The organism is Kushneria aurantia DSM 21353 (assembly GCF_000382245.1).
GTDB lineage: Bacteria > Pseudomonadota > Gammaproteobacteria > Pseudomonadales > Halomonadaceae > Kushneria > Kushneria aurantia.
This window is the reverse complement of sequence record NZ_KB907872.1, coordinates 1-56353: the sequence shown is the minus strand read 5'-3', so window position 1 is coordinate 56353 and position 56353 is coordinate 1. Positions and strand designations below refer to the sequence as shown.

The 56353-nt window shown below is 63.5% G+C and carries 53 protein-coding genes and 1 pseudogene (1 of these 54 cut by a window edge); 12 read left to right on the top strand and 42 right to left on the bottom strand.

The window, feature by feature from the left end:
- The 12 genes from mltG to H146_RS0109425 form a co-directional block, all read right to left on the bottom strand.
- On the bottom strand, positions 1–649 hold the 5' portion of the coding sequence (gene mltG / locus H146_RS0109480; protein ID WP_019951642.1) for an endolytic transglycosylase MltG. 365 nt of this gene lie to the left of the window's left edge; the window shows 649 of its 1014 coding nt (coding positions 1–649); it begins with the start codon at positions 647–649; the stop codon falls past the left edge of the window.
- Between the two features lie 29 nt (positions 650–678).
- Positions 679–1500 (bottom strand): aminodeoxychorismate lyase, encoded by an 822-nt coding sequence (pabC, locus tag H146_RS0109475; protein ID WP_019951641.1) that lies wholly within the window; start codon positions 1498–1500, stop codon positions 679–681.
- The gene (gene fabF / locus H146_RS0109470) at positions 1500–2741 is read right to left on the bottom strand and encodes a beta-ketoacyl-ACP synthase II (RefSeq protein WP_019951640.1); all 1242 of its coding nucleotides are present in this window, start codon (positions 2739–2741) and stop codon (positions 1500–1502) included. Before fabF ends, pabC begins: the two co-directional genes overlap by 1 nt.
- Positions 2742–3008: 267 nt before the next feature.
- Positions 3009–3242, bottom strand: a complete 234-nt coding sequence (acpP, locus tag H146_RS0109465) for an acyl carrier protein (protein ID WP_019951639.1) — start codon at positions 3240–3242, stop codon at positions 3009–3011.
- Between the two features lie 113 nt (positions 3243–3355).
- Complete coding sequence (gene fabG, locus H146_RS0109460; RefSeq protein ID WP_019951638.1) at positions 3356–4096, bottom strand: 3-oxoacyl-ACP reductase FabG; 741 nt, start codon at positions 4094–4096, stop codon at positions 3356–3358.
- 18 nt (positions 4097–4114) lie between these two features.
- Positions 4115–5071: an ACP S-malonyltransferase gene (gene fabD, locus H146_RS0109455; RefSeq protein ID WP_019951637.1), complete on the bottom strand. Its 957-nt coding sequence runs from the start codon at positions 5069–5071 to the stop codon at positions 4115–4117.
- A 107-nt stretch (positions 5072–5178) separates the two neighbouring features.
- On the bottom strand, positions 5179–6228 hold the full coding sequence (plsX, locus tag H146_RS0109450; protein WP_019951636.1) for a phosphate acyltransferase PlsX: 1050 nt from the start codon (positions 6226–6228) through the stop codon (positions 5179–5181).
- Positions 6229–6240: 12 nt separating this feature from the next.
- Complete coding sequence (gene rpmF, locus H146_RS0109445; RefSeq protein ID WP_019951635.1) at positions 6241–6417, bottom strand: 50S ribosomal protein L32; 177 nt, start codon at positions 6415–6417, stop codon at positions 6241–6243.
- Positions 6418–6454: 37 nt separating this feature from the next.
- A complete protein-coding gene (locus H146_RS0109440; RefSeq protein ID WP_019951634.1) occupies positions 6455–6973 on the bottom strand; it encodes a YceD family protein in 519 nt (172 codons plus the stop codon).
- Positions 6974–7056: 83 nt separating this feature from the next.
- Positions 7057–8055 (bottom strand): S49 family peptidase, encoded by a 999-nt coding sequence (locus H146_RS0109435; protein ID WP_019951633.1) that lies wholly within the window; start codon positions 8053–8055, stop codon positions 7057–7059.
- The gene (locus tag H146_RS0109430) at positions 8052–8741 is read right to left on the bottom strand and encodes an HAD family hydrolase (protein WP_019951632.1); all 690 of its coding nucleotides are present in this window, start codon (positions 8739–8741) and stop codon (positions 8052–8054) included. The genes H146_RS0109435 and H146_RS0109430 overlap by 4 nt, the downstream gene beginning before the upstream one ends.
- Positions 8742–8789: 48 nt before the next feature.
- Positions 8790–9731 carry an RluA family pseudouridine synthase gene (locus tag H146_RS0109425; protein ID WP_019951631.1) on the bottom strand — a complete coding sequence of 314 codons (942 nt, stop codon included), beginning with the start codon at positions 9729–9731 and terminating at the stop codon, positions 8790–8792.
- 606 nt (positions 9732–10337) lie between these two features.
- Here H146_RS0109425 and rne point away from each other — a divergent pair.
- Positions 10338–13673 carry a ribonuclease E gene (rne, locus tag H146_RS0109420; protein ID WP_019951630.1) on the top strand — a complete coding sequence of 1112 codons (3336 nt, stop codon included), beginning with the start codon at positions 10338–10340 and terminating at the stop codon, positions 13671–13673.
- A gap of 67 nt (positions 13674–13740) precedes the next feature.
- On the opposite strand, the gene murB is transcribed toward rne, so the two are convergent.
- The 7 genes from murB to H146_RS18990 form a co-directional block, all read right to left on the bottom strand.
- Positions 13741–14772 carry a UDP-N-acetylmuramate dehydrogenase gene (gene murB / locus H146_RS0109415; RefSeq protein ID WP_019951629.1) on the bottom strand — a complete coding sequence of 344 codons (1032 nt, stop codon included), beginning with the start codon at positions 14770–14772 and terminating at the stop codon, positions 13741–13743.
- Positions 14769–15248 carry an arsenate reductase/protein-tyrosine-phosphatase family protein gene (locus tag H146_RS0109410; RefSeq protein WP_019951628.1) on the bottom strand — a complete coding sequence of 160 codons (480 nt, stop codon included), beginning with the start codon at positions 15246–15248 and terminating at the stop codon, positions 14769–14771. The genes murB and H146_RS0109410 overlap by 4 nt, the downstream gene beginning before the upstream one ends.
- 9 nt (positions 15249–15257) lie before the next feature.
- Positions 15258–16028, bottom strand: a complete 771-nt coding sequence (kdsB, locus tag H146_RS0109405) for a 3-deoxy-manno-octulosonate cytidylyltransferase (RefSeq protein WP_019951627.1) — start codon at positions 16026–16028, stop codon at positions 15258–15260.
- Positions 16025–16231: a Trm112 family protein gene (locus H146_RS0109400; RefSeq protein ID WP_019951626.1), complete on the bottom strand. Its 207-nt coding sequence runs from the start codon at positions 16229–16231 to the stop codon at positions 16025–16027. Before H146_RS0109400 ends, kdsB begins: the two co-directional genes overlap by 4 nt.
- A 273-nt stretch (positions 16232–16504) precedes the next feature.
- The gene (gene lpxK, locus H146_RS0109395; RefSeq protein WP_019951625.1) at positions 16505–17488 is read right to left on the bottom strand and encodes a tetraacyldisaccharide 4'-kinase; all 984 of its coding nucleotides are present in this window, start codon (positions 17486–17488) and stop codon (positions 16505–16507) included.
- Positions 17489–17521: 33 nt separating this feature from the next.
- Positions 17522–19285 carry a lipid A export permease/ATP-binding protein MsbA gene (gene msbA / locus H146_RS0109390; protein WP_019951624.1) on the bottom strand — a complete coding sequence of 588 codons (1764 nt, stop codon included), beginning with the start codon at positions 19283–19285 and terminating at the stop codon, positions 17522–17524.
- Between the two features lie 102 nt (positions 19286–19387).
- The gene (locus tag H146_RS18990; RefSeq protein ID WP_019951623.1) at positions 19388–21691 is read right to left on the bottom strand and encodes a DNA internalization-related competence protein ComEC/Rec2; all 2304 of its coding nucleotides are present in this window, start codon (positions 21689–21691) and stop codon (positions 19388–19390) included.
- Positions 21692–21789: 98 nt separating this feature from the next.
- Between H146_RS18990 and H146_RS0109380 the strand changes: the two genes are divergently transcribed.
- The gene (locus H146_RS0109380; RefSeq protein ID WP_019951622.1) at positions 21790–22299 is read left to right on the top strand and encodes a DUF2062 domain-containing protein; all 510 of its coding nucleotides are present in this window, start codon (positions 21790–21792) and stop codon (positions 22297–22299) included.
- A 138-nt stretch (positions 22300–22437) separates the two neighbouring features.
- Positions 22438–23235, top strand: coding sequence for an SDR family NAD(P)-dependent oxidoreductase (locus tag H146_RS0109375; protein WP_019951621.1), 798 nt, complete (start codon positions 22438–22440; stop codon positions 23233–23235).
- An 82-nt stretch (positions 23236–23317) separates the two neighbouring features.
- Here H146_RS0109375 and H146_RS0109370 read toward each other — a convergent pair whose 3' ends face one another.
- Both H146_RS0109370 and H146_RS0109365 read right to left on the bottom strand, forming a co-directional pair.
- Positions 23318–24043, bottom strand: a complete 726-nt coding sequence (locus H146_RS0109370) for an ABC transporter ATP-binding protein (RefSeq protein ID WP_019951620.1) — start codon at positions 24041–24043, stop codon at positions 23318–23320.
- Positions 24036–25277 carry a lipoprotein-releasing ABC transporter permease subunit gene (locus H146_RS0109365; RefSeq protein WP_019951619.1) on the bottom strand — a complete coding sequence of 414 codons (1242 nt, stop codon included), beginning with the start codon at positions 25275–25277 and terminating at the stop codon, positions 24036–24038. The genes H146_RS0109370 and H146_RS0109365 overlap by 8 nt, the downstream gene beginning before the upstream one ends.
- Positions 25278–25496: 219 nt before the next feature.
- Between H146_RS0109365 and H146_RS0109355 the strand changes: the two genes are divergently transcribed.
- The 4 genes from H146_RS0109355 to H146_RS18985 all read left to right on the top strand — a co-directional run bounded on the left by H146_RS0109355 (position 25497) and on the right by H146_RS18985 (position 29310).
- Positions 25497–26609 carry an agmatine deiminase family protein gene (locus H146_RS0109355; protein ID WP_083920829.1) on the top strand — a complete coding sequence of 371 codons (1113 nt, stop codon included), beginning with the start codon at positions 25497–25499 and terminating at the stop codon, positions 26607–26609.
- Positions 26606–27514: a carbon-nitrogen hydrolase gene (locus tag H146_RS0109350; protein ID WP_019951616.1), complete on the top strand. Its 909-nt coding sequence runs from the start codon at positions 26606–26608 to the stop codon at positions 27512–27514. Before H146_RS0109355 ends, H146_RS0109350 begins: the two co-directional genes overlap by 4 nt.
- 114 nt (positions 27515–27628) lie before the next feature.
- A complete protein-coding gene (locus H146_RS0109345) occupies positions 27629–28489 on the top strand; it encodes a hypothetical protein (RefSeq protein ID WP_019951615.1) in 861 nt (286 codons plus the stop codon).
- 50 nt (positions 28490–28539) lie between these two features.
- The gene (locus H146_RS18985) at positions 28540–29310 is read left to right on the top strand and encodes a YrhK family protein (protein WP_019951614.1); all 771 of its coding nucleotides are present in this window, start codon (positions 28540–28542) and stop codon (positions 29308–29310) included.
- A gap of 32 nt (positions 29311–29342) precedes the next feature.
- On the opposite strand, the gene sthA is transcribed toward H146_RS18985, so the two are convergent.
- From sthA to H146_RS21350, 9 genes are all read right to left on the bottom strand, one after another.
- Positions 29343–30734, bottom strand: a complete 1392-nt coding sequence (gene sthA / locus H146_RS0109335) for a Si-specific NAD(P)(+) transhydrogenase (protein WP_019951613.1) — start codon at positions 30732–30734, stop codon at positions 29343–29345.
- A 9-nt stretch (positions 30735–30743) separates the two neighbouring features.
- Positions 30744–31007 (bottom strand): (Na+)-NQR maturation NqrM, encoded by a 264-nt coding sequence (gene nqrM, locus H146_RS0109330; protein ID WP_019951612.1) that lies wholly within the window; start codon positions 31005–31007, stop codon positions 30744–30746.
- A 114-nt stretch (positions 31008–31121) separates the two neighbouring features.
- Positions 31122–32354, bottom strand: a complete 1233-nt coding sequence (gene nqrF, locus H146_RS0109325; RefSeq protein ID WP_019951611.1) for an NADH:ubiquinone reductase (Na(+)-transporting) subunit F — start codon at positions 32352–32354, stop codon at positions 31122–31124.
- Positions 32355–32386: 32 nt separating this feature from the next.
- A complete protein-coding gene (nqrE, locus tag H146_RS0109320; RefSeq protein WP_019951610.1) occupies positions 32387–33007 on the bottom strand; it encodes an NADH:ubiquinone reductase (Na(+)-transporting) subunit E in 621 nt (206 codons plus the stop codon).
- Positions 33007–33681 (bottom strand): NADH:ubiquinone reductase (Na(+)-transporting) subunit D, encoded by a 675-nt coding sequence (locus H146_RS0109315; RefSeq protein ID WP_026351874.1) that lies wholly within the window; start codon positions 33679–33681, stop codon positions 33007–33009. The genes nqrE and H146_RS0109315 overlap by 1 nt, the downstream gene beginning before the upstream one ends.
- A gap of 2 nt (positions 33682–33683) precedes the next feature.
- Positions 33684–34466 carry a Na(+)-translocating NADH-quinone reductase subunit C gene (locus H146_RS0109310; protein WP_156826764.1) on the bottom strand — a complete coding sequence of 261 codons (783 nt, stop codon included), beginning with the start codon at positions 34464–34466 and terminating at the stop codon, positions 33684–33686.
- Entirely contained in the window at positions 34463–35692 is a 1230-nt protein-coding gene (locus H146_RS0109305; protein WP_019951607.1) for an NADH:ubiquinone reductase (Na(+)-transporting) subunit B, read from the bottom strand. The genes H146_RS0109310 and H146_RS0109305 overlap by 4 nt, the downstream gene beginning before the upstream one ends.
- On the bottom strand, positions 35692–37053 hold the full coding sequence (locus H146_RS0109300; RefSeq protein ID WP_026351872.1) for a Na(+)-translocating NADH-quinone reductase subunit A: 1362 nt from the start codon (positions 37051–37053) through the stop codon (positions 35692–35694). Before H146_RS0109300 ends, H146_RS0109305 begins: the two co-directional genes overlap by 1 nt.
- Before the next feature lie 385 nt (positions 37054–37438).
- Positions 37439–37615 (bottom strand): hypothetical protein, encoded by a 177-nt coding sequence (locus H146_RS21350; RefSeq protein WP_019951605.1) that lies wholly within the window; start codon positions 37613–37615, stop codon positions 37439–37441.
- 497 nt (positions 37616–38112) lie between these two features.
- Here H146_RS21350 and mfd point away from each other — a divergent pair, with 497 nt between their 5' ends.
- Both mfd and H146_RS0109285 read left to right on the top strand, forming a co-directional pair.
- Positions 38113–41568, top strand: a complete 3456-nt coding sequence (gene mfd / locus H146_RS0109290; protein WP_019951604.1) for a transcription-repair coupling factor — start codon at positions 38113–38115, stop codon at positions 41566–41568.
- 96 nt (positions 41569–41664) lie between these two features.
- On the top strand, positions 41665–41970 hold the full coding sequence (locus H146_RS0109285) for a BrnA antitoxin family protein (RefSeq protein ID WP_019951603.1): 306 nt from the start codon (positions 41665–41667) through the stop codon (positions 41968–41970).
- Positions 41971–42028: 58 nt separating this feature from the next.
- Here H146_RS0109285 and H146_RS0109280 read toward each other — a convergent pair whose 3' ends face one another.
- The 3 genes from H146_RS0109280 to nagZ form a co-directional block, all read right to left on the bottom strand.
- On the bottom strand, positions 42029–42565 hold the full coding sequence (locus H146_RS0109280; protein WP_019951602.1) for a hypoxanthine-guanine phosphoribosyltransferase: 537 nt from the start codon (positions 42563–42565) through the stop codon (positions 42029–42031).
- Between the two features lie 43 nt (positions 42566–42608).
- Positions 42609–43943, bottom strand: a complete 1335-nt coding sequence (locus H146_RS18980; protein ID WP_019951601.1) for a mechanosensitive ion channel family protein — start codon at positions 43941–43943, stop codon at positions 42609–42611.
- A 207-nt stretch (positions 43944–44150) separates the two neighbouring features.
- Positions 44151–45194 (bottom strand): beta-N-acetylhexosaminidase, encoded by a 1044-nt coding sequence (gene nagZ / locus H146_RS0109270; RefSeq protein WP_019951600.1) that lies wholly within the window; start codon positions 45192–45194, stop codon positions 44151–44153.
- 109 nt (positions 45195–45303) lie between these two features.
- On the opposite strand from nagZ, the gene lexA reads away from it, so the two are divergent.
- Positions 45304–45933, top strand: coding sequence for a transcriptional repressor LexA (gene lexA / locus H146_RS0109265; RefSeq protein ID WP_019951599.1), 630 nt, complete (start codon positions 45304–45306; stop codon positions 45931–45933).
- A gap of 76 nt (positions 45934–46009) precedes the next feature.
- Here the strand turns inward: lexA and H146_RS0109260 are convergent, their stop codons facing one another.
- The 4 genes from H146_RS0109260 to H146_RS0109245 form a co-directional block, all read right to left on the bottom strand.
- The gene (locus H146_RS0109260; protein WP_019951598.1) at positions 46010–46249 is read right to left on the bottom strand and encodes a hypothetical protein; all 240 of its coding nucleotides are present in this window, start codon (positions 46247–46249) and stop codon (positions 46010–46012) included.
- A gap of 81 nt (positions 46250–46330) precedes the next feature.
- Positions 46331–46789 carry a DUF6586 family protein gene (locus H146_RS0109255; RefSeq protein ID WP_019951597.1) on the bottom strand — a complete coding sequence of 153 codons (459 nt, stop codon included), beginning with the start codon at positions 46787–46789 and terminating at the stop codon, positions 46331–46333.
- Positions 46786–49506, bottom strand: a complete 2721-nt coding sequence (topA, locus tag H146_RS18975; protein ID WP_019951596.1) for a type I DNA topoisomerase — start codon at positions 49504–49506, stop codon at positions 46786–46788. Before topA ends, H146_RS0109255 begins: the two co-directional genes overlap by 4 nt.
- A gap of 83 nt (positions 49507–49589) precedes the next feature.
- Positions 49590–49799: a hypothetical protein gene (locus H146_RS0109245; protein WP_019951595.1), complete on the bottom strand. Its 210-nt coding sequence runs from the start codon at positions 49797–49799 to the stop codon at positions 49590–49592.
- Here H146_RS0109245 and pyk point away from each other — a divergent pair.
- Positions 49798–51267 (top strand): pyruvate kinase, encoded by a 1470-nt coding sequence (gene pyk / locus H146_RS0109240; RefSeq protein ID WP_019951594.1) that lies wholly within the window; start codon positions 49798–49800, stop codon positions 51265–51267. The genes H146_RS0109245 and pyk overlap by 2 nt on opposite strands.
- An 82-nt stretch (positions 51268–51349) precedes the next feature.
- Here pyk and H146_RS0109235 read toward each other — a convergent pair whose 3' ends face one another.
- Both H146_RS0109235 and H146_RS0109230 read right to left on the bottom strand, forming a co-directional pair.
- The gene (locus H146_RS0109235) at positions 51350–52273 is read right to left on the bottom strand and encodes a DUF429 domain-containing protein (protein WP_019951593.1); all 924 of its coding nucleotides are present in this window, start codon (positions 52271–52273) and stop codon (positions 51350–51352) included.
- A 5-nt stretch (positions 52274–52278) separates the two neighbouring features.
- Complete coding sequence (locus H146_RS0109230) at positions 52279–52899, bottom strand: NUDIX hydrolase (protein WP_019951592.1); 621 nt, start codon at positions 52897–52899, stop codon at positions 52279–52281.
- Between the two features lie 131 nt (positions 52900–53030).
- Between H146_RS0109230 and H146_RS0109225 the strand changes: the two genes are divergently transcribed.
- A complete protein-coding gene (locus tag H146_RS0109225) occupies positions 53031–54047 on the top strand; it encodes a zinc-binding alcohol dehydrogenase family protein (RefSeq protein WP_019951591.1) in 1017 nt (338 codons plus the stop codon).
- 66 nt (positions 54048–54113) lie between these two features.
- Here the strand turns inward: H146_RS0109225 and msrQ are convergent, their stop codons facing one another.
- The 3 genes and pseudogenes from msrQ to H146_RS0109210 all read right to left on the bottom strand — a co-directional run.
- Positions 54114–54728 carry a protein-methionine-sulfoxide reductase heme-binding subunit MsrQ gene (msrQ, locus tag H146_RS0109220; protein WP_019951590.1) on the bottom strand — a complete coding sequence of 205 codons (615 nt, stop codon included), beginning with the start codon at positions 54726–54728 and terminating at the stop codon, positions 54114–54116.
- Positions 54729–54743: 15 nt separating this feature from the next.
- Entirely contained in the window at positions 54744–55754 is a 1011-nt protein-coding gene (gene msrP, locus H146_RS0109215) for a protein-methionine-sulfoxide reductase catalytic subunit MsrP (protein ID WP_019951589.1), read from the bottom strand.
- A 392-nt stretch (positions 55755–56146) separates the two neighbouring features.
- Positions 56147–56353, bottom strand: a pseudogene (locus H146_RS0109210) (integrase core domain-containing protein); the annotation flags it as partial.

Here is a 56353-nt window from a genome sequence, read left to right as displayed (position 1 = left end):
CCTTTTCAATCAGAGAAGCGAGAATCAGTGCCTCATAGGGCGTATCGATGGGCAGATCGTCGTCGCGGCTCTGCCACACCTCACGCAGCACGCTCGCCATGCGATCATAGGCACGCTGGAAAATTTCCATATCGCTCACACCGCGACGCCAGACATAGGTGTCAGGGAAAAAGCGCCCCTCGGGAAGCTCCCCTTCGTGACCCAGCGCGGTCATGAGCTCGGCATCGCTCATGTCACGGGTTTCGTGGTCGAGAGCTTCGGCATCGCCCAGCAGACGGCGCATGTCGGCGAAGGTGCGGCCTTCAGGAACGGTCAACCGATAGGTCACGACATCGTTGCTGGAGAGTTTGGCCAGCAGTTGAGCGGCATTCATGCCCGGCTCGAGACGGAACTCCCCGGCGCGCAGACCGCGCAGACGCTGCGGTTCGAACACGCCCAGCAACTGATAGGGCCACTGAGCGGCGATGATACCGCGCGCCTCGAGTTCGGCAATAATCTGCGAGGCGCCCATACCGGGGCGCACCTCGTAGACTTCACTCGCTGACAGTGCAATGGGCGCATCCAGCTGCTGCTGCCAGTACAGCCAGCCGGCGATCGCCCCCCCGGCCGCTACCACAAGCGCCAAAAGCGCCGCCTTGATCCATCGCATTACGGGCCCCGCTCAACGATACCCGGACGTCAGGGAAGCGGATGGCCCAGCAGGCTGTGCGCTTCCCGCTGCAGCTCGCGCTGCCCGGAAGTGGTGGTGATTGTCCAGCGCCCCAGGCGGTGGCTGCAAGTCTCGTCGAACAGACGTTGAACCGGCCACACGCCCTGCACCGAATTGAAAAGGCATAATGAGGACGCTTTGACCAGTCTTTCGAGGCCGGCATCGTCTACCTCGGCCACCAGCCCCTGCGCCAGCAGCGCCCGGCGCAGGGTTCCGGCGACGCCACAGCGCGCCAGCCACGGCGTCAACCAGCGGCCGTTTTCAAGCCAGGCGACATTCATGGCGGTCGCTTCCACGACGCGCTCGTGCTGATCGCGCAGTAACCCCTCGGCAATATCCGGTGACTGCCACTCGCTGCGCGCCAGCACGTTCTCAAGCCGGTTGAGGTGCTTGAGGCCCGCCAGCAGCGGCTGCTCCGCCAGCCGCAGTCGGCACAGCCGCATGCTGACGCCTTCACGCCAGCGCTGCGCCGCCGGTGTAAAGGCGACGATGCGATAGCGCAGCCGTGGCGAGGCTACGTCGGGCAGCGCATAGCCACGGCCGCCGCTGCCGCGAGTCAGCATGATCTTCAATATCTTCTCGCCGGCACCGGCACGCGCCGGCAGCGCATCCAGCTCGGCGCGCTCGGGGGCCTCGAAGCCGAGACGCGCAGCGCCCTCCTCGAGGCGCTCACAGTGCTCCCGCCACAGGAGCGGTTCGCCGTCGCGCACCAGTACCGTCTCGAACAGGCCATCACCATAGGCGGCGCCACGGTCATCCAGGGGAAAACCGGCCCGGCCGTCCTCACCCATCATGAGATCTGTGAAAACACCAGCGAACCGTTGGTACCGCCAAAACCGAAGGAGTTGGACAGCACATGGCGAATGCGCATCTCCCGCGAGACATGCGGCACATAGTCGAGCCGACACTGCTCATCGGGATTGTCCAGGTTGATGGTCGGCGGCGCGACCTGGTCGCGCAGCGCCAGGATCGAGAAGGCGGCCTCGACCGCGCCGGCAGCGCCCAGCAGGTGGCCAATCATCGATTTGGTGGAGCTGACCGCCACTCTGCCGGCGGCGCTGCCCATGACACGCTCCACGGCGAGACTCTCGGCAAGGTCGCCGACCGAGGTCGAGGTGCCGTGGGCATTGATGTAGTCAATCGCCGAGGGGTCGAGGCCGGCATCGCGAATGGCGTTGCCCATCGCCAGCGCCGCGCCGGCGCCGTCGCTCGGCGGCGCGGTCATGTGCCAGGCGTCATCGCTCATGCCGAAACCGGCGCACTCGGCGAGAATGTCGGCGCCGCGGGCGCGGGCGTGTTCATACTCTTCGAGCACCAGCACCCCGGCACCATCGGAGAGCACGAAACCGTCGCGATCGCGATCCCAGGGGCGGCTGGCAGCCTGCGGGTCGTCGTTGCGGGTGGAGAGGGCTCGCGCCGCCGAGAAACCGCCGACCCCCAGCGGCGTACTGGCCATTTCGGCACCGCCGCAGATCATCACATCGGCGTCGCCATAGGCAATCGTCCGCGCGCCGTAACCGATATTGTGGGTGCCGGAGGTACAGGCAGTGGTGATGGCGATATTGGGACCGCGGAAACCGTACTGGATAGCGAGGTTACCGGCGATCATGTTGATAATCGAGCCGGGCACGAAGAAGGGAGAAACGCGACGCGCGCCGGACTTGAGCAGCGCCTGATGATTGGTCTCGATCATCGGCAGGCCGCCTATACCCGAGCCGATCGCCACGCCGATGCGATGGGCATTCTCTTCCGTGCATTCGATACCGGCATTGCCGACCGCCTGCACCGAGGCTGCCATACCGTACTGGATGAACAGATCCATCTTGCGCGCGTCCTTCGGATTGAACCATCGCGACGGCTCGAAATCCTTGACCGCACCGCTGAAGCGAGTGTTCAGACCGCTGGCGTCGAAATGCTCGATAGGGCCGATACCGCTGCGGCCGGCCTTGATGCTTTCCCAGGTCTCTTCGGTAGTATTGCCGACAGGCGTAACCAGACCGATGCCGGTCACCACGACCCTTTTACGAGGCATCGCTTTCCCTCCAGGATAACGGTTGAGTGCGGCCGGTGCACTGCCGGGATCGAGACCTGATCCTCTGCCCGCCGCCTTGAAACAAGCACATCATTATATCAGTTATGTTGTCCGGGGCGCGGGGCCGGGCGACTTTCATCGTGGCCGTTCAGTCACGCCTCATCATAAACGTCAACACACCGGGCGGTGCACAAAAATAAAGCCGCTCCCGAATAATGGGGCGGCTCTATCGACCGACCGGCACCCAGGGCCCGGCGGTATACCCACTTACTGGTGAGCGACGATGTAGTCGATCGCTTCCTGCACGGTGGTGATCTTTTCGGCTTCCTCGTCGGGAATTTCAGTATCGAATTCCTCTTCAAGCGCCATGACCAGTTCCACGGTATCGAGCGAGTCGGCGCCGAGATCTTCGGTAAAGGAAGAGCTGTTCTGAATCTCTTCCTCCTTGACGTTCAAACGTTCGGCTACAACTTTTTTAACGCGCTCTTCGATGGTACTCATCTTGTCATTACTCCTGGTTACGAGTCGCCAGATTGGAACTGGCGGTAGTTTATAGACCGTCATGGGTCGACGCAACAATACAGAAACAGCGAAAGCGCTGCCCTGTATCCGCTTCAGTTCATACTCATGCCGCCGTTGACATGCAGCGTTTGGCCGGTGATATAGCCAGCACCGTCACTGACCAGAAAAGCGACGGCGGCGGCGATTTCAGCAGGCTCACCAAGCCGTGCAAGAGGAATCCGCGCGAGCATCGCATCCCGGTGCTTTTCAGGCAGTTCACTGGTCATGTCGGTGGCAATGAAACCCGGCGCCACAGCGTTGACGGTGACATTGCGTGCCGCCAGCTCATGCGCCAGTGAGCGGGTGAACCCCTCCATGCCCGCCTTGGCGGCCGCGTAATTGCCCTGCCCCGCATTGCCCATGCCGGCCACTACCGAGCTGATATTGACGATACGGCCAAAACGCGCCCGGGTCATGCCCTTGAGACAGGCCTTTGACACACGATAGACCGAGCCCAGGTTGGTATCCAGTACCTCGTCCCAGTCGCTGTCCTTCATGCGCATCAGCAGATTGTCGCGGGTGATACCGGCATTATTGACCACAATCAGCGGTGCGCCGAACTCCTCGGTGATTGCGGACAGAACGCGCTCGATCGACTCACGATCCGTCACATCCAGCATTCTGCCGGTACCGCCAATACCCTGCTCGGCCATATCCTGACCGATACGCCGCGCGCCCTCTTCACTGGTCGCGGTACCGATGACGGTGTGCCCCTGGCGTCCCAGTTCGCGGGCGATCGCCTGACCGATACCGCGTGTGGCACCGGTCACCAGCGCTACTCTTGCCTCGCTCATAAACTGCTCTCTTGTCTGTCAGATGTTATCGCCCGATTCACGCGCCAGCTCGATGGCCGCTCCCAGCGTCTCCGGATCGTTGACCGCCAGCCCGCGGTTGTGGCGGGCGATACGCTTGCCCAGCCCGGTCAGCACCTTGCCCGGGCCGCACTCGATGAAAACGCCCGCACCGTCTTCTCCCAGTGCTTCGATACAGCTGCTCCACTGCACCGGCCGATAGAGCTGCTCCACCAGTCGTGACTTGATCGCATCGACTTCCTCGTGCCAGCGCGCATCGACATTCTGCACGACACGGTAGCGCGGCGTGCGAAAATCGATATCGTTCATCGCCTCCTCGAGGCGCCGAGCCGCCGGCTTCATCAGCGCACAGTGCGAGGGGACCGAGACCGGCAGCGGCACGGCGCGTTTGGCACCGCGCTCCTGACACCTTGTAATGGCACGCTCTACCGCCGAACGGTCGCCTGCGATCACGACCTGCCCTGGCGAGTTGTAGTTGACCGCTGACACCACTTCGCCCTCGGCGGCCTCGCTACAGGCCGCCTCGACGTCGCCGTTTTCAAGGCCGAGGATGGCTGCCATGCCGCCGGCACCCTCGGGCACGGCCTGCTGCATCGCCTCGCCGCGCAGGCGCACCAGCCGCACGCCGTCGGCAAAGCTCAGGGCACCGGCGCATACCAGAGCGCTGTATTCGCCCAGGCTGTGACCGGACATGGCCAGCGGACGCGGGCCCTCCAGCTCCTGCCACACGCGCCAGATGGCAACGCCAGCGGTGAGCAGGGCCGGCTGGGTGCAGGTGGTGGCATTGAGGCGGGTGTCGGGCCCTTCCTGGGTGACGTGCCAGAGATCATAGCCGAGGGCGTCCGACGCCTCCTCGAAGGTCGTGCGCACCACGCTGTAGCGTTCGGCGAGCTCGCGCAGCATACCGACATGCTGGGAGCCCTGACCCGGAAAGACCAGAGCAAGAGAGTTGCTCATCACTATCACCTGTCAAAACATCATGAATTAAAAATGCACACCGCGCGTCCGGTAGCGAACCCGTCACGGCAGCCAGCAGGGCGTGCGGCCGACGCCGGAAGTGGCCGTCACGAGCCGATGCTACCCTCTCCGCCGTGCTCCGAGGATGACAGCATCAGGCGCTGCGGCAGTGCCTGGCGCGCCTCGTCAGCAGCACGCTTGACGGCCCAGGCGAAGCCCTTCCAGCGCGCCCCGCCATGACTCTTGACCACGGTCGAGCGCAGGCCGAGAAAACTGGCGCCATTGTAGCGCACAGGACTCAGCTCCTGCAGGAAGCGTCGCAGCACCGGACGTGCCAGCAGCCCCACCAGTCGCGCATAAAAACCGCGCTGAAACTCGTCGCGTAGCCGCTGGCCCAGCATGCGCGCCAGACCTTCGCTGCTTTTCAGGGCGATATTGCCGGCCATGCCGTCGCAAACGGCTACTTCGATGTCGCCGGTAAAAACGTCGTCACCCTCGATATTGCCGCGATAATCGAAAGGCAGCGGCACTCGCTCGCGCAGCAGACGATCGGCCTCGCGCACGCGCCGCTCGCCCTTGATGCTTTCGACACCGACATTCAAAAGACCCACTCGCGGATTCGCAACGCCATCAATGAGCTGCACCATTCGGGCTCCCATGAAGGCAAAGTCGACCAGATGCGCGGGGCGGCAATCGACATTGGCGCCCAGATCCAGCATATAGCAGGGACCGCGCGAGGCGTTGGGAATCTTGCCACTGATCGCCGGGCGCTCGATGCCTTCCAGCATCCCGATATCGCGACGCGCCAGCGCCATCAGTGCTCCGGTATTACCGGCGCTGACACAGGCGTGGGCATCGCCACGGCACAGGGCATCAAGGCTTGCGCGCATGCTGGTCATGCGGGAGCTGCGAAGCACACTGGAGGGCGTCATTTCGGCGCTAACGCTATCGCCCGCCTCGACAATAGCGATGCGATGACGCGCCGATGACAGCGAAGAAGGCAGGCGGGAGAGTTCCACATCAAGCAGATGGCGGCGACCATAGAGCGTCGCCACGAGCTCGCGACGCTCACTGAGCGCGGCAGCCGTACCGCGCACAGTAGCGCGGGGACCGTAGTCCCCGCCCATGGCATCAATAGCGATACGCAGTGGCGACATCGCCACTGTCGATCACTCTTCGACGTCGACGACCTTGCGGCCGCGATAGTAGCCGTCAGGTGCGACGTGGTGGCGACGATGCGTGGTGCCGGTTTCACGATCGACGGCAAGCGCCGGCGTGGTCAGCGCATCATGTGCGCGGCGCATACCGCGCTTCGAACGAGACTTGCGATTCTGTTGCACAGCCATGGAGAAATCTCCGCTTGTAACTCGGGTGTTGAATGACTCAGTGATTCTTCAGAGAGCGAAGCACACTGAACGGATTATCGGCTCTCGCCGGCGCCGGCTCGCCCTCCTCACCGCTGCTCAGGGCAGCACGAGAAACGGCGCAATCTTCTTCGTCGTGATAGACCACCTGCGGCAGTGTCAGCAGCAGTTCATCCTCGATCATGGGCAGAAGATCCAGCTGTTCGTCATCGACCATCACGGGCTCGTAGCGTCCCGGAAGCGCTGCGGCTCGCTCATCGCCGGTGACCATGCCAAGCAGGAATTCGCTTTCAAGGCTTACCGGCATGGGCTGCAGACAGCGCTGGCAGGGCAGCTGAACGTCGACATCAAGACGCCCTTCGATATAGTGCTGACGCTGCTGATCGATATCGAAATTCAGCACCACTCGACACGCCGCGTCCTGTTGCCCGATCGCCTCGACGATACGCGGCAGGCCGGACAGCAACACGCAGCCTTCGAGCCGCTCGCCGGCTGCGGCGAGCCGCCAGGGCTCGACCGTTCTGGGCAGTGGTGTCATTGACGATTGTCGCGTGGTTGACATAGGCGCGCCATAATAGGGATTGTCAAAGAAGGTGTCAAAGCACACTGCCGGCACAGCACTTACTGCAGGCGGATCGGCGCCGTGCCGCCATAGCCTTCAATGCCCAGATAGTGTGCTGCCACCTGCCCCAGCCGACGCGACAGGCGCTCCAGCGGATCGCCGCTGACGGTATAATCCACCGTTTCGCTGCTGCCGGTAAGCCTTCGCGCGATATCGGGCACGCTGTCAAAGCCGTCGATCAGTCCCAGCGACAGCGCCTCCTCGCCGTTCCAGATCAGGCCGGAGAAAAGCTCCGGATTATCGCCAAGACGCTCCCCACGACCCTCGCGAACGTCGTCGATGAACTGTTGATGCGTCTCGTCCAGCAGTCGCTGCCAGTGGTCGACCTGACGCGGCTCCAGCGGCTGGAAAGGGTCGAGCATGTCCTTGTTGTCGCCGGCGATCATCACGCGCCGTTCGACGCCCAGCCGCTCGATGGCATTTTGCAGGCCGAAGCCGGCGTAGATCACGCCGATCGAGCCCACCAGGCTGGCCGGCGCGGCATGAATGCTGTCCGCCGCCGACGCCACATAGTAGGCGCCGCTGGCGCCGATATCCTCGATCACGGCAATGATCGGCTTGTCGTCGAGCGCGCGCAGGCGGCGAATTTCATTGTAGATGCGCTGAGACTGCACCGGCGAACCGCCGGGACTGTTGATATCCAGCACCACCGCCGTACTCGAGCCCTGCCAGGCACGCTGCAGGCCACGAATAACGCGCTCGGCGCTGGCCGGCGCATCGTCGGCGATCACCCCACGAATGTCCACCACGCCAACGGACTGCGAAGCCCCCGGTGCCTCGCGGTCGCTGATCACCAGCCAGGCCACGGCCGCCGCCACCAGCAGCCAGAACCCCCAGAAACAGAAACGAAAGAAAATTTTCCAGCGTCGACTGCGGCGCTGCTCACGCACCATCTCCAGCAGCGCCTGCGCCATGGCGCTCTCTCCCTCGCGCTGCTCACGGCTTGCGCTGCGCTCGACCATCTCCCCCTCGGTCCAGCTGTCACGTTCGTTGCTCATGGCTGATCGCCTCGCTTGTCCGCCTCGCGTGGCTGTGTCAGCCACGCCATCAGGTCACTGAATGTGGTTGCCGCATAGCATGGCGCAAAAGCCGTCAGCGTATCGATATCGTGCACACCCCAGCTCACCGCGACGCGGTCCATGCCCAGCGCCTGCGCCATACCCAGATCGTGCACGCTATCGCCGATCATGACGGCCTCCTCGAGCGGAACGCCAAGCGTCGCCAGCAGCTCTTCGAGCATCAACGGATCGGGCTTGGAGCGAGTCAGATCGGCGGTACGGCTGGCATCGAACCAGTGACCGCAGCCTCGCTCGGTGAAGATGCGATCGAGCCCGCGCCGGCTTTTGCCGGTGGCGACGGCCAGTTGTACATCGGGCTCACGCGCGAGTTGCTCGAGCCCCGCCTCGACGCCGCTGAAAAAGGGCATCGGCGCCTCTTTGGTGTCGGCTGCGACGAAGTGGTGAGAGTAGCGCGCTCTCAATCTCTCGGCGCGCTCGCTATCGATCCCCGGGCAGAGTCTCGCGATCGCCTCCGGCAGGCCAAGACCGATGATATCGCGCACGGCGGCGTCGCTCAGCGGCAGCCAGCCGACATCCCGCGCGGCACGCTGCATGCAGTCGACGATGCGCGGTACCGAATCCATCAGGGTGCCGTCCCAGTCAAAAATAATCAGCCGATAACGCATGGGCAGTTCTCTGATTCGAAGTTATCGCCCGCCAGCAGGCTGCCCGGCTCAGTTCGTTGAGCGCAGCCGCGCCAGCACCGCCGTCAGCGACGGCGCCAGCGGCGCCTGCATCTCGACGCGCTCGCCGCTGGCGGGGTCGGTAAAGCTCAGGGCACGGGCGTGCAGGAAAAGTCGCTCGAGGCCGCCACGCTGTGCCGGCCGCTGCCCGGCGCTGCTGCCGTATTTGCTGTCCCCCAGTACGGCATGGCCGGCGTCAGCAGCATGCACGCGAATCTGATGGGTGCGTCCGGTGATCGGCTCGGCTTCCACCAGGGTGGCGCCGTCGAAGCGCTCGACGACTGCAAAGCGGGTCTCGGCCGGTTTACCGGCGGCGCTGACGCGCACCCGGCGCTCGCCGCTGGCCAGCTCGAAGCGCTCCAGCGGTGTCTCGACGCACACAAGTTGCGCAGGCCAGTACCCCTCGACCAGCGCCAGATAGCGCTTTTGCATGCCGTGTCGGCGCAGCTCGTCGCTCAGAGTATTGAGCGCCTCGCGAGAGCGGGCGACGAGCAGACAGCCGGAGGTGTCGCGGTCAATGCGATGCACCAGCTCCAGAAAGGGGTCGTCGCGCACCTGACGCAGCGCCTCGATCAGGCCGATGGTGACACCGCTGCCGCCGTGCACCGCAAGCCCTGAAGGCTTGTTGAACAGAAGCCATTGAGGCCGCTCGACGAGAAGGCTGTCGGCAAGCACCGCACGCAGATTGTCGCTGACCTCCTGCGCCATCTTTTCAGGCAGGCGCAGCGGCGGCACCCGCAGGCGGTCACCTTTTTCGAGGCGCCGATGCGCCCTGACGCGCCCGCCATTGACCCGCACCTCGCCGCGCCGAATGATGCGATAGATCAGCGTACGCGGCGCCCCCTTGAGATGCGCCAGCAGGAAATTATCCAGCCGCTGACCGTCATGCTGCTCATCGACATCCAGCCACTGCACGCCCCGCCCTTCGGCCATAACCACCACTCTCGTCGCTGTTCGTCGTCGGCCATTGTAACCAATCGGCGCCCTGCCGGCGCCGATTGTGGCTACCGGTCTTTACTGTTATATTCCGGGAGCTTCCCGGATGCCCCGGTAGCGCCTGCACCGGACGACACGCAGGCCGAAGCACGGAACAGCAATCGCGGACGCCGTCCGCCAATGTTCGGATGACGTGCTGGCGCTGTGGATGCAATTCCCACCTCGCCGCACCGATTCAAAACCATGTGAAGTACCCGGATTTTTATCACGGGATCAACCTTTATACCGTGTCGGCAGCCGGCGCCAAGGCGTTGATGGCTACCAGGTGTGACAGCAACCAGGCGGGACCGGCCGAGCCCTCGGGACGCCGCGACATGTCCCCGGACTGTCACGTACTCAACATGATCATGAAGCCTCTCCGGCGAGGCGCGAAATGCGCCGCGGGAGTTGAAATACACTTGTAGACATGCGCTGAGCACAAACACTCTGGACCGAGACCCGGCAGCGTTGATGTCGTGCGAGATTGCCTACCGTCGCCCCGGGCGGCGGGTCGGTCTGTCGCGTCGCCATCGGCTCTCCGACACGCTCTGTCAGTGAGACAACATGAAACGCATGCTTATCAACGCAACCCAGCCCGAAGAGCTCAGGGTTGCGCTGGTCGACGGCCAACGCCTTTACGACCTGGATATCGAATCCGGCGCCCGTGAACAGAAGAAAGCCAATATCTACCGCGGCCGCATCACCCGTGTGGAACCCAGCCTCGAAGCCGCCTTCGTCGACTTCGGCGCCGATCGTCACGGCTTTTTGCCCCTCAAGGAAATTTCTCGCGAATATTTTTCGAAAGAGCCTTCCGGCAACGGTCGGCCCAACATCCGCGAGGTGATCAAGGAGGGCCAGCAGGTCATCGTCCAGGTTGACAAGGAAGAACGCGGCAACAAGGGCGCTGCGCTCACCACCTTTATCAGCCTGGCGGGTCGCTTCCTGGTGCTGATGCCCAACAACCCCAAAGCGGGCGGCATATCGCGCCGCATCGAGGGCGAAGAGCGCAGCGAGCTCAAGGAGGCGATGGGCCAGCTCACCATGCCCGAGAAGATGGGCGTGATCGTACGCACCGCAGGTATCGGCCGCTCCAGCGAGGAACTTCAGTGGGACCTCGACTATCTGGTGCAGGTATGGGAAACCATTACCGAGGAAGCCGGCCAGCGCGCCGCTCCCTTTCTGATCTATCGCGAATCCAACGTCATCATCCGCGCCATGCGCGACTACCTGCGTCAGGATATCGGCGAAGTGCTGATCGACGACCCGCAGGTGCACGAGGAGGCGCTCACCTTCGTGCGTCAGGTGATGCCCTCCTACCAGCAGAAAATCAAGCTCTACGATGATGACGTACCGCTCTTCTCGCGCTTTCAGATCGAATCCCAGATCGAAACCGCCTACGAGCGGGAAGTGAAACTGCCTTCCGGCGGTTCGGTGGTGATCGATCACACCGAGGCGCTGGTCTCGATCGACATCAACTCCTCGCGCGCCACCAAGGGCGGTGATATCGAGGAGACGGCGCTGCAGACCAACGTCGAGGCGGCCGACGAAATCGCGCGACAGCTGCGCCTGCGCGACATCGGCGGGCTGGTGGTGATCGACTTCATCGACATGACGCCGGCGCGCAATCAGCGCGAAGTGGAAAATCGCATGCGCGATGCCCTCAAACTCGACCGCGCGCGGGTACAGATCGGTCGCATCTCGCGTTTCGGGCTGATGGAGATGTCGCGTCAGCGGCTGCGTCCCTCGCTGGGCGAAACCAGTGGTGTGGTCTGCCCGCGCTGCAACGGCCAGGGCACCATCCGCGATGTACGCTCGCTGTCGCTGTCGATCATGCGCCTCATCGAGGAAGAGGCGATGAAGGATCGCAGCTCCCAGATCCGTGCCATGCTGCCGGTATCGGTCGCGACCTATCTGCTCAACGAAAAGCGCAGCGTACTTTTCGACATCGAGCGTCGCCAGGGCGTGCGTGTGCTGCTGCTGCCACAGCCCGATCTGGAAACGCCCCATTTCGACGTGCAGCGTCTGCGCGACGACCAGGTCGACAGCGAAGACGCCGCCCGCTCCAGCTTCGAACTCTCCGAAGAGTTCGAGCCGCCGGAGGATGAAAGCGAGACCTGGCGCAAGCCGGTCAAACGCGCCGAAGCGGCGGTCAACGGCGTCACCCACCGCAAGCCGGCACCTTCCACCGCCGACAGCTCAGCGAGCAGCGACAGCGAAACTACCGGCGACGGCTTTCTGTCGCGCCTGATGAAGGGCATCAACCGCCTGATGGGCAGCGAAGAGAGCGACGCCGGTGCCGGCAATACCAGTGGCAACAGCGCCGGCGGAACCGGTAGCGGCGAGCGCAGTCCGCAGCCGGAGAGCAGCTCGCAGCACACCTCGAAAACCGGCGACAGCAGCACTACTCGCCGCAGTAACGGCAGCGACAACCGTCGTAACAGCGGCGACGGACGACGCGATAACAGCGGCAGCAAAAGCAGCGAGCGTCAGCAGGATGGCGACAGCGGCAAGCGCGACGCCGGTGGTGCCAGCCAGCGCGACGACGACTCGAACAGGAGCGGCGGTAATCATCGACGCGATGACGGCCAGCCCCAGAACGGCAACCGCAACGACCGTTCCCGGAAGCAGGACAAATCACGTGATGGCAACAGGTCGCGTCCTGACGGCAACGGCAGCAAGCGCAATGACAGCAAGCGCGACGCCGATAACCGCCAGACCGAAAAGACCGAAAAGACCGACAGCAGCGAACGCAACAGCGCCAAAACGAGCGAGGCGAAAGCCGACTCGCGGTCCAGCGCCGAACGCAAATCGCAAAACGCCGGCCAAAGCGTCAACGACGCGACCTCTGCTCAAGGCGCCGAACAAAACGGCGACAAGAGCAGTGAGGTTCGCAGCAGTGAAGGTGAAACCAACACTGCCAGCGAACGCCCGAAGCGCAGCCGCAACAACCCGCGTCAGCGTAGCCGCCAGCACGCCCTGTCGCCGGCGGCGGTTGCCGAGCAGGAGCGCTTGCAGGCACAGGCCGCAAACGGCGGTGACAGTGCCGCTGCAGGTAGCGAAGGCGCCGGCGATAGCAGCGCACAGACGGCCGCCGCAACGACCGCGCAGTCGACCGCTTCAGCCGATGCGACGACCGCGCAGCCAACCGCCGCGCAGGGCGACCACAGCGCACCGCACGCCGTCAGCGCTACCTTCGGGCGTGACCGCTCTCGCCCGGCCCCACGCGCCGAAAGCGTGACGGACGCCACCAATCGTGACGCCCCCCCGAAGGGTGAAGCGAAAGTATCACCGTCCGACGAGCAGACAACGGCCTCATCGCCCGACGCCGACGCCACGGACCACAGTGATGGCCCTGCGGCATCGACCGATAGCGGAGCGACTCACGACAGCAGCGCGCAGCATGGCGCCGAACCGGCCAGCGAGGCGACACCGCGAGAGGAGCCACAGCTGGCAGCACCGGAGCATGAAGCGGCGACTGCCGCCCTCGAGCGCGCCGAGCATGGCGATAAACGCGACGTCAATCGCGAAAGCGTGGCTCGCCGCGATGCCGCCGATCATGGGGCAACCGACGCCGCTTCACCCTCGGTCGAGCAGGTTGAGAACCCGACGCCAGTGGCCGAAACAACGGCAGCAGCGACACCCGCTGAAAGCGAAACCAGCGATGCGTCTGTCGAAGCGACATCACGCCCCGCCGCTTCCGGTGCCACCGACAGCGCTGAAACGGTTGGCGACGATAGCGCCTGTGACAGCAGCGAGCCTGCCGGCACGGCCGCTGACGGCAAAAAACCACGCCAGCGCGGACGCCGTCGCGCTCACAACGACCCGCGCGAACGCCGCCGTCAGCAGCAGCGCGAGCGTGACGCCGGTGCGAGCGATGACAGCACCTCGGACGAGGGCTGATCAGCACGCCGGAGGCGCCACGGCACATTAAAGGGGCTCACCCGTCGCGGGTGAGCCCCTTTTCAGCTTAGCGCTGATGAAAACCGTTCGGCGCCTCGCCCAGCAGCTGTGGCTCGGCCACCAGCTCAACGTCGAAACGCGCCATTACCGAACGGCGAATATCGTCGGCCACCGCCAGCAGCGTCTCGGCAGTTTCACCGCCGTAATGCACCAGCACCAGCGCCTGATGCTGATGCACCCCTATCCCGCCACGGCGCACGCCCTTCCAGCCGCACGCTTCGATCAGCCAGCCGGCGGCCAGCTTGACGCCGCTGCCGGTCTGCCAGTGTGGCAGCGTCGGCCACTGCGCCAGCAATCGCTCGGCGTGCGCCGCGCTCACTATCGGATTCTTGAAAAAACTGCCGGCATTGCCGAGCCGCTGCGGGTCAGGCAGTTTCTCGCCGCGCAGCGCGCACACGGCACAGGCGATCTCCATCGACGAAGGGTGACGCGGCAGCCGCGCGGCCAGGTCGCCATAGTCGGTACGCGGTGAGCCATCGCGTCGCAGCCGCAGCACCACCCGCACGATGACCACGCGACCGGCAAGACGGCGCTTGAAAAGGCTGTCCCGATAGCCGAACTCGCAGGCCTGTCGGTCGAGAATCTCATAGCGACCGTCGTCGATATGCACGACGTGCACCGCCTCGATCAGCTCGCCGACCTCGACGCCATAGGCGCCGATATTCTGGATCGGCGCCGCCCCCACCGAACCGGGAATCAGGGCGAGGTTTTCAAGCCCCCACCAGCCCTCGAGGCAGCTCTCCACTACCAGCTCATGCCAGTTGACACCCGCTTCAACATGCCATAACGCTTCGCTCGAGCCAGGCGATTGACGCCACAGACGCCGACCGCAGTAGCGTACCGCCAGGCCCGGCAGACGCTCACGCAGCACCACATTGCTGCCCCCGCCAAGCGGCGTCAGCGACGAGAAACAGTGACGCCCCAGCGACAGCACCCGCCTCAGCTCGGCGATATCCCCGGGCTCTGCCAGCGCCTCGGCGCGGCAGTCGAACCCCAGGGTGTTGTGCTCGCGCAGCGTGGCGTCATATTCGAATCTCAATGCAGCCTGCCCTGACCGCGTAGATGATCAAGCAGGCCGTCACAGGCGGCCTCCAACTGATCAGCGACGCGGGTAAAGTTATCCGCGCCGCCAAACCAGGGGTCATCGATCTCGCGCTCGCCACGCGACGGCGCAAAATCGAGCAGCAGCCCGACATGGGCGCGACTCTCTGGCGGCGCCATGGCGCGCAGCGCCTCGAGATTGCTGTCATCCATGCAGAGGAGATAGTCGAAACGCTCGAAGTCATCACGACGTAGACGGCGTGCGCGCAGCGCTTCGATATCGGCACCGCGTCGCTGCGCTTCACGTCGCGCACGGGGATCGGGCGGGTCACCGGCGTGGTAGTCGCCGACGCCGCAGGAGTCGAGCTCGAGCTGATCCTCGAGCCCCTCGAGCTCAAGGCGTCGACGCATCAGCCCTTCGGCCATCGGCGAGCGACAGATATTGCCAAGACAGACGAAAAGTATGCGAATCAATGTCTCTCCTCAGTGTTTTTCGCGCAGCAGGGCGCGCACCCTTGCGAGATCTTCCGGCGTATCAACGCCTGCCGGATAGTGCTCCGGCGCGGTGGCCACCGCGATGGTAAAACCGTGATAGAGCGCGCGCAGCTGTTCGAGCTGCTCGCACTGTTCCAGCGGGGCAATGGGAAGTTCGCAATAGCGCCTTAGAAAGGAGGCGCGGTAGGCGTAGATGCCGATATGACGTAGCCAGCCACCGCCAAGCGGCCCCTGACGACAGTCGAGATCGAGACGATCGCGATCCCATGGAATCGGCGCACGGGAAAAGTAGAGCGCGCGACCGCGGTTGTCGCACACCACCTTGACCGTAGCCGTGCGCATCAGCTCATCGAGACTGTCGATCGGTTCGGCCAGTGTCGACACCGCAGCGCCAGCGTCGGCCGCCAGGGTTTCGGCCACGCGATCGATCATGGCACTGGGCAGCAGCGGCTCATCACCCTGCACATTGACTACACAGGTATCGCTCTCCAGCTGCAGGCGTTCGGCAACCTCGGCCAGCCGCGAAGTGCCGTTGACGTGCGTCTGCAACGTCATCGCGACCTCGGCGCCAAAGCCTTCGGCGCACTCGGCAATACGCCGGTCGTCGGTCGCGATCACCACGCGCGCGGCGCTGCTTGCGCAGGCACTGCGCCACACATGCTCTATCATGGGGCGCCCGGCGATCTCCAGCAGCGGCTTGCCGGGCAGGCGCGTTGAGGCAAAGCGGGCGGGAATAACGGCAACGAAGGAGGGTGTCATGGTGTCTGCGGTGACGGCCCGTGCCCCAGCTCCTCCTCGACGCTGATGCGTCGCGCTCGACCGGTCAGCATGACGGGAATACCGTCGATGATCGGATAGGCCAGCCCGCTTTCGCGGCAGATCAGCTCACCCTGCTCACGGTCGTATTCAAGCCTGCCGCCGCTTTCCGGGCAGACCAGCATTGCCAGCAGTTCCTTGTCCATTACGCTTCTCCTTGCCGCCGGGTTGTAAGGGAAACGCTGCATAAATGCCTGCGCCAGCGAATCGCTGCGTTGCGTGGTACTGGTGCGCCAGCCCGGTCGAACATTCGCCTAACCCCATGTTATGTCTCGTGTTCTGTGTTCCATGCGCCTTGCGCTTCATCTCGCTCGTCGATTTATTCAGCGTTTCCGAAGGTTCCATGATGCCTGCCGGGTAGGCGTTGCAGGGCCGAGCCCTCGCAGAGAGCAGTGTGCCAGCGTTTTTTGCAATATACGCTAAAGAGCCTGCAGACGCTTTGACAGCCAGTCGACCAACGCCTGCTCGGGACGCGCCTCGATGTCCAGCGACCAGCAGCGCTCGTTGGCAAAGGGGCGGCACTTGACCGCATCCTTGGCGGTCATGACGACCGGCAGATTGTCGGTAAAGCGCAGATCGTACGCCGAGAAGCGATAGTGATCCGGCAGCGGATGACGCTGGTGATCGACCCCCAGGGCTGTCAGCGTATCGAAAAAGCGCTGCGGATTGCCGATCCCGGCCATGGCATGCACGCGGCCGCTGAAGGGGCATTGGTCGATACTATAGCAGACGCCATCGTTGAGATGACGCCAGGCGGCGGGCACCGTGGTCATGGCGTAGTGAGACGCGCTGGCCGGCATTTGCGGGTCGCCGTTGGAGATCACCGCATCCACCTCGGCAAGACGCGACAGCGGCTCGCGCAGCGGCCCCACCGGCAGGCAGCGACCATTGCCGAAACCGCGTGCGCCGTCGACCACGACCAGCTCGATATCGCGCCCCAGGGCAAAGTGCTGCAGGCCGTCATCGGAGAGCAGAATATCGCAGCCGGCGGCGACCAGCTTGCGTGCCGCGCGCGGCCGATCGGGGTCGACCACCACCGGCAGCCGGGTCTGCTGGGCCAGCATCACCGGTTCGTCGCCGGCATAGCCGACGTCGCTGTGTTCATCGACGTAGAAGGGATAGCGCGGCGCATGACCGCCGTAGCCGCGCGCCACGATACCGGGACGCCAGCCGCGCTCGGAGAGCCAGCGCCCCAGCCAGGCGACCAGCGGCGACTTGCCGGTCCCGCCGACGGTAATATTGCCGACCACGATGACCGGTACCGGCGCATGCCAGACCTGCCGCCGGCTGGTGGCGAAAGCGTCGCGTCGCGAGTGTACGGCACGCTTGTAGAGCAGCTCCAGCGGTGTCAGCAGGCGCGGCCAGCGGGCATCGCTGTACCATGCGTTCTGAAGTCGCCTCACGATGTTGTCGACACCCTTTGCAGACGGCGTGTTTCAGGCTTCGCGAACAGGTTCATGACGCTCGTCCTCGCTGAATTGAAGTCGATGCAGGGCGGCATAGGCGCCACCCCGATGAAGCAGGCTCTGGTGATCGCCGGCCTCGATGATTTCACCGCCATCCATGACCAGGATGCGGTCGGCGCGCTCGATGGTCGACAGCCGGTGAGCGATCACGAAGGTCGTGCGCCCCTGGCACACCTCTTCCAGCGCCCGCTGAATATAGCGTTCGGACTCGGTATCGAGTGCCGAAGTGGCCTCGTCAAGCACCAGGATCGGGGCGTCGCGAAAGATCGCCCGGGCGATGGCGATACGCTGGCGCTGACCGCCGGAGAGCATCACACCGTTGTCGCCCACCACGGTATCGAAGCCATTGGGCAGGCGCTCGATGAAGCCGTCGGCATAGGCGGCGCGTGCCGCCTCGCGCACCCTGTCGCGCGGCGCGTTATCAATGCCGTAGGCGATATTGTCGGCAACGCTTGCGTTGAACAGGGTAACATTCTGTGTCACCAGTGCGATCTGGCGACGCAGCGCTTGCAGCGTATAGTCGCGAATCTCGACGCCATCGATGGTAATCCGCCCTCCGGTGGGGTCGTAAAAACGCGGCAGCAGATTCATCAGCGTGCTCTTGCCGCTGCCCGAACGCCCCACCAGCGCGATCATCTCGCCGGCCTGCACGCGGTGACTGATGCCGCTCAGCACATCGGGCTGGTGCGCGTCATAGTAAAAGCGCACGGCCTCGAAGTTTACATCGCCGGCCACGCGACCCGGGTCATGGTGGCCGTTGTCCGGCTCCTGCGGGCGGTCGATCAGTTCGAACAGCTCCTGCGACGCTGCCAGCCCTTTCTGGATCAGACCGTTGATTTCGGTCAGCGACTTGATCGGTTTGATCATCATGGTCGCCGCGGTAATGAAGCCGATGAACTCACCGGCGGTCATGTTGCCCAACAGCTCCGGCGCCAGCGCCAGCCATACCAGCAGCGCCAGCGACATCGCCACCAGCGTCTGAATGACGGGCGCGCTGATCGACTTGGTCAGCGCCTCCTTGAGACTCTGCACCCGGTTGTCATCGCTGGCGCGCACGAAGCGGTCGTATTCATAGCGCTCAGCGCCGTGGGTGCGGACCACCCGATAACCGGAGATGGTCTCGGAGGCGACGTGGGTCACCTCGCCCACCGAACGCTGAATACGCCGCGACAGCTTGCGAAAACGCTTGCCGCACCAGCCGACGATGGCGGCGATCAGCGGCGTGACCGCCATGAAAATCAGCATCAGCTTCCAGTTGGTCCAGAACAGGTAAAGCGTCAGGCCAATGACCAGCATGCCCTCCTGCAGGACCACGTTGAGCGCCTTGGTGGCGGCGCCGGTAACCTGTTCGACGTGGTAAGTAACCCGCGAGATGAGATGACCGCCGCTGTGTTCGTCGTAAAAGCGTCCGGGCAGGTGCAGCATCTGACGGAAGACATTGATGCGCAGGCTGTGCACCACGTTACGCGCGACGTACTGCATGCCGTAGGAGCCCATGAAAGTGCCGATACCACGGGCGATGAAGATACCGATCAGCATCAGGGGCAGTAGCTGGCGAAAAGCAGCATCGGGATTTTGCAGTCCATCGGTGAGAAACTGCATGACGCGCGCCAACAGCGTGCTGGAGCCGGCATAGATGGCATTGCCGATCAGGGCAATGACGAATGCCTTCCAGAACGGGCGCACATAGCCCAGCAGGCGTCTATAGAGAGTCAGGCTGGCGTTGGGATTCACATTATCTCCTGCCGGACGGTGGGAAGCCGGAGAAGGACGTCATCACGCTAACCCTTGCAGGCTCTGGATGTCGCCGCCCTCTGCTTCAAAAGCGGTGCAGGCTCAGGAAGAGATCGATTCTACCCTGTCAGTCTCGCATCCGACACCGCTGGTGCCACGAATAGCGTCGATCCCGAGCTTTTCTGCGCGTATTTCAATTGTCAGAGCACCGTCGAGGGCGGTACTCCACTGGCAGCTGCCGGCGGCGCGAAAGCGCCTTACCACCTCATCTGCCGGGTGGCCGTAGGCATTGAGATAGCCGGCACTATAAACCACGTGACGAGGCCGCAGTGCCGCCACGAACGCCGGCGTGGAGCTGGTGGTACTGCCGTGATGGCCGGCGACCAGCAGGTCGACGGGTCCCTCGATGTCATCCAGCAGCTGGCGCTCTACGGCGCGACCGGCATCGCCGGTTATCAGCAGCCGCTGATGGTCCGTTTCGATCAGCAGCACGCAGGAGCGTTCGTTGGCGGACTGCGGCAGCATGGCGCTGCGAGGCCAAAGAAAGGAGAAGCGCACACCATCGATCTCCTGCGACACCCCCTGGCGGCAGGGCACTATCGTCGGACCCTCGACCTCGTCGGCGCTCGGCGCCCACCAGCGGGCCACGCGGTGCTGCGCCATGAGCGCCGCGACACCGCCGGCGTGATCGTTGTCGCCATGGGAGATTACCACCTCGTCAAAGCGCTGTGGCTGCGACCACAGGGTATCCAGCGGCATGAAACCGCTGCGCCAGCGCGGCCCGGCATCGTAGAGCCAGCGCCGGCTGGCGGTACGAATCTCGATCAACTGCCCCTGGCCGACATCGTGAACGATCAGCCTTACGTCGCCGTGCGCCGGCAAGTGAGACGATGAGCTCCCCAGTGCCAGGGTGCAGGTCAGTGCCCCGCCCAGCAGCCTGAATCGCCGCGTCAGCCCCGGCAGCAGTGATATCAGGCACAAAAGCGCCAGCCCTGCCGACAGCGCCGCAAGCTGCGGCGCCGCTGGCTGCCAGTCGGGCTGTAGTTGACGCACCCGCTCGAGCCCGGTCTCGAACATATCCACCGCGACGCCGAAAAACCACCACGGCAGCGTACCCAGCATCGGCAGCGGCGACAGCATCGGCAGCGGCGACAGCAGCCAACCCAGCAGCGCCGACGGCACCATCAGCAGTGATACCCAGGGGACTGCCAGCAGATTGACCAGTAGTGACAGCGGCGCCAGCTGTGCAAACAGCACCAGCGTCGCCGCTCCCACGCCGAGGCTCAAAAGCCACTGCGTGCGCAGCATTGCCCACCAGCCGGCCACCCGCTGGCGCCAGCGCCAGGCGATGATCAAAATCGCCACCGCAGCGAATGAAAGCCAGAAACCGCCCCGAAACAGCGCATCGGGCATCGCCAGCACCACCAGCAACAGCGCCAGCCACCAGCCCTGCCACACTCCCGGTGCGTGGCGTCCGCTCACCACCCAGAGCCCTATCACCGCCATAATGGCAGCGCGGGTCGCCGGCGGCGCGAAACCCGCCAGCATGGCATAGCCCAGCGCCGCCAGCGCTGCGGCCGGTAGCGGCCACCACTGCATGCGCCAGCTGCGCGGCCATAGCCGGCGCGACAGCTGGCGACACAGCCAGAGCGTCCCCAGCGCTACCATGCCGACATGAAGACCGGAAATTACCGCCAGGTGGGTGGTGCCGGTGACGCGCAAAAGCTCCCACTGCTCGCTTTCCAGCGCCTCCCCCTCGCCCAGCGTCAGCGCCCGCAGCCAGCGTCTCGTATTGTCGTCGGTCACTTTGGCTGTCAACCAGTCGTGGGCGGCGGAAAGAGGGCTGAAAGCGCCCGCCTCGAGACGCTGCGGCGCCGGTGCATCGCGCACGTAACCGGTTGCGCCATAGCCCTGTCGGCGCAGCCAGCCACCGTAATCGAAGGCACCTGGATTGCGCAGCCCGCGCGGCGGCAGCAGTCGTGCGGTGAGACGCCAGCGTTCGCCGACGCTCAATTCCGGCGCGGCATACCAACTGAGCCTTGCATGGCCCAGCCCGTCGCAGTCGGGTAGCCCCGCCGGCGAGTGGCAGCTATCGATCCTGAAACGTAGCCTGGCACGCTGCTCGAGCGTCTCGATCTCTGTCAGGCTCCCTACAAGGGTGACATCCTGACGTGCCAGACCGTCCACCAATGGCGTCGGCACGTGCGCCAGTGCGTGATAAAGTGCCAGACTGAATATCGCCGCCATGAGCCATGCCTGGCGACGCCACAGCACAGCGGCCAGTAGCCAGCTGCCCCATAGCCACCACCCCCGCTGATGGGGCGACAGCTCGGCACAGAGCACGCCGGATATCGCGGCAGCGGCCAACAGTGCCAGACGCAGGCCGCCGGGTAGTGTCAGGCCCATTGTGGTATGAAAAACCTGTCGAATCTGTCCTGTGCGAATGCAGTACTTCACCGGATTATCGAAACCATGTCGCGACCGTTGAACCCGAGACCCGTCTGATGCTGCAACGCTTTCTACGGCGTTTTTTGCCCGACCCGGAGTCGATCCGGCGACGGCGTTCGCTGCGCCTGATCCACCCGCTGCTGGGCAATCCGTCGCTATGGATTGTCTCCCGCCGCAGCATCGCCAACGGCCTGTCGGTAGGGCTTTTCTGCGCGCTGATGCCCATTCCTTGCCAGATGCTGGTTGCCGCGCTGGGCGCCTGGTGGCTGCGCGGCCACCTGCCGCTGGCACTGGCGCTGGTGTGGCTGACCAACCCGCTGACCATGCCGGTGGTCTTCTACGTCAGCTACCGGGTGGGCGCCTTTTTGCTGCATATGCCGCCGGGCGAACTGCCCCACAAGGTCAGCATCAGCTGGTTCACCGAGCAGCTGATCGACGCCATGCCGGCCCTGCTGCTGGGTTCACTGGTGTGTGGCCTGATACTGGCACTGAGTGCCAACCTGTTGGCCCGGCTCGGCTGGCGCTGGCATGTGCTCAATCGGCGCCGTCGACGCCGCCGACGCTAACCCCTGACGCTCTCTTTCCCGCCCGCCTCTTTTACTCATCGGCACGAATTAAACTACGTTAAGTAGCGCGGTATCGATTTATCGCAGCCGGCAGCGACGCCGGTCGTTCAAAGCAAAGCGTTACAGGGAAGTAAACTCATGGATCTTGGAATCAAAAATCGTGTTGCCATCATCACCGGCGCTGACGGCGGTCTGGGCATGGCCGCCGCGCGAGAACTGGCCGCCGAGGGCGTCAAACTGGTGATCTCGGATATGGACGCCGACAGCCTCGATAAAGCGGCAGCGCAGATCGACGGTGAGGTGGTGTGTCATGCCGCTGATCTTACCGATCAGCAGCAGGCGCAGGAGCTGGCCGAACGTGCGCTGGACGCCTGGGGCACTATCGACATCGTGGTGCATACGGCAGGCATCACCGGCGCCAAGGGTCATCCACTGGAGATGAGCGACGACGACTACGCCGCCACCTGGCAGATCAATTTCATGTCGGCGGTACACATGGCGCGCGCCACGCTGCCCACCATGCGCCACAACGGCTGGGGCCGCTTTGTCTGCATCACCTCGGAAAACGCCGTGCAGCCCTACTGGGACGAAGCGGTTTATAACGTCTCCAAGGCGGCGCTGGCGACCTTCGTCAAGAATCTCGCCTACGGTGAGGCGGAACACGGCATCCTGTGCAATACGGTATCGCCGGCTTTCATCGAGTCGCCGATGACCGACGGCATGATGGAACGCCTGGCCGAGCAGCGCGGCTGCTCTTTCGACGAGGCGGTCAAGAGCTTTCTCGACGAGGAGCGCCCGGGACTCAAGCTCAAGCGTCGCGGCAAACCCGAAGAGGTCGCCGCTGCCATTGCGCTGGCGGTTTCCGAGCGCGGCTCCTTCATCAGCGGCGCCAACATTCGCGTCGACGGCGGCGCGGTGATGTCGGTGCAGAACTGAATTCACCTCGATTACCGTTACAAAACGGCCCGCTGCCATTCGGCAGCGGGCCGTCTGCTTTCATGACGAGGTGACGCTCGGTTCAATCGTCGGCAGTCAAACGCCCGCCGTCCAGCCGCAGTACCCGATCCTGGTGGCGGGCGATCGCCATATCGTGGGTCACCACCACAAAGGCGCTGCGCGAGCGCTCGGCGACGTCGTCCATCAGTGCCAGAATCTGGCGCGCGGTGGTCTGATCCAGGTTACCGGTGGGCTCGTCCATCAGCACCAGGCTGGGATCAGTGACCAGCGCTCTGGCGATCGCCACCCGCTGACGCTCGCCGCCGGAGAGCTCGCCCGGCTTGTGCTCACCGCGCGCCGCCATACCGACCCGCTCCAGCAGGGCACGCGCCTTCTCTGCCGCCGCCGCGCGCCGCTGGCCGCGAATGATCAGCGGCATGGCGACGTTCTCCAGCGCGGTGAACTCCGCCAGCAGATGGTGGAACTGATAGACAAAGCCGATATGGCGATTGCGAAAGCGCCCTATCGCGGTTTCCGAAAGACCGGCGATGGCGTGTCCGCCGATCCTGATGGTGCCGTGGGTAGGCCGGTCCAGCCCACCCAGTAGATTGAGCAGGGTGGTCTTGCCGCTACCCGAACTGCCCACCACGGCGATACGCTCGCCGGCCGCCACGTTCAGTTCGAGGCTGTCGAGGACGGTAAGATCCTGTGGCCCCTCGCGATAGACACGGGTCAGATCGCGGCAGACCAGCATCGCCTCGCCGCTCTCGGCGTTCTGCTCCTGATGGCTCATGACAGTATCACTCATAGCGCAGTACCTCCGCGGGCTGCACCCGCGCCGCACGCCAGGCAGGATAGAGCGTCGACAGGAAACTCAAAAGCAGCGCCACACCTGTCACCACGCCGACATCGGAGAGCTCCAGCCGCGACGGCAGGTAACTGATGAAATAGACATTGGGGTCGAGAAACTGAATGCCGAATACCGCCTCGACCCAGCTGATGATGTCGGCGATCGACAGCGCCAGGCCGATGCCGGCGATCACGCCCAGCACAATACCGATCACGCCGATGGTGATCCCCTGCACCATGAAGATGCCCATAATCGATCCTGGCGTCGCCCCCAGGGTGCGCAAAATAGCAATGTCGGCGCGCTTGTCGGTCACCACCATCACCAGCGTGGAGACGATATTGAACGCCGCCACCGCCACAATCACCGTCAGCAATAGCCCGATCATGCGCTTTTCCATCTGGATCGCCTGAAACAGATTGCCCTGGGTATAGGTCCAGTCGATGCCGCGATAGCCCGGCGGCATGTCGTTGATAATGTCGCGTGTCACGCTGTGTGCCAGAAACAGATCGTCAAGCTCCAGGCGGATACCCTGTGCCTCGCCCGCCTGCCGCGCCAGCGTCTTGATATCGCCAAGGCTGGCGTAGGCGAGATTGCCGTCGAGCTGGGCACCGACCGAAAAAATGCCCGAGACGTTGAAGCGCCGAAGACGTGGAAAGACCCCTCCGGGGGTGATCGAGGCCTCCGGTACCAGCAGGGTCACGCTGTCGCCAACACCAACCCCCAGGTTACGCGCCAAAAGGCTGCCCAACACTACGTTCCAGGAGCCATCCTGCAGCGAATCGAGCGAGCCGGCCTCCATGTGGTCCTCGATGATCGACACCTTTTTCTCGGCATTCGGTACAATCCCCTCGACCACGGCCCCCTGGGTGCGGCCATTGACGGAGAACATGCCCTGCTGCTCGATGTAGGGTGCCGCGCCGATGACGTGATCGTAGTGCATCAGCCGCTCGGCCAGTGCTTTCCAGTCCTGCACGCCGTTCTGTGCTTCAATGCGCGTATGCGGCACCATGCCCAGCACGCGGCTGCGCAGCTCGTGGTCAAAGCCGTTCATCACCGACAGCACCAGGATCAGCACCGCCACCCCCAGCGTCAGGCCCAGCATCGAGGTCAGGGAAATAAAGGAGATGAAGTGATTGCGGCGCTTGGCCCGCGTGTAGCGCAGACCGATCAGAAAGGGTATACGATCGAGCATCAGGCATCCGGAAGGCGATTGAGGGCTAAACAGCAGGCGTCATGGTACGTATTTTCGCGCGGCGCTGCATCAGCGGTAATCTGAACTGAACAATGGACCACAACAGGCGGCTGGAGTTCGCCGCGCACTGCCGCGTGGCGCTGCCGCCCGGCTTCACCGCGCCGTCGGCAATGCTGGAATGACGCCCGACCGAGGGACGCAACCCGGAGATCGCCCGGCATGACACAGGACTCCCCCGTCGCCGTGAACAGCACAACGCGTCGTCTTCTTCCCGAATGGGCCCCCCAGCAGGCAGTCATGCTCAGTTGGCCGGGCCGCGACAGCGATTGGGCGTCGCTTTATGACACCATCGAGGCGACCTTTTTCATCCTTGCCGAAGTGATCGCGCGCTATCAGCCGGTGATGATTACGCTGTCCGATGAGATAACACGCCGACGGGTCGCGCAGACGCTCGAGCACATGGGAGTGCCCCGCCATCGCCTGCTGCTGTGCGTAGCGCCCGGCGACGACACCTGGGCGCGCGACCACGGCCCGCTGGCCGTCAGCGATGGCGACACCCTGACCCTGCTCGACTACCGCTTTACCGGCTGGGGCGGCAAATTCGCCGCCGAGCGTGACAACGCCCTCAACGGTGAACTGCAGCGCCAGCGGCTGTTCGCCGCGCCGCTGGAATCCTGTCAGCCGCTAGTACTGGAGGGTGGCGCGCTGGAGAGCGACGGTGCCGGCACGCTGCTGACCACCCGCGAGTGTCTGCTCAACCCCAATCGCAACCCGCAGCTCGACCAGGCCGCCGTCGAACGTCATTTTCGCGAACGGCTGGGAGTTGAACGGATGCTGTGGCTGGACAACGGCTACCTGGCCGGCGACGACACCGACAGTCATATCGATACCCTGGCGCGCTTTTGCGATGCACAGACCATCGCCTATGTGCGCTGTGACGATCCCGACGACGAACACTTCGAGGCGCTGGCGGCCATGGAAGCCGAACTGAAGGCATCGAGGCGTCCCGACGGTGAGCCCTATCGGCTTATCGCCCTGCCCTGGCCGCGCCCCTGCTTCGACCCGGAGGACGGTCACCGGCTGCCGGCCACCTACGCCAACTTCCTGATCATCAACGGTGCGGTGCTGATGCCGAGCTACGCCGATCCGGCCGACCGCCATGCGCTGGCGGCACTGGCCGAAGCCTTTCCGCAGCGCGATATCATCCCCATCGACTGCCGCCAGGTCATACGCCAGCACGGCAGCCTGCACTGTCTGACCATGCAACTACCCGTCGGTGCCCTCGACGTGTCGGCATTCGGCGCCACAACCGCCGAGGAGAAACGGATATGAAAGCATCCCTGAGGGCCGGCGTGGTTCAGCAGGCCGGCTGGAACGACAAGTCGCGCAGCCTCGCGGCCAGCGAGCGCGGCATTCGCGCGCTGGCCGAACGCGGCGCCGAGCTGGTGCTGCTGCAGGAGCTGCACGCTACCCGCTACTTCTGTCAGAGCGAGAACACCGACCTTTTCGAACTCGCCGAGGCGCTCGATGGTCCGACCACGCAGCGGCTGGCGGCACTGGCGAAAGAGCTCGAACTGGTGATCGTGGGGTCGATCTTCGAGCGCCGCGCCCCGGGTCTCTATCACAATACGGCGGTGGTACTGGACGGCGACCGCGGTCTGGTGGGCAGCTATCGCAAGATGCATATTCCTGATGATCCCGGCTTCTACGAGAAGTTCTATTTCACCCCCGGCGATGCCGGCCGGGGCGCCGGGCGCGGTTTTACCCCCATCGACACCTCGGTGGGCCGTCTGGGCGTGCTGGTGTGCTGGGATCAGTGGTATCCCGAGGCCGCCCGCCTGATGACGCTGGCCGGTGCGGAACTGCTGCTCTACCCCACGGCCATTGGCTGGGACCCGGACGATGACGACGCCGAAAAAGGTCGCCAGAAAGATGCCTGGACGCTGATTCAGCGCTCCCATGCCGTGGCCAACGGCGTGCCGGTGCTGGTCGCCAACCGGATCGGGCATGAAGAGGACGACAGCGGCGTGGGCAGCGGCATCGACTTCTGGGGCGGCAGCTTCATCGCCGGCGCCCAGGGCGAACTGCTGGCGCATGGCGGTACCGCAAGCGAAGAGCTGCTGGTGGAACTCGAAGCAGCGCGCAGTGAGCAGGTGCGTCGCATCTGGCCCTACCTGCGCGACCGCCGGGTGGACGCCTACGGCGAACTGACCGAGCGCTATATCGATCGCCGCTGAAAGCGCAGTGATCAACGACATGGATCAGGATGCCGTCGCCAGCCTGCACAACGCACTGGCGGCAACCTGCCGCTGCGCTTAAACTGCCAGGATAACGGTATATTTGGAGGGGGCATGGAACCACAGTACCGCTGGCTGGCCGAACTGGAGCAGACCTTCGATGCACTTGTCGAGGAAAGCGAGGCATTGATTGCCCTGGCACGACACCAGCGGCCCGCAATGTGGGCTTTCAACGGCGAGGCGAGCTTCGACTGGCTGTCACGGGCACTGACCGATTTCTGGTATCAGGATGGCCAGGACGGCCGCGCCACTCGCGACTGGGTGGGCGTGGTGGCCGCCGACGAAACCCTGATGGCGCAGGCGCAGGCCGTGAATCGCTGCAAGGAGATTTTCGCTGAACAGCTTGGGCGCATCCGCAAGCACTACCCGCGCATGATCGCGGATATCAAGGCGACGCTGCCGTTTCGCCACCCCGAGCTGCACGATCACCTGCGCAGCGGTGGCATGGCGCGGCTGCATCTCAAGCAGTGCTGGCGCCACCTGCCGCTGGCCGAGGCGCCGGTGGCCCGGGTACGGCTCGCCTGGTACTCGAGCGGTCGTTCCATCAAACGCCTCAGCGTTGCCGAGGTGGCGGAAAAACTCGCCGCGCTGGACAATCAGGCGGCGCATATTCAGCTGCAGTATCGCCAGCTGGCGGGACTGCCGGATGGCGAGATGCTGGCCCAGGTACAGCGTCAGGCGCCGCTGATGCGGGCCAATTTGTTTTATCGCGAGCCGCTCGAGGATGGCCGCGAACGACGCGCACTGAACATCGCCCTGCCGCTGTTCGTGCCGCATGACGACGCTCGCCTGCCACAGCTCAATCAACCGCCGGCGCAGCCGCCGGAAAAGCGCAGTCGCGCCCTGCGCGGCGACTCGAAGCTGGAGAGCGAGCCCTTTATTCCCTCGCTGCGGGTCTATCGTTATCGACAGTAAACTGCCCCACCACTCCCCTTTCTTCACCCGGCAACGCGAGGAGTCGCACTATGCCCCACATGGTTGCCAGCCGTCGACGCATGTACAGTCCCACCAGCAGTGCCGATGATCGTAACGCACACAGTCGTTGGGAAACCTTCAATGCCCGCACCTATATGCTGGGCGGCCTTGGGTTCATTCTCGCCAGCGTGCTTTTCCTGCCCTCGCTGTCGGCGTTTCACGCGCTCGCCGCCTGGCTGTTTTTCGCCGCTTCGCTCTGCTATCTATTGGTTACCACCCATGATCTGTACGAGACGCTGCGCTACTGGTACCACCACCACCATCTCGGCCTCAGCGGCGTAGGCGAACTGGTGGCCGTCACCAGCTACTTCGTCGCCAGCGTACTCTTCGCGCTCGGCAGCCTCTATTTTCTCCCCGGCTGGGGTTGGGACGCGCTTGGCGCCTGGTGCTTCATCATCGGTTCGGTGCTGTTTCTTGTGGGGGCCTTTCTCAATCTGCCGCAGCTGGTCAAATCGCCGACCGGTATCAGCATGGTGCTGTTCAACCTGACGCTGGTGACCTTTCTGATCGGCTCGACGCTGTTTCTGGTCGCGACGATTCCCTATTTGATGCACTTCGACAGCCAGCACACCAGCGACGAAGTATTTCGTCTGGCGGTCGGTCAGTTCATCGCCGCCAGCATTCTCTTCCTGTTCGGCGGCATCTTCATGTTCTGGCGGCTCTATATGATGAACGCGCTGCCCGCTGCCGTACGTCCCAACCGGCTCAGCCGCTGGCTGCTGAACAAGCTGGCGCTGGATATCGAGCAACAAAACGATTAGACCACGCCTTTGGCAGGCGTGGCCGGGAGCTCTCAGCCGAGGCGGTTGAGACCGTTCCAGGCGGCGATGCGGTAGGCTTCCGCCATGGTGGGATAGTTGAAGGTGGTATTGACGAAGTAGTCGAGGCTGTTGGCCTCCCCTGGCTGATTCATGATCGCCTGACCGATGTGAAGAATTTCGGAAGCCTGATCGCCGAAACAGTGGATGCCGTAAATCTTCAATGTACGGGGGTCGAACAGAATCTTGAGCATGCCCACCGTGTCACCGGTGATCTGCGCCCGGGCGGTATCCTTGAAAAAGGCCCGCCCCACTTCGTAGGGAACACGCGACCGGGTCAGTTCACGCTCGTTTTTGCCCAGCGAGCTGATCTCCGGGATGGTATAGATACCGGTAGGAATATCGTTGACGTAGCGGCTCGCCTCATCGAGCGCGCTACCGGAGGCCGAGCGCCCCTGGTCATAGGCGGCGCTGGCAAGACTGGGCCAGCCGATCACATCGCCCGCCGCATGAATATTCGACACCCTGGTGCAGTAGTTTTCGTCGACCTGTAGTTGACCGCGGGAATTGGCCTCGAGCCCGGCATTTTCCAGCTGCAGGGCATCGGTATTGCCGGTACGGCCGTTGGCCCACATGAAGGCCTCGGCGCGCATCCGCTTGCCGGACCTGAGATACAGATTGACGCCCTCTTCGTCGCCCTCGACGCGCTCATACTCCTCGTTATGGCGAATCTGCACACCGCCGTTGCGCAGATGGTAGGAGAGCGCGTCACTGATCTCGTCATCCAGAAACGACAGCAGCCGGTCGCGGTTGTCGATCAGATCGACCTTGACCCCCAGCCCGGAAAATATCGAGGCGTATTCACAGCCGATCACCCCGGCACCGTAGATGATAATGCGCCGTGGCGTATGGCTCAGCCCGAGAATGGTGTCCGAACAGTAGATACGCGGATGGCGAAAGTTGACGTCCGCCGGCCGGTAGGGACGCGAGCCGGTCGCAATGACGATATCCTCGGCAGAGATCGTCTCTACGGCACCATGGTTGTCGCGCACCTCGACGGTATGAGCATCATGAAACGCCGCAGTGCCAAAATAGAGATCAATGCGGTTACGGGCATAAAAGCGCGTTCGCATCGCCACCTGCTGCTCGATCACTCGCCGCGAGCGCTCGAGAAGTCGCGGAAAGGAGATGCGATGAGAGGTTCCCGGGTCACTGAAGAGCGCATTCTGATTGAACTGCACCAGCTGCTTGACGGCGTGTCGCAGCGTCTTGGAGGGAATGGTGCCGCGGTGGGTGCAGTTACCCCCCACCGAAGTCTGCATTTCGACCATAGCCACCCGGCGGTCGCGCTTGGCGGCGTTGATCGCGGCGCTCTCGCCCGCCGGGCCCGCCCCCAGCACCAGTACATCGTAATGGTAGTTCGACATCGACCTGCTTCACTCCGCTCTGTTGACGGCTCCGCGGGGGCGCCCGGCGTCAACCGCCATGGCGGCATCAAACACGTCGTTGCGGCGCTCGCGGCGCTGGCGCTCTTCGCATACCTCATCCTTGCCGCCGCAGATGTCGCAGCCCTCTTTCAGGCCCAGCTTGTTGAGTCCGCCACAGGAGCCGCTGATCGGTTTGCGCCCCATCAGTACGCCCACCGACATGGCGGCTACCAGCAGCAGCATAAAGCCCAGTACCAATAGCCATATCAACATGATCGCCTCCCGTTGTTCACGCTGTCTCCATTTTAAACCGCCGCGCGACAGGTCGCACTCGTTCGGCCGGTCCAAACAGAAGGGCCGGAGCATGGCTCCGGCCCGATCGATCTGTCAGCCGCCGAAATCGTCGAGCATGATGTTTTCCGGCTCGACGCCCATGTCGGTGAGCATCTTGACCACAGCGGCGTTCATCATCGGCGGACCACACATGTAGTACTCGCAGTCCTCCGGTGCCGGGTGATCCTTGAGATAGTTTTCATAGAGGACGTTGTGAATGAAGCCGGTCTTGCCGGTCCAGTTGTCCTCGGGCTGGGGGTCGGAGAGCGCCAGATGCCACTCGAAGTTGGGATTGTCCTCCTCGAGCCTGTCGTACTCGTCGTTGTAGAACGACTCGCGCATCGAGCGAGCGCCGTACCAGAAGGAGATCCTGCGCTCCGACCCCAGACGCTTGAGCTGGTCGAAGATGTGACTGCGCATCGGCGCCATGCCGGCACCACCGCCGATGAAGATCATCTCGGCATCGGTTTCTTTGGCGAAGAACTCACCGAAGGGCCCATAGACTGTTACCTTGTCGCCCGGCTTGAGGCCAAACACCCAGCTCGACATCAGGCCGGGAGGATGCTCGGATTTGGGCGGCGGCGTAGCAATACGGATATTGAACTTGAGAATGCCCTTTTCTTCAGGGTAGTTGGCCATCGAATAGGCGCGTATCACCGGTTCGGTGGTTTTGGCGCGCAGATTGAACAGGCCGAATTTATCCCAGTCGCCGCGATACTCCTCGGCGATCTCGAAATCGCTGAAGTTGATATCGTAGGCCGGCGCTTCCAGCTGCATGTAGCCGCCGGCGCGGAAGGCAACGTTCTCGCCTTCGGGCAGACGCAGGGTCAACTCCTTGATGAAGGTCGCGACGTTGTCGTTATCGACCACCTCGCACTCCCACTTTTTGACCCCGAAGACATCCTCCGGCACCTCGATCTTCATATCCTGCTTGACCGGCACCTGACAGGAGAGGCGCCACCCCTCCTTCTTTTCACGCATGGTGAAATGGCTCTCTTCGGTAGCCAGAATAGACCCGCCGCCGTCCTGCACGCGGCACTTGCACTGAGCACAGGAGCCGCCGCCGCCGCAGGCGGAGGAGAGAAAGATGCCGTTACCGGCCAGCGTCTGCAACAGCTTGCCACCCGCCTGGGTGGTGATGGTGCTTTCCGGATCACCGTTGATCTCGATGGTCACGTCGCCACTGCTGACCAGGCGGCTGCGTGCCGTCAAAATAATGCCTACCAGCGCGAGAATGATCAGCGTGAACATCACAACGCCGAGCAGAATGACAGATGTATCTACCATGACTTGATTCCTTGCCCGTCAACTACCGCCGCTTACAGCTGCACGCCGGAAAACGACATGAAACCCAGCGACATCAGACCCACGGTCACGAAGGTAATGCCCAGCCCCTGCAGGCCGGCCGGTACATCGCTGTACTTGAGCTTCTCGCGAATACCGGCCAGCGCCGCGATCGCCAGCGCCCAGCCGACACCGGCACCAAAGCCATAGATCACCGATTCACCAAAGGCGTAGTCGCGCTGCACCATGAACAGCGCCGCCCCGAGGATGGCGCAGTTGACCGTGATCAACGGCAGATAAACGCCCAGAGTGTTATAGAGCGCCGGCACGAAACGATCGAGAAACATCTCCAGAATCTGCACGATGGCGGCGATAACGGCGATGTAGCTCAGAAGACCGAGAAAGGAGAGATCGATATTTTCCGCGCCTTCGATACCCGTCCAGCTCAGTGCGCCCTGCTGTAGCAGATAGTTGAGGATCAGGTTGTTGGCCGGCACCGTGATGGTCAGCACCACGATAACCGCCACCCCCAGACCGATCGATGAGGCGACCTTCTTGGAGACGGCAAGGAAGGTGCACATGCCGAGAAAGAAGGCCAGCGCCATATTCTCGACAAAGACCGCCTTGATGAACAGGCTCAGATAGTGCTCAAACATCAGGCCGCCTCCGTGGTCGTCTTGGTATTGGTCGTGATGTTGAACTCGTTTTTCTCGACCTGCTCGGGATTGAAGCTGCGAATTGCCCAGATCAGCAGGCCAATGACGAAAAACGCCGAAGGCGGCAGCAGCATCAGGCCGTTGGGCACATACCAGCCGCCATCGTTGACGGTCGGCAGAACAGTGAAGCCGAACACCGACCCCGAGCCCAGCAGTTCGCGGAAGAAGCCGACCGCCAGCAGAATGAAGGCATAGCCGAGACCGTTACCGATGCCGTCAAGGAAACTCATCGCCGGGCCATTCTGCATCGCGTAGGCTTCGGCACGCCCCATCACGATACAGTTGGTGATGATCAGTCCCACGAATACCGACAGCTGCTGCGACAGACCATAGGCAAAGGCACGCAGCACCTGATCGACCACGATCACCAGCGACGCGATGATGGTCATCTGCACGATGATGCGAATCGACGAGGGAATGTGGTGACGAATCAGCGATACGAACATGTTGGAAAATGCCGTCACCACAATGACCGCCAGCCCCATGACCAGCGAGGTCTGCATCGAGTTGGTAACCGCCAGCGCACTGCAGATGCCCAGTATCTGCAGTGCGATGGGGTTGTTCTTGAAAATCGGCGTTGTCAGCAACCGTCCGGCGGTATCTGTTTTAGCCATGATCAGGCCCCCTGCGAAGTGTCACGAAAGCGTGCCAGATAGTTGGCGAAGCCTCGTTCGCCCATCCAGAACTGCAGCATGTTGGTAACGCCATTACTGGTCAGGGTAGCACCCGAGAGCGCGTCCACCTTGTATTCGGCATCCGGCGTGCTGCTGCTGACGCCACCCTTGACCAGCCGAATGGCGGGATCCATGCTGCCCGGCGGATAGATCTCCTTGCCGGGCCACTGCGCCTTCCAGCGCGGATTGTCGACCTCGCCGCCGAGCCCCGGCGTCTCTCCCTGAGAGTAGTAGGAAAGCCCCACCACGGTGTTGCCATCACCCTCCAGCGCCAGATAACCCAGCATCAGCGACCACAACCCCTGGCCGCGCACCGGCAGAATGATCTCGTCAGGGTTTTCGGGATCGCCAACCAGATAGACCGTGGCATAGTTCTCGAGGCGCCCCAGCCCGGCGGGATCGGCACCGCTGAGAGTACGCGACTGCGCCGGATCCTGAGCGGCGGCAAGCTGATTGTAGGTGTCAGGATTGACATTGTCAGCGTATTCGCCGGTTTCCAGATTGACCACTCGCGGAGTGATCTCGCTGAACTGCTGGGCAATGCTCTGGCCCGGCTGCAGCAGATTGGCCACCTGCAAAATGTTGGTTTTGCGGTCCAGCTCCTGGTTCTGCTGCTGAATGGGCCGCAACGCCACCGCAGCGGTGGAAACCACCACCGAGCACACTACGCAAAGCGATAGTGCAACGATGATGGTTTTTCTGGTGGAGTTGTTGGCAGCCATCAGGCGACCTCCTCATCCCGCGACGGCATCAGACGCTTCTGCCGTCTTTTGATATTGGCCTGCACCACGAAGTGGTCGATCAGGGGCGCAAACAGGTTGGCAAACAGAATTGCCAGCATGATGCCTTCCGGGAAGGCGGGGTTGGCGACCCGGATCAGCACCGTCATGAAACCGATCAGCGCGCCGAAGATCAGCTTGCCGGTGTTGGTCATCGAGGCCGATACGGGGTCGGTGGCCATGAACACCATGCCGAAGGCAAAACCGCCGATCGCCAGATGCCAGTACCACGGCAGGGCGAACATCGGATTGGTATCGGAGCCGATCAGATTGAACAGCGTCGAGGTAACCACCATGCCGACGAACACCCCGGCGATGATGCGCCAGGAGGCGATCCGGGTCCAGATCAGTGCGACCCCGGCGAGCAGGATCAAAAGCGTCGACGTCTCCCCCACGCTACCCTGAATGAAGCCGAGAAAGGCGTTGATCCAGGGCGTTTGCTGGACCAGTTGATCGACGCCCCCCTGAGCGGCGGTAGAGAGCGCAGTGGCGCCACTATAACCGTCCGCCGGCACCCAGACGCTGTCGCCGGAGAGCTGCGCCGGATAGGCAAAATAGAGGAAGGCGCGGCCGGTCAGTGCCGGGTTGAGGAAGTTCTTGCCGGTGCCGCCGAACACCTCCTTGCCGATTACCACACCAAAGGTAATCCCCAATGCCACCTGCCACAGCGGCACGGTAGCCGGCAGAATGAGCGCGAACAGCACCGAGGTGACAAAAAAGCCCTCGTTGACCTCGTGGCCGCGGCGGATGGCGAACAGCACCTCCCAGAAACCGCCGACAATGAAGGTCACCGCGTATATCGGCACAAACCAGGTGGCGCCCAGTATGAAATTGGCCCAGATGCTTTCCGGATTGTGTCCACCGGCCAGCGCCATCACGATCGCTTCACGCCAGCCGCCCATGTCGCCGAAGCCCTGGGCGATCGCCACGTTGGCCTGCAGGCCAACGTTATACATGCCGAAGAACATCGCCGGAAAAGTGAACAGCCAGACCGTAATCATCACCCGTTTGAGATCGATGCCATCACGAACGTGAGAGGTGGCACTGGTCACCGAGGGCGGCGTATAAAAGATGGTATCGACCGCTTCATAGAGTGCATAAAAGCGCTCGTATTGACCACCCTTGTGAAAGTGCGGTTCAGCCTTGTCGAGGAGTTGACGGATCCCCATCATCAGACCTCTTTTTCGATGGTTGTCAGGTTGTCACGCAGAATCGGGCCGTACTCGTATTTGCCCGGGCAGACATAGGTACAAAGCGCCAGATCTTCCTCGTCGAGTTCGAGGCAGCCAAGCTGCATCGCCACTTCGATATCGCCGACAATCAGCGAACGCAACAGCTGGGTCGGTAGAATGTCCAGCGGCATGATCTGCTCATAGGCACCGATCGGCACCATGGCACGCTCGGAGCCGTTGGTACTGGTATTGGGCCGAAATGAAGCCGGTTTGGTGATACGCGACAGATAGATGCCGGTGCTCGAGTGACGATCCAGTCCCAGCGACAGCCAGCCGAACAGCGCCCGCTTGCGGCCCTCCTCGAGCAGCGACAGCTGGTTGTGATAGCGCCCCAGATAGGCCGTGGCACCGCTGGCGGTAGAGCCGCCGAATACCGAACCGGAGATAACCCGAACCTCGCTATCGGTACCGATCTCGCCCTCCAGCAGCTCATCGAGACTAGCGCCCAGGCGGGTTCGCATTAGTCGCGGGTTGGCCGCCGCCGGGCCGCCAACGGCCACGACTCTACGCGTATCGAGCCGGCCGCTGGTGAAAAGCGTGCCGATCGCCATGACATCCTGATAGCCCAGGTGCCACACCTGACGACTGATCCCCACCGGCGACAGAAAGTGAATATGCGTTCCCGGCAGCCCGGCCGGATGTACGCCGCCAAAGCTCTCCTGCTGCACGCCGGTGACATCGCCACCGGGTATTTCGGCATCGGGCGCCTTGCAGACGTAGACCTTGCCCTCGGTGAGGCGCTTCAACACCTTCAGACCGTTAACGAAGTCGTCGCTGCGCTCACTGATAATCGATGCCGGGTCGGCACTCAGCGGATGGGTATCGATGGCGGTGACGAAGATATTGAGCGGCTGCTCGGTAAGCGCCGGCACGCGGGAAAAGGGGCGCTTGCGCAGCGCCGTCCAGAGCCCGGAGGTCACCAGCCGCTCGACGACATGGTCGCGCTCGAGGCCTTCCAGCTGCGCGGTCTCCACCGGGTCGAAGAGCGCGGCACTGTCACGCTCCTGCGTGTCGTCGACGCGAATGACCACCGACAGCAGACGACGCTTTTCGCCTCGGTGGATGGCCACAACCTCACCGGCTGCCGGCGCCACGTAACGTACGCCCTCGGTCTTTTTGTCGGTGAAAAGCAGCTGGCCAAGCGATACCCGGTCCCCCTCCTTCACTTCCATGGTGGGTCGCATACCGATGTAGTCGGGCCCCAGCACGGCGACATGCTTCACTGCCCGGCTGTCATCGATCTGCTGTGAAGAAGGTACACCCGCGATGGGGAGATCCAGGCCTCGTTTGACTTCGATCATAGTCTCGCCCAGTAGTCGAATCTGATGCTGTTGTGCAGGAAGCGCGTTTTTGCGCGCGGGATGCCGATAATCGGCCCGCGGCTCCCCGGGGTTCAGGATCAATCAGATGGGATGATTCGGCGATCCGCGAAGCGAACCGTTTCTTTTAATGCAAATGAGCCAGCGCATTATAAAGTCTGAGGATACGAAAAACTACTCGATGCCTGAGTAATGCTGCCCTCTGCATAACCGATCGCGCCTGACTCATACCAAAGTCTAAAACCCGGCGGACACACCCTACGGTCGTGCACAACCTGACACGTTTTGCACCCGGAGGAAACATAAAAAAACGCCGCGACCGCAGGAAGCGATCGCGGCATCCAGATGCCGGGCCAGGACGTGCGCCTTACCGCTCCTGCTGGCGGGCAAAGGCCTCGGCGGAATCAGGGAAGGATGGCAGGCCGGCGTGTGCCATATGCTGCACCAGGCGGATCACCTGAGCGCTGTAGCCGAATTCGTTGTCGTACCAGACGTAGAGCACCACGTTGCAGCCATCGACGATGCTCACCTCTTCGTTACTCACCCGGCGTTTCCTTTTTGACTGCGATACCCAGCAGCGCCTGCCCGACAGTGATCCGCCATACCCCGTGGCTGCTTTGCGCAGCGCTTTATAAATCCCTTTTTCAGGGTCGGATTGCCAAACCGGATTCGCCGGCGACGATCGGTTCCAGCGGCACTGTTACGGGCCCTCTCTCGGCAGCTGCAATGCTTCGAACACCGCCCAGCTCTCCGCTGGCGCAGAGGGCAGCGGCGGCCTCCGACAGGGCAGCATTATCCTGAAGGGCCAGCGCCCGCTACAACGTTCGTATAGTCGCAACCAGTGTAGCCGGACTACACTGCATCCCCGCTATGGCGCCATCCATGTCCTGCCAACAGCGCCGCGCCACTGTCTGCAACCCGCCTGTTACTGCCGATTCGATCAATCCCGCCAGGGCGGTTAGAATGCGAGCCTCGTTTGCGTCACACAGTGCCCGCCACGATACTTCTGTCATTTTCGTTACCGGAACTCAAAGCCACGTAATGGTCTCGCAAAGCTCGCAGATTACGCCCCTCGATCCGCCCGCTCTTTCCCCGGCAAGGGAAGCCACGCGCTGGCAGATACCTCACGGCAGCGCCGACGCGCTGACCATGGCACGGCTTGCAGCACGCGGTGAAACACCGCTTCTGATCGTCACTCCCGACTCGGCCAGCGCTCAGCAGCTGCTGGCGGCACTGCGCTTTTACAGTGATCGCGAGGTGCTGCTGTTTCCGGACTGGGAAACGCTGCCCTACGACAGCTTTTCACCTCATCAGGACATCGTCTCCGAGCGTCTGCGCACGCTGCGCCGGCTGCAGCGCGACCCGAACGCACTACTGGTAGTACCGGTCAATACCCTGATGCAGCGCCTGCCGCCCGGCGACTATGTCGCCATCCAGGCGCTGCAGCTGGCGGTTGGCGACCGCCTCGACCGACAGCACTTCAGGGATCAGCTGCACAGCGCCGGCTATCGCGCGGTAGAGACGGTTTATGAGCCCGGCGAGTACGCCTTTCGCGGCGCGCTGATCGACCTCTACCCGGTCGGCAGCGAGCAGCCGCTGCGTATCGACCTGTTCGATGACGAGATCGACACCCTGCGCACCTTCGACCCGGATACCCAGCGCTCCGCCGAGCGCATCGACCAGGTCGAACTACTGCCGGCCCACGAGTACCCGCTCACGCCGGAGGCGATCGCTCGCTTTCGCGAGGGCTTCGAGACCCTGTTCGACGTCGACCCGCGCCACTGCCCGCTCTATCTCGACGCTCTGCAGGGCATCCCCTCGCCCGGGCTTGAGCAGTATCTGCCGCTTTTTTTCGAGACCACCGCCAGCCTGCTCGATCACATTGGCGACAATACGCGCTGCGCCCTGCTGCACGGCGTCTTCGAAGCTGCCGAGGCGCACTGGCTGTCGATCGCCCAGCGCCATGAAAACCTCGGCGTTGACCCGACTCGCCCGCTACTGCCGCCGGCGCGCGCTTTTATCCCGGTGGCCGAACTGTTCGGTGCCATCAACCGCTGCCCGCGACTGCAGTGGCGCCGCGACGGCGAAGGGCGCGTGGTGACGGGCCGCGCTCTGCCCGAGGTGGCCATCGACGCCCGATCCTCGACCCCGCTGGCCGCGCTGAAAGGCTTCATTGACGCCAACCCCGCTCAGCGCGTGCTGTTCGTGGCAGAGTCGCGTGGTCGACGCGAGGCGCTGGAGGAGTCACTGACGCCGCTGGGCCTGGAGCTCGCCGACAGCGACTGGCACGGCTTTATCAGCGGCGAGGCGCACTACGGGCTGGCCGAAGGCGAGCCGGAAAGCGGCCTGTGGCTCGAGGATGACGGCGTTGTGGTACTGACCGAGACCGAACTGTTCGGTGAGGTGGTGCGTCAGACGCGGCGGCGCGCCAAAGCCACCAACGATGGCGAGATGGCGATCCGTCATCTTTCGGAGCTGCGCGAGGGCGCCCCGGTGGTACACCAGAGCCACGGCGTGGGGCGCTATCTGGGGCTTGACACCCTCAACGCCGGCGGCACGCCGGCAGAGTTTCTGACCCTGGAGTACGCCGGCGGCGCACGTCTCTACGTGCCGGTCGACAGCCTGCACCTGATCTCACGCTACGCCGGCGCCAGCGACGAGTCGGCGCCGCTGCACAAGCTGGGCAGCGACCAATGGGAAAAGGCCCGCCGCCGCGCCGCCGAAAAAGTGCGCGACAGTGCCGCCGAGCTGCTCGACATCTATGCTCGCCGCGAGGCGCGCGAAGGCTTCGCCTGCGAGGCACCGGGAGATGAATACGCCCGTTTCGCCGCCGACTTCCCCTTCGAGGAAACCCCCGACCAGCGCATGGCGATCGACGCCGTAATCCACGACATGACCTCGAAACAGCCGATGGATCGGGTCGTGTGCGGCGATGTCGGTTTCGGCAAGACCGAAGTGGCGATGCGCGCCGCCTTCCTCGCCGTGCAGTCGGGCCGCCAGGTGGCGGTACTGGTGCCCACTACCCTGCTCGCCCAGCAGCACTACGACAACTTCCGCGACCGCTTTGCCGGCACCGCTGTCAATATCGATATTCTGTCGCGCTTTCAGGGTGGCAAGCTGCAGTCGCAGACGCTCGAGCGCCTCGGCGACGGCCGCGCCGATATTGTCATCGGCACCCACAAGCTGCTGGGCCGCGAAATGGCCTTTGCCAATCTTGGTCTGGTGATCGTCGACGAGGAGCACCGTTTCGGGGTCAATCAGAAGGAGAAGCTCAAGGCGCTGCGCGCCGAGGTGGATATTCTGACCCTGACCGCCACGCCCATTCCACGCACCCTGTCGATGGCGATGAGCGGCATGCGCGATCTGTCGATCATCGCCACGCCGCCGGCGCGGCGGCTGTCGGTCAAGACCTTCGTGCAACAGCGCAATCAGTCGGTTCTCAAGGAGGCGATTCTGCGCGAGCTGCTGCGCGGCGGCCAGGTCTACTACCTGCACAACGAGGTTCGCACCATCGAGTCGAGCGCCGACAAGGTGCGCGAACTGGTGCCCGACGCTCGCGTCGGCGTCGCCCACGGCCAGATGGCGGAGCGCGCGCTGGAACGGGCGATGTCGGATTTCTACCACAAGCGCTTCAACGTACTGGTCTGTTCCACCATCATCGAGACCGGCATCGACGTGCCCAGTGCCAACACCATCATCATCGAGCGCGCCGACAAGTTCGGCCTTGCCCAGCTACACCAGCTGCGCGGGCGTGTGGGACGCTCCCACCACCAGGCCTACGCCTATCTGCTGACACCGCCGCCAAAGCAGATGACCGGCGATGCCAGCAAGCGGCTGGAGGCGATCAGTCAGGCGGAGGATCTGGGCGCCGGCTTCACCCTGGCCAGCCACGACCTTGAAATTCGCGGTGCCGGCGAACTGCTCGGCGAGGAGCAGAGCGGCCAGATCGAGACCATCGGCTACAGCCTCTACATGGAGATGCTCGACCGCGCGGTGAACGCCATCAGAAGTGGCAAAACGCCCAATATCGAGGCGCCCATGGCGGACAGCATCGAGATCAGCCTCGGCGTGGCAGCCCTGATTCCGGATGACTACATTCACGACGTTCAGCAGCGGCTGATCATGTACAAGCGCATCAGCAACGCCACCAACGATGGCGACCTGCGCGAGCTGCAGGTGGAGATGATCGACCGCTTCGGCATGCTGCCGGAGCAGGTCAAACACCTTTTCCGTCAGGCGTCGCTGCGGCTGCGCGCCGAAAGACTGGGAATCACGCGGCTGGAGGCCGGCGACCGGCGCGGTCGGGTGCAGTTCGGCAGCGAGACCCTGGTTGAACCCATCACGCTGGTAGAGATGATCCAGAAGGCACCCGATCGCTACCGCCTCGATGGCGCCGACACCCTGCGTTTCGAGACCCCGATGGAGGATGCCGAGTCCCGTTTTGTCGAGCTTGAAGGCCTGCTGGAGCGCTTCAATAAAAAGGCGCAGGCGGCGTAGCGAAGCGCGAATCCGGGACTCGAGGCGGGATATTGCTTCCAACCATTATGACGCCGCGCGAAGGAAATCGCCGCATCATCAGTATGAGGAAAGCCAATGAGCGCGAACAGCAGGGATACCGAGACCGACTGGGTCGATATTGATGAGGCGCCCGAGCTGACCGACGAAGATTTCGAGCGCGGTATCTGGTCGAAAGGGAAAGAACCTGTCGAGGAGATCGTACAGCGTGCAGAGCATGCCAGACAGAGCGGCCGCCCTCGTCTTACAGACCCCAAACAGCAGATAACGCTTCGACTTGACCCCGATGTCGTGGCTACTTTTCGGAAGACCGGCCCCGGCTGGCAGACGCGCCTCAACCAGGCATTGCGTGTCTATCTGGAGGAGCACGGTGCTCCCGACTGAACCCGGCCGGCCATGGCGTGCAGCCCGGTCAGCATACCCCACTCGCACTGCTTTTGCGTCATAGCCCCCGCGGCGCGAAAATTCCCGGTGCGTTGCGCCAGTAGCCCTTGTAGTCCATGCCGAAGCCGAATACGTAGCGGTCTTCCACCTCAAGGCCGCAGTAGTCGGCTCTGAGCCCGGGCACCGCCTTGCGCTGATGCTGTTTCTCCACCAGTACCGCACTGGAAACGCTTGCCGCACCGGCGCGGCGGCAGTAGTCGATAATGGCCGCCAGTGTCGTGCCCTCGTCGAGAATGTCATCGACGATCACCACGTGGCGGCCGCTCATCGGTACTTCCGGCGACACCCGCCAGAACAGCTCGCCACCGCGCAGCTCGCTGCGGTAGCGGGTGGCGTGCAGGTAATCGACCTTGAGCGGAAAACCGAGCCGGGTCAGCAGATGGCCGGTAGTGATCAGGCCGCCGTTCATCACGCAATAAAAGACCGGCAGACGCTCGCTCAGATCGGCGCTGACGCGCGTCGCCATGTCGTCCAGCGCCCGCTCCACGGCGGGCAGTTCGAACAGGCAGTCGGCGTCAGCCATCAGCCGCGTCATGTCCTGTCTTTGCGCTCTGTGCTCAGAGTCGCCGGTCGGAGTCTCAGCCATCGCCTTCTGCATCACTCTGTTCGTCACTCTCAAGGGGCGCTCGTTGCCCCGCGTTGCGGCGCCGCTGGCTGCCGCGCCGAGCGTCATCGGCTTCGCCATGCTGGCGGCTATTGTCATCCGACTCAAGCGCTTCCTGATCCCGCGCCTGACGCAGCTTTATCTCATCGGGTAGATACACCCTTGAAGCAGGCGTTGCCAGCTCGGCGCCGTGGCGGTAGATGATATCGCGCACCGCCAGCAGAATATGCTGCTTTGCCTCGTTGAAACGCTGCCAGTCGATCACCCTGGTGAGGGCATAGATCATGATATTGATCGAGGTGTCAGCAAAGCCGTTGACGGTAACGGTAATCAGCTCGTCGTTTTCGATATCGTCGTCGCGGCCGAGCATGTCGGCAATATCACGGGTGATCGCCTCTACCGCGTGGGCGTCCTGATAACGTACCCCGACAGTCTCCCACAATAGCCTGACGTGCATGCGCGACGGCGTTTCCACCACAATATGGCTGAACACGGCATTGGGCACATAGATGGGCGGGCCGGCAAAGGTGCGAATACGCGTCAGTCGCCAGCCGATATCCTCGACCACGCCCTCGATCTCGCGGTCCGGCGAACGGATCCAGTGGCCGACCCGAAAGGGCTTGTCGAGGTGGATGACCATGCCGCCGAAGAAGTTGGCCATTACATCGCGGGCGGCAAAACCGATCAGAATGCCGCCGACCCCGCCGAGCGCCAGCAGGCTGGATACCGACACGCCGAGCATCTGCAGGCCGACAAGCGTTATCGCCAGCAGGGTCAGTGAGCCGACGATCTTGGTGATTGCCGAGGCAGAGGTTTGATCGACGCCCTTCGCATGAGAGTTGCCGGGCGGAAAGACCAGCCGCTGCTCGAGGCGTTTCATCAGCCGCACTTCGGTCCACAGCAGCATCGCAAGCGTGATCAGGCCGAAAGCGAGCGCGGTGTAGGGAGTGACACCCCCGGCCTCCAGCGCCTGGGCGGCCAGGGTCAGAATCGCGCAGATGCCTGCCAGCCACAGCCACACCCGCAGCGGCCGGCGCAGCCCGTGAACCAGTGCATCGTCCCAGCGCCGCGGACTCTTCGACAGCCGGCGCTCCAGCCGGCCGAGCAGAAAATAGCAGAGCAGATCGAGCAGCAGTACCACCGCCGTCACGCTGAGAATGGTCAACAGCCAGCCCGGCAGCCCGAAGCTGGTGGCGGCCCACTCGCGGACACTGTCGAGTTGCTGCTGCCAGTACTGGGTGGCGTCATTGCCGGAAGATGCCAGCCGACCGGCTGCTGAGGCCCGGTCGCCATTCGACTCCTGCGTCATGTCTAACCCTGATCACTGAATATGGGTAGGCGATGGCCCTGCACTAGCAGCCTGTCGGGCTTGACCGGTCGTCGCGAAAACGACGGATCTTGAGCCGGTTTCATCGCTCGGATGAGGCAAATAGCCCCGCTATTTAACGATTCCGAGCGATGAAACTGGCCAAAAGCCCGGGGTTTGCAGCCGATCAGCGTTAAGTCCGACAGGCTGCTAGCCTGCCATCAAGGGCGCCAGCCGCTGGCGTATATCGTGCCAGCGTGGCCGGGCCTGCAGTGCCGCCATATCATCGGCGCGGCCGCTAAAGCGTAGACGCTCAATACGTTTTTTCTGCGCCGAAGTCATCTGATAGCCATGCAGTGTCCGGCGCGCCTGTGCGCCACCCTCGGCATCGTTACACAAAAGCGCCATATCGCAGCCGGCGGCGAGCGCCGCGGTTACCCGCTCGCCCGGTCCGCCGGCAATGGCAGCCCCCTTCATGTTGAGATCATCGGACACGATGGCGCCATCGAAGCCGATATCCTGGCGCAGGTAATCGAGCCAGCGCGGCGAAAAACCGGCCGGCTGTTCATCAACCGCGGTGAAGCGCACATGCGCCGGCATGACACCCGCCAGCTGTGGTGCCAGCTGCCGAAAGGGGATCAGATCGTGCGATGCCAGCGCCGCCAGCGAGCGTTCATCCTCGGGCAGTACCCGATGAGAATCGAGGGTCACGCCGCCGTGGCCGGGAAAGTGCTTGCCAACCGCCGCCATACCGGCCTCATCGAGCCCCTCGATAAAGGCGCCGGCGAGGGCCACCACGCGCTCCGGGTCGCTGGCGAAAGCGCGGTTGCCAATTGCCGGGCAGCGTGCATCGTCGAGATCGAGCACCGGCGCGAAGGAGAAGTCGGCCCCGCAGGCGGCCATCTCCATCGCCAGCAGCCAGCCGATATCACGGGCCAGCGCCAGCGCCTGCTGCGGGCGGTGACGATGCAGTTCGCCCAGCGCCGCCATCGGCGGCAGTGCGGTAACGCCTTCGCGCAGGCGCTGTACCCGGCCGCCCTCCTGGTCGATGGCGATCAAAAGCCCGGGGCGGCAGCGACGCAGCTCGTCGCACAGGGCGCGCATCTGCGCGGCGCTCTGCAGGTTACGCGCAAACAAAATGATGCCCGCCAGGCTCTCGTCGCTGCACAGCCAGTCGCGCTCTTCATCGCTGGGCCACTGGCCCGCGATATCGCACATCAGCGGGCCGGAAGGCGCCGTCGCCATGTCCGGCATCAATTCAACTCCCGGTGTTATGAAAAAGCTTTACGCATCGCGCCGGTTTGCATCACGGCAACGACTGGATACAATCACATACTGTATACATCGACAATGGCGACTGCCCATGACCCAAACGCTGACCGCACGCCAACAGGCCGTATTCGACTTCATCGTGCAGACCATCGATGCGCTCGGCTACCCGCCAACCCGTGCCGAAATTGCCGCGGCACTGGGCTTTCGCTCCCCCAACGCGGCGGAAGAGCATCTACGTGCACTGCGCCGCAAGGGGGTTATCGAAATGATCCCGGGCACCTCGCGCGGTATTCGATTGGCCCATCAGGGCGACGAGGAGAGCGACACAGGTCTGCCGGTGATCGGCGAAGTGGCCGCCGGCAGCCCGGTGCTGGCCGCCGAGCATATTGCGCGCTACTGCCCGATGCCGGCCGACTTCTTCGCACCGCGGGCCGATTATCTGCTGCGCGTGCGCGGTCTGTCGATGCGCGACGCCGGTATTCTCGACGGCGACCTGCTGGCGGTGCATCGCACCAGCGAGGTACGCGACGGCCAGCTGGTAGTGGCACGCCTCGAGGACGAGGTGACTGTCAAGCGCTTCCAGCGCCGTGGCAGCCGGGTCAGCCTGATTGCCGAAAACCCCGATTTCGCCCCCATCGAGATCGACCTCGAGCGCCAGCCACTGGAGATCGAAGGCATCGGCGTAGGCGTCATTCGCGGCGGCGACGGCAGCACGCTCTGATTCGCGCTGTGCCGCCTGCGCCGTCAAAAGCCGACAGCGCCCTGCGGGGCGCTGTCGGCTTTTTATAGCATCACACTCAGTGAATGGCGGCGGGCACGCTCTCTTCTCTGTCGCCGTCGTTGCCCAGCAGCGAACGCTCGATCAGATGGTCAAGCATCTCCCGCGCCACGTCGAAGCGGTGATGACGCAGCATCTCCAGCGTCTGCGACGAGAAGCTGATGCTGGCCAGCGGCTCCCCCTCTTCCCCATCCGCCGAGCGCAGCACAAAGCGGCCATCATCGAGTTCAACGATTTCCAGTACCGATGTATCTGTCATGAACCACCGTAGAGAAACAGCTTAAAAGGGGCGCCGGCTGCAAGGCCGGGCGCCCCCTGAATATTGAACGAACAGGGTATTCTACCACTCGTGGCTGGTCTCGCGTAGCTGCGGCAGCAGCTGGCGAAAGGCCTCATGGCACGCCAGCAGCTCGCGACCCAGCGCCGGGTTGAGGCTGGTGGCAATGGTACGCTCGCGACGACCGTGCCGTGCCGCGCCCTCGGCGGTGTGGAGATGGTCGATATGCCCCAGCAGCCGGCTCAGCCAGCTGTCGGGGCGCGCCATCAGCTCGCGTAACTGCTCGATCTCGGCGACACGCCCGGGTGGATTGACCAGCACCTCGCGCCAGGGCATGTCAGGCCAGCGGCAGGTATGGGCGATCTCGCGCACCAGGCTCTCCAGAGCCAGCGCCAGCATCGAAAGCGCCCCCTCCTCCAGCGCCATGCGCCGCGCTTCGCCGTGCTCGTCGCTGCCCGGCGGCACCTCGAGCATCAAAAGCGCCTGATAGAGCAGCTGGTTGGTGCGGCCCTGATCGCTCATGACGCCTGCCTGCCGCCCTTTTTGCCGCCGCTGCCTTTACCGCTGCCGCCCTTGCCGGCACTGCTTTTTTTCCCACTGCCCTTGTTTTCACTGCCCTTGCTGCCTGATTCGACCTCCCAGCTGCCGTCCTGCCAGAACGCTTTCCAACCGGTCGCCTTGCCCTCATCCTCGGTCAGCAGGTACTGGCTTTTGGTCTTGCGCGAAAAGCGGATCTGGGCCGGGTTGCCGGCACTGTCGGCTTCGGGCGCCTCGAGCATGTAGTGGTACTTCTCGGGCAGCTCGGCGGCATGGGCCTTGAGCTCCTTCACCAGCGGCGGGCGGGTTTCGCGATTTTTGGGGAACTGACTGGCAGCGAGGAACAGACCGCTGGCGCCGTCGCGCAGCACATAGTGATCCTCGACCTTCTGGCAGGCCAGTTCCGGCATCGGGATGGGGTCCATCTTGGGCGGTGCCGGCTCACCGCTGCGCAGCAGCTTGCGGGTATTTTTGCAGTCGTCGTTGGTGCAGGCGAAGTATTTGCCGAAACGCCCGGAGCGCAGCTGCATCTCGGCGCCGCAGCGGTCGCACTCGATGGTCGGCCCCTCGTAGCCCTTGATACGAAACTGACCCTGCTCGATCTCGTAGTAGCCGTCGTCGTCGTTACTGATATGGATCTTGCGCGTCTCGTCGATGAGATAGCTGTCCATTGCCGTCCCGGTGTGCGGATTGCGCCGTTTGGCGCGCAGGGCGTCGGTCTCGGCGCTCTCGTCGGCATCGGCAGGCACCGCCTCCTCGCCGGGCAGCAGATCGATAGTGGTCTTGCAGCGCTCTTTGGGCGGCAGGTTGTAGCCCGAGCAACCGAGAAAAACCCCGGTCGAAGCGGTGCGAATCTGCATCGGCCGGCCACAGCTGGGACAGCTGATATCGGTCTCCACCGGCATATTGGGGCGCATGCCGTCTTCCGTCTCGGCGTGTTCGAGACGGGCGTGAAAATCGCCATAGAAGCTGTCCAGCAGCTCACGCCAGTCGCGCTCGCCGCCGGCCACCCGGTCGAGCTCATCCTCCATGCGGGCGGTAAAACCGTAGTCGAGCAGGTCATGGAAGGACTCCACCAGCCGGTCGGTGACGATCTCGCCCAGCTTCTCGGCGTAGAAGCGCCGGCTTTCAAGCTGCACGTAGCCGCGCTCCTGAATGGTCGAGATGATCGCTGCATAGGTCGAGGGGCGACCGATGCCGCGCTTTTCGAGCTCGCGCACCAGGCTTGCCTCGGTGTAGCGCGCGGTGGGCCGGGTAAAGTGCTGCTTCGGGTCGAGCGCGACAAGTTCCAGCGCGGTGCCTTTTTCCAGGTCGGGCAGCGCCTGATCCTCCTCGCGCTTGCCGCCGGGTTTCTGCACCCGCGTCCAGCCGTCGAACTTCAGCACCCGGCCGCGGGCGCGCAGCTCGAAGGGGCCACTCTCGACGCTCAGGGTGGTGGAGAGATACTGCGCCGGCACCATCTGACAGGCGACGAACTGGCGCCAGATCAACTCATAAAGGCGTTCGGCGTCGCGCTCCATACCGCTCAGAGCGTCACCCGAGAGGCGCACGTCGGTGGGACGAATCGCCTCGTGTGCCTCCTGGGCGCCCTCCTTGCTGGCATAGCGGTTGGCCGACTCGGGCAGATAGCGGCTGCCCATCTCCTCTTCGACGTAGCCACGCGCCATCTCGATGGCGTCCTGTGACAGATTGGTCGAATCGGTACGCATATAGGTGATGTAGCCCGCCTCGTAGAGACGCTGCGCCAGCGTCATGGTCTTCTTGACCGAAAAGCCGAGACGGCCGCTGGCGGCCTGCTGCAGGGTCGAAGTGATATAGGGCGCGCCGGGCTTGCTGGAGGTGGGACGATCCTCGCGGCCGGTGATCGAAAGCGCGGCGTCGCGTAGCGGCGCCATTGCCTGCTCGGTCTCCTGCTGCGAGCCGGGGCGAAAGTTGTCGCCGTTGAGACGCGCCAGTTCAAAGCGGATGCTGTCGCCGGAGGCACTTTTCAGATCGGCGTGAACGTCCCAGTACTCCTCGGGCACAAAGGCGCGAATCTCGCGCTCGCGCTCGACGATCAGACGCACCGCCACCGACTGCACGCGGCCGGCGGAGAGGCCGCGGGCGACCTTGTTCCACAACAGCGGCGAGACCATGAAGCCCACCACGCGATCCAGAAAGCGCCGCGCCTGCTGGGCGTGAACGCGGTCGAGCTGTAGCTCGCCGGGATCCTGGAAAGCCTGCTGAATGGCGTTGCGGGTAATCTCGTTGAAGACCACTCGACGGTAGCGATCGCTGTCACCACCGATGGTCTCGCGCAGGTGCCAGGCGATCGCCTCCCCCTCACGGTCAAGGTCGGTGGCGAGATAGACGGCGTCGGCTTTCTCGGCCAGTTTCTTGAGCTCGTCGACCACCTTCTCCTTGCCGGGCAGTACCTCATAGTGTGCTTCCCAGCCGTGCTCGGGATCGACGCCCATGCGGCGGATCAGCTGATCGTGCTGTTTCTGCTTCTGAAACGCCGCCTTCTCATCGGCCGACATCCTGCGCGTTGCCGCCGCCTGGCGCGCACGCTCGGAGGGGTCAGCGGCCTTTTTGCCGCTACCACTGGTGGGCAGATCGCGAATATGGCCCACGCTCGACTTCACGATGAAATCGTTGCCGAGGTACTTGTTAATGGTCTTGGCCTTGGCCGGCGACTCGACGATCACCAGTGACTTGCCCATAGGTCTCCATCTCTTTTACCGGTGGTACCGGATCATGTCTCTTCGGCCTGTGACGCAACACCGCATGCGCTCGAAATTTGCGCTTACCCTACCCTGGCACCGGCGCCGGCGCTACAGGCCACCGATTCACCGCTCGGTACACCGGATGTCGCGGCGGTCATCGTTCCCTGCAGTGTGGATAGCCTCGACAATAGCACGACCATCGCCGAGACTTTGAACACCAGCATCGCACCCGAACCCGTCGTAAAGGTATAGTGAAGCACTACCGACACCGCATCAGGAGAGTCCTTCATGTCGAGAACGTTCCATGATCCCATCCGCCGCACCAAGATTGTGGCGACCCTTGGACCGGCCAGTGACCGGGAGGGGGTCCTGGACGCCATGGTCAGGGCCGGCGTGGATGTCGTGCGACTCAATTTTTCCCATGGCAGCGCCGACGATCACCGCCGCCGAGTCGCGGCAGTGCGCGAAGCGGCCGGGCGTCAGCAGCGCAACGTGGCGATCCTGGGCGATCTGCAGGGCCCCAAGATTCGCATCGCACGCTTTGCCAACGGACCCGTCGAGCTTTCCAACGACAGCAAATTCGTCATTGATGTCAGCCTTGGCCGCGATGCAGGCGATCAGCACCAGGTCGGCTGCGACTACAGGGAACTGGCCGACGATGTCGACAGCGGCGACGTCCTGCTGCTCGACGACGGCCGTATCGAACTGGAAGTCGAGCAGGTCGAAGGCTCGCGCATCGAGTGTCGTGTCAAGGTGGGGGGCAAGCTCTCCAATAACAAGGGCATCAACAAGCAGGGCGGCGGTCTGTCGGCGGCGGCGCTGACCGACAAGGACCTCGAGGACATGAAAACCGCCATCGACCTGGAGGTCGATTTCCTCGCCGTCTCCTTCCCACGCTCCGGCGCCGACATGGAGCGGGCCCGCGAACTGATGGGTGAGGCGGGACAAAACATCGCCCTGGTCGCCAAGGTCGAACGCGCCGAAGCGGTCGCCGACGCCGACACTCTGGACGGCATCATTCTCGCCTCGGACGTGGTCATGGTCGCCCGCGGCGATCTCGGCGTGGAGATCGGCGATGCCCAGCTGATCGGCGTGCAGAAACGCATGATCGCCCGCGCCCGCACGCTCAACCGCGCGGTGATTACGGCGACGCAGATGATGGAGTCGATGATCGAATCGCCGCTGCCGACCCGCGCCGAGGTGTTCGACGTCGCCAACGCGGTGCTCGACGGCACCGACGCGGTAATGCTGTCGGCCGAGACGGCCGCCGGCGAATTCCCGGTGGAAACCATCCAGGCGATGAACCGCTGCTGCCTTGGCGCCGAGCGCGAGCGCGCGGCGCAGAAATCCAAGCACCGCATGAGCGACGAATTCCACCGCGTCGACGAAACGGTAGCGCTGTCGGCGATGTACGCCGCCAACCATCTCGAGGGCGTGGCCGCCATCGCCTGCCTGACCGAGACCGGCTATACGCCGCTGATCGCCTCGCGCATTCGCTCCGGGCTGCCCATCGTGGCGCTCTCGGCCCACCCGCGCACCCTGCGCCGCATGGCGATGTATCGCGGTGTGCTGGCGATCGAGTTCAATACCGACGACATGCCCAACGGCGAAGTCAACCAGCGCGCCGTGGCGGAGCTGGAAAAGCGCAGCCTTGCTTCGCCGGGGGACTACGTCATTCTCACCCGCGGCGATCATGTCAGTGCCCAGGGCGGCACCAACGCCATGAAGATCGTACAGGCCGGCCAGCAGGTGGGGTGAGCCAGATCGCCACGGGTCTCGATAACGGGCCGCTCGCTTGAGCGGCCCCTTAGGTTTCAAGCCCCCTTACGTTTCAAGCCCCTTACGTTTCAAGCCCCAGTATCCACCCCTCGAGCAGGCGCTGCGGATCATTCAGCCCTGGCTCGGCCCCCATGCGCCCCTCGACAATCGCCACCATCAGCACCAGCCCCAGCAGGGCGTCGAAATCGTCCTCGCGTGCCGGTGAGGGACCGAAGCCCGCAACCATTTCCCGTGCCAGGTCGGCATCGAAAGTGATCGGCAGATCGAGCGCCAGCAGCGCACGGCCCACCGCGGCGCGGTCCGCCTGACACCGCTTGCTCTGTCCGGGTTTCAGCGCCACCCCCAGCCGCCGTGCGGCCAGGCTCGGCCAGCTCTCCGCCAGCACCGGCCGCCCGCCACCGGCGAGCGTTGAAAGCGTGCCATCGAAGGGCCACAGCGCCGCCCCCGCCCTTCTGGCCGGCGCAATCACCTCGCGCCAACCCGAAAGCGCCGCCTTCCCCACCTGCGCAGCGCCCAGCGTCCAGAACAGCGGCGTTGGACGACGCCCCGTGATAGTGCGCTCGCAGTGGCGATAGAGATCGTCGAAATCGTCGAGCCCCAGCGCCTCGACCAGCTGCCGGCGGCGTACGCCGACCAGCCCGCGACGCGGAAAGAAGGGGCGCTCGAGAGCGACATCGGCGGCGCTGTCAGCCACTGTGTCGAAATCCACCCAGCGCCCCTGCCCCATCGCTGCCAGCAGGGTGTCGAAGCGCTCGAGCCCGGCGCGACGTGCCCAGCGCGCCGGCACGCCGATGGGAAAATCGAAGCCGACCAGCGTTGGCGGCTGATCCGGCACCATCAGCGCCGCCGTCCAAATGCTCGTGTCGCCCGGCGTGACCGGTATCGACAGACGCCAGCCGCCCCCTTCACGGGTCGCCTCGGCGACCCGTCGCTTGCGCCCCTGCAGACTCCAGTCGGCGTGCAGCAGGCGCTGAAAAGGAGACATGGCGCTCAATCGCTGTAGATGCCCGGTGCCCCCGAATTGTAAAAGTCGAGACACTGGTGGATATCCTCGGCCAGCGTTCTGCCCTCGGAAAGCGGCGGCAGATCATCGACATCGAAAAAGTCGGCGGCATCGGTCTCATTGTTGACGACAAACTCACCGCCCAGGTGATCGCAGACGAAAAAGAGCTTGTAGATGTGGGCCGGCGAATAGTGGCGATAGGGGTGGCGCGAGCGGTCCTTGAGCATGGCAAGGCGCGGCTCACCGACGCGGTGGCCGGACTCCTCGTGTATCTCCTTGACCACCGCCTCCTTCGGGCTTTCAGTGACATCGGCCCAGCCCCCCGGCAGGGTCCAGCAGCCGTCCTTGATCTCGCGCACCAGCAGCACCCGCCCCTGTTCGAACACCGCACCGCGCACGTCCACTTTGGGCGTGGCATAGCCATGATCGGGAATGAAAAAGTTCTCGACCCGCTCGATCGGCGTATCGGCCAGCGCCGCGAACATCTCATTGGTCAGCGTCTCCAGCTGACGATAGCGCTCCAGCTCATACTTGTTGTCGGTATAGGTCTGGCCGGTCTGGGCAATGGAGCGGAGTTTGCGGGCAAAATCGACCCAATCCTGTGACATTTTTGACACTCCTCAAGTGGCCGGCATCACGTCGGCACAGTGCTCTGCTGGCATAGGCCGGCGCCATGGTCCAGATTTGATACTGTCATTTATAGAGCGCTGAACGCGCCTGTGTATCGAAGAGGATAGCAATGAAAGCCATCACCACCCGTGGCGCCGTTGACATTCAAAAGCCCGGCGCCTTCGAGCAGAGCGACATCCCGCGGCCCGAGGTGCAGGGCCGCGATGCGCTGGTGCGCATCGAAGCGGTGTCGGTCAATCCGGTCGACACCAAGGTGCGCGCCGGCGCCCTTGGCGAACTGAGCGAGCCGACCATTCTCGGCTGGGACGCGGTCGGTACTATCGAGGCGCTCGGCAGCGACGCCGAAGGCTTCAGCGTTGGCGACCGGGTCTACTACTCGGGCGAGGTCACCCGTCCCGGCAGCAACGCCCAATACCAACTGATCGACAGCCTGCTGATGGCCCGTGCCCCGCAGAGTCTCGAAGTCGAGGAGAGTGCTGCCCTGCCGCTGACCGCCCTGACCGCCTGGGAGGGGCTGTTCGACAAGCTGCGCCTGACCCGCGACACCGGCGCCCACGGCGAGCAGACACTTTTGGTCATCAACGGCGCCGGCGGAGCGGGCTCGATCGCACTCCAGATGGCGCGCCAGCTCACCGGTATTCGCGTGATCGCCACCGCCTCGCGGGAGCACTCGGCGCAGTGGTGCCGCGATATGGGCGCCCATGATGTGGTCAATCACCACGATCTGGTCAAGGAGATGGAAAATCTCGGCGTGGCGCAGGTCGACTACATCTTCAACTGCCACGATATCGGCGTGCACTGGGACAACATGGTGGCATTGATCAAGCCACTGGGCGAGATCGTGGCCATTGCCGAGACCCATAAAACGGTCGATCTCAACGCCCTGCAGCCCAAAGCGGCCAGCTTCCACTGGGAGTTCATGTTCGCCCGTCCGCTGCACGATATACAGCGCCATTTGCAGGGCCGGGCGCTCGCCACCATCGCCGGGCTGATCGACGAGGGCCGGCTGCGCAGCACCCTGGGCGAGATCATCGGCCCCCTCAGCGTCGACAATCTGACGCGCGCTCATCGCCTGCTGGAAGAGGGTCATGCCACCGGCAAGCTGGTGCTGACGGCGATGGAATAGCGCGTCAGATTTCGCGCCAGGCATCACGACGCCGCAGCACAGCGCTGCGGCGTTTTGTGTGCCATCTCAGCCGCGTCGGGCCACTCCTCGGCGCGGCCGTACTCTGCTCAGCCGGCGCGACACGACAGGAATCCGCAGCGCCATCAAAAACGCCGCCACCAGCGCGTAGTTGAGCCACTCCCCCATATCGGCCCGTACCACCCAGAAAAAGTGCAACAGCACCAGCGCCAGTGCGGCATAAACCATGCGATGCAACGCCTTCCAGCGTTTACCAAGGCGCTTCATCGCGTAGCGGTTGGAGGTCACAGCCAAAGCCAGCAGCATCAAAAGCGCCGCAAAGCCGACAATAATGTAGGGGCGCCGCACCAGATCATCGCCCAGCGCCGAGAAATCGAGCCCCAGAATGAACAGCAGGTAGCAGAGCAGGTGCAGCACCGCATAGCTGAAAGTCCACAGCCCTAGCTGACGCCGCACCAGTGCAAATCCCTTCCAGCGCGTGAGTTTCATCAACGGCGTCAGCGACAGCGTCACCAGTAGCAGAATCAGCGCCGTGACGCCGAAATTGAGCAGCAGATACTGCCCGGGCTCCGGTCCGCCGTTGCCGCTGTAGACCTGCCATGCATACCACGCAAAGGGACACAGAGCGGCGGCAAACACCGCCAACCGCCAGGCCAGTAGCATCAGCGCCTCACATCCTCAGTAATATTTCTGCAGGTCCATGCCGCTGTACAGCGAGGCGACCTGGTCTTCATAGCCGTTGAACATCTGCGTATCGATCATGTTGGGACTGAACAGGCTGTTGGGCAGGCGCCGCTCCCGTGCCTGGCTCCAGCGCGGATGGTCGACATCGGGATTGACGTTGGAGTAGAAGCCGTATTCGCGAGGGTTGATACTGCTCCAGGCGGTGGCCGGCTGATCCTCCACCAGCGAGATGCGCACCACCGACTTGATGCTCTTGAAACCGTACTTCCAGGGCACCACCAGCCGCACCGGTGCGCCGTTCTGGTTGGGCAACGAGCGGCCGTACATGCCTACGGTCAGAAGCGTCAGCGGATGCATCGCCTCATCGAGACGCAGCCCCTCCTGGTAGGGCCAGTCGATATAGGCGAAACGCGAGCGCTGCCCCGGCATCTCGGAGGGCCGCTCCAGGGTCTGAAAACGCACGAACTTCGCCTTCGAAGTGGGCTCGACGCGCTTTAGCAGGTCGGCCAGCGGCACGCCCAGCCAAGGAATCACCATCGACCACGCCTCGACGCAGCGCAGTCGATAGATGCGCTCCTCCAGCCGGTGCTCGCCCAAAAGCTGATCGACATCGAATGTTCCAGGGCGACCGACCTCGCCGTCGACCTCGACAGTCCAGGGCTCGGTGGTCAACTGGCCGGCATTTTCGGCCGGATCGCGCTTGTCGGTGCCGAACTCGTAGAAGTTGTTGTAGTGGGTGGCATCACCATAGGGGGTGATCGTGTCATCCGCGCCGGCGGTCACCGCCTGCCACGCGACGTTATCGAAACGGCGGGTAAACCAGGGCGGGCCGCTGCCCTCCTCCACCTCGTCGTAGTTCGACGCTGCCAGCGCACCGCGCGGCAGCGCGGCGGCCATACCAAGGCCGGCAGCGCCGGCCATGAAACGGCGGCGGGCGTGATAGATGGCTTCGGGAGTGACGTCGTTTTCGCCGAGGGTGCGGCGGTCACGCAAGCGGATCAGCATACGCAGCTCCGTTGATGTCCTGTAAGGTTACAGACCGTTAACGCACAATATAGTTTCACCCAACGCAAGCCGGAAATTATCTCTTTCGATAGCCGGGATTGGCCTTTAGGCCTCTCGGCGGGGCCCTGCAAACACGAACGCCCGCATAAGGCAGACGTTTTATGCGCGGCGCCACCGCAGGCTGCGGAGTGGACCCAAAACGCACCAGCATTACCGATAAATTCGCCGGTTTCCAGCAGTTCGACCGCCCATACTCCCCATCCTCTTTCGGAAATTAGCGCTTCACAGTTTTCCGCCAGGGAATCGCTTTCCGAGGGCTTCAAGGTGCCAGAAAAGCACTTCATGACCCGAGGATCAGCAGATATGGCGGCAAATTGTAGTGGTCAAGTAATTCAGGCCACTGTCTTTTGAGTCTTCCAATAGAGCTGCTCAGCCACATTGGGCGGCAGCCCATCATTATGCTTGTGGGGCCGGAGAGCACTGTAATAGCCGATCAGATAATCCGTGATTGACCGCTTCGCCGAGACAAAGCACGAATAACCGATCTCCGGTATCCATTCCGTTTTCAAGCTTCTGAAAAAGCGCTCTGTCGGGGCGTT

What these genes read in the sequence shown, in the direction of transcription:
- H146_RS0109380 (WP_019951622.1), top strand. Translation starts at nt 21,790, where the DNA reads ATGCTGCAACGCTTTCTACGGCGTTTTTTGCCCGACCCGGAGTCGATC.
- H146_RS0109430 (WP_019951632.1), bottom strand. Translation starts at nt 8,741, where the DNA reads ATGCGTTATCGGCTGATTATTTTTGACTGGGACGGCACCCTGATGGAT.
- lexA (WP_019951599.1), top strand. Translation starts at nt 45,304, where the DNA reads ATGACCCAAACGCTGACCGCACGCCAACAGGCCGTATTCGACTTCATC.
- topA (WP_019951596.1), bottom strand. Translation starts at nt 49,506, where the DNA reads ATGGGCAAGTCACTGGTGATCGTCGAGTCGCCGGCCAAGGCCAAGACC.
- msrP (WP_019951589.1), bottom strand. Translation starts at nt 55,754, where the DNA reads ATGCTGATCCGCTTGCGTGACCGCCGCACCCTCGGCGAAAACGACGTC.
- H146_RS0109300 (WP_026351872.1), bottom strand. Translation starts at nt 37,053, where the DNA reads ATGATCGAAGTCAAACGAGGCCTGGATCTCCCCATCGCGGGTGTACCT.
- H146_RS0109355 (WP_083920829.1), top strand. Translation starts at nt 25,497, where the DNA reads ATGACACAGGACTCCCCCGTCGCCGTGAACAGCACAACGCGTCGTCTT.
- H146_RS18990 (WP_019951623.1), bottom strand. Translation starts at nt 21,691, where the DNA reads ATGGGCCTGACACTACCCGGCGGCCTGCGTCTGGCACTGTTGGCCGCT.
- msrQ (WP_019951590.1), bottom strand. Translation starts at nt 54,728, where the DNA reads ATGCTACTGGCCTGGCGGTTGGCGGTGTTTGCCGCCGCTCTGTGTCCC.
- nqrE (WP_019951610.1), bottom strand. Translation starts at nt 33,007, where the DNA reads ATGTTTGAGCACTATCTGAGCCTGTTCATCAAGGCGGTCTTTGTCGAG.
- fabG (WP_019951638.1), bottom strand. Translation starts at nt 4,096, where the DNA reads ATGAGCGAGGCAAGAGTAGCGCTGGTGACCGGTGCCACACGCGGTATC.
- rpmF (WP_019951635.1), bottom strand. Translation starts at nt 6,417, where the DNA reads ATGGCTGTGCAACAGAATCGCAAGTCTCGTTCGAAGCGCGGTATGCGC.
- H146_RS0109365 (WP_019951619.1), bottom strand. Translation starts at nt 25,277, where the DNA reads ATGCTCGATCGTATACCCTTTCTGATCGGTCTGCGCTACACGCGGGCC.
- H146_RS0109235 (WP_019951593.1), bottom strand. Translation starts at nt 52,273, where the DNA reads ATGTCTCCTTTTCAGCGCCTGCTGCACGCCGACTGGAGTCTGCAGGGG.
- acpP (WP_019951639.1), bottom strand. Translation starts at nt 3,242, where the DNA reads ATGAGTACCATCGAAGAGCGCGTTAAAAAAGTTGTAGCCGAACGTTTG.
- rne (WP_019951630.1), top strand. Translation starts at nt 10,338, where the DNA reads ATGAAACGCATGCTTATCAACGCAACCCAGCCCGAAGAGCTCAGGGTT.
- H146_RS0109370 (WP_019951620.1), bottom strand. Translation starts at nt 24,043, where the DNA reads ATGAGTGATACTGTCATGAGCCATCAGGAGCAGAACGCCGAGAGCGGC.
- H146_RS0109230 (WP_019951592.1), bottom strand. Translation starts at nt 52,899, where the DNA reads ATGTCACAGGATTGGGTCGATTTTGCCCGCAAACTCCGCTCCATTGCC.
- mfd (WP_019951604.1), top strand. Translation starts at nt 38,113, where the DNA reads ATGGTCTCGCAAAGCTCGCAGATTACGCCCCTCGATCCGCCCGCTCTT.
- H146_RS0109345 (WP_019951615.1), top strand. Translation starts at nt 27,629, where the DNA reads ATGGAACCACAGTACCGCTGGCTGGCCGAACTGGAGCAGACCTTCGAT.
- H146_RS18985 (WP_019951614.1), top strand. Translation starts at nt 28,540, where the DNA reads ATGCCCCACATGGTTGCCAGCCGTCGACGCATGTACAGTCCCACCAGC.
- fabD (WP_019951637.1), bottom strand. Translation starts at nt 5,071, where the DNA reads ATGAGCAACTCTCTTGCTCTGGTCTTTCCGGGTCAGGGCTCCCAGCAT.
- sthA (WP_019951613.1), bottom strand. Translation starts at nt 30,734, where the DNA reads ATGTCGAACTACCATTACGATGTACTGGTGCTGGGGGCGGGCCCGGCG.
- H146_RS0109315 (WP_026351874.1), bottom strand. Translation starts at nt 33,681, where the DNA reads ATGGCTAAAACAGATACCGCCGGACGGTTGCTGACAACGCCGATTTTC.
- nagZ (WP_019951600.1), bottom strand. Translation starts at nt 45,194, where the DNA reads ATGCCGGACATGGCGACGGCGCCTTCCGGCCCGCTGATGTGCGATATC.
- kdsB (WP_019951627.1), bottom strand. Translation starts at nt 16,028, where the DNA reads ATGACACCCTCCTTCGTTGCCGTTATTCCCGCCCGCTTTGCCTCAACG.
- H146_RS0109350 (WP_019951616.1), top strand. Translation starts at nt 26,606, where the DNA reads ATGAAAGCATCCCTGAGGGCCGGCGTGGTTCAGCAGGCCGGCTGGAAC.
- H146_RS0109305 (WP_019951607.1), bottom strand. Translation starts at nt 35,692, where the DNA reads ATGATGGGGATCCGTCAACTCCTCGACAAGGCTGAACCGCACTTTCAC.
- H146_RS0109285 (WP_019951603.1), top strand. Translation starts at nt 41,665, where the DNA reads ATGAGCGCGAACAGCAGGGATACCGAGACCGACTGGGTCGATATTGAT.
- H146_RS0109425 (WP_019951631.1), bottom strand. Translation starts at nt 9,731, where the DNA reads ATGGCCGAAGGGCGGGGCGTGCAGTGGCTGGATGTCGATGAGCAGCAT.
- H146_RS0109435 (WP_019951633.1), bottom strand. Translation starts at nt 8,055, where the DNA reads ATGAGCAACGAACGTGACAGCTGGACCGAGGGGGAGATGGTCGAGCGC.
- H146_RS0109260 (WP_019951598.1), bottom strand. Translation starts at nt 46,249, where the DNA reads ATGACAGATACATCGGTACTGGAAATCGTTGAACTCGATGATGGCCGC.
- H146_RS0109255 (WP_019951597.1), bottom strand. Translation starts at nt 46,789, where the DNA reads ATGAGCGATCAGGGCCGCACCAACCAGCTGCTCTATCAGGCGCTTTTG.
- nqrF (WP_019951611.1), bottom strand. Translation starts at nt 32,354, where the DNA reads ATGGTAGATACATCTGTCATTCTGCTCGGCGTTGTGATGTTCACGCTG.
- H146_RS18980 (WP_019951601.1), bottom strand. Translation starts at nt 43,943, where the DNA reads ATGACGCAGGAGTCGAATGGCGACCGGGCCTCAGCAGCCGGTCGGCTG.
- H146_RS0109400 (WP_019951626.1), bottom strand. Translation starts at nt 16,231, where the DNA reads ATGGACAAGGAACTGCTGGCAATGCTGGTCTGCCCGGAAAGCGGCGGC.
- pabC (WP_019951641.1), bottom strand. Translation starts at nt 1,500, where the DNA reads ATGGGTGAGGACGGCCGGGCCGGTTTTCCCCTGGATGACCGTGGCGCC.
- H146_RS0109440 (WP_019951634.1), bottom strand. Translation starts at nt 6,973, where the DNA reads ATGACACCACTGCCCAGAACGGTCGAGCCCTGGCGGCTCGCCGCAGCC.
- H146_RS0109225 (WP_019951591.1), top strand. Translation starts at nt 53,031, where the DNA reads ATGAAAGCCATCACCACCCGTGGCGCCGTTGACATTCAAAAGCCCGGC.
- nqrM (WP_019951612.1), bottom strand. Translation starts at nt 31,007, where the DNA reads ATGTTGATATGGCTATTGGTACTGGGCTTTATGCTGCTGCTGGTAGCC.
- plsX (WP_019951636.1), bottom strand. Translation starts at nt 6,228, where the DNA reads ATGTCGCCACTGCGTATCGCTATTGATGCCATGGGCGGGGACTACGGT.
- H146_RS0109375 (WP_019951621.1), top strand. Translation starts at nt 22,438, where the DNA reads ATGGATCTTGGAATCAAAAATCGTGTTGCCATCATCACCGGCGCTGAC.
- H146_RS0109280 (WP_019951602.1), bottom strand. Translation starts at nt 42,565, where the DNA reads ATGACGCGGCTGATGGCTGACGCCGACTGCCTGTTCGAACTGCCCGCC.
- H146_RS0109245 (WP_019951595.1), bottom strand. Translation starts at nt 49,799, where the DNA reads ATGAAGGACTCTCCTGATGCGGTGTCGGTAGTGCTTCACTATACCTTT.
- fabF (WP_019951640.1), bottom strand. Translation starts at nt 2,741, where the DNA reads ATGCCTCGTAAAAGGGTCGTGGTGACCGGCATCGGTCTGGTTACGCCT.
- pyk (WP_019951594.1), top strand. Translation starts at nt 49,798, where the DNA reads ATGTCGAGAACGTTCCATGATCCCATCCGCCGCACCAAGATTGTGGCG.